The organism is Synechococcus sp. 60AY4M2, from assembly GCF_002760375.1.
Classification (GTDB): Bacteria; Cyanobacteriota; Cyanobacteriia; order Thermostichales; family Thermostichaceae; genus Thermostichus.
This window is the reverse complement of record NZ_AUMZ01000001.1, coordinates 262,378-302,943: the sequence shown is the minus strand read 5'-3', so window position 1 is coordinate 302,943 and position 40,566 is coordinate 262,378. Positions and strand designations below refer to the sequence as shown.

Annotated in this window: 34 protein-coding genes, 2 tRNA genes and 2 pseudogenes; 23 read left to right on the top strand and 15 right to left on the bottom strand. The window is 57.8% G+C overall.

Annotation, left to right across the window (positions count from 1 at the left end; translation table 11 throughout):
* A pseudogene (locus tag SYN60AY4M2_RS13865) lies at positions 1-80 on the bottom strand (IS607 family transposase); the annotation flags it as partial.
* A 230-nt stretch (positions 81-310) separates the two neighbouring features.
* Here SYN60AY4M2_RS13865 and SYN60AY4M2_RS01295 point away from each other — a divergent pair.
* Together SYN60AY4M2_RS01295 and SYN60AY4M2_RS01290 are read left to right on the top strand one after the other, a co-directional pair.
* Positions 311-682: a YtxH domain-containing protein gene (locus SYN60AY4M2_RS01295; protein ID WP_011430244.1), complete on the top strand. Its 372-nt coding sequence runs from the start codon at positions 311-313 to the stop codon at positions 680-682.
* Positions 679-1,206 (top strand): hypothetical protein, encoded by a 528-nt coding sequence (locus tag SYN60AY4M2_RS01290; RefSeq protein WP_011430245.1) that lies wholly within the window; start codon positions 679-681, stop codon positions 1,204-1,206. The genes SYN60AY4M2_RS01295 and SYN60AY4M2_RS01290 overlap by 4 nt, the downstream gene beginning before the upstream one ends.
* A gap of 3 nt (positions 1,207-1,209) precedes the next feature.
* On the opposite strand, the gene metG is transcribed toward SYN60AY4M2_RS01290, so the two are convergent.
* On the bottom strand, positions 1,210-2,760 hold the full coding sequence (metG, locus tag SYN60AY4M2_RS01285) for a methionine--tRNA ligase (protein ID WP_011430246.1): 1,551 nt from the start codon (positions 2,758-2,760) through the stop codon (positions 1,210-1,212).
* 76 nt (positions 2,761-2,836) lie between these two features.
* On the opposite strand from metG, the gene SYN60AY4M2_RS01280 reads away from it, so the two are divergent.
* Genes SYN60AY4M2_RS01280 through SYN60AY4M2_RS01270 form a run of 3 tightly spaced genes read left to right on the top strand, consistent with a single transcriptional unit; the run spans position 2,837 to position 6,370 of the window.
* The gene (locus tag SYN60AY4M2_RS01280) at positions 2,837-4,708 is read left to right on the top strand and encodes an FAD-dependent oxidoreductase (RefSeq protein WP_240527667.1); all 1,872 of its coding nucleotides are present in this window, start codon (positions 2,837-2,839) and stop codon (positions 4,706-4,708) included.
* A 29-nt stretch (positions 4,709-4,737) separates the two neighbouring features.
* Entirely contained in the window at positions 4,738-5,064 is a 327-nt protein-coding gene (locus tag SYN60AY4M2_RS01275) for a hypothetical protein (protein WP_011430248.1), read from the top strand.
* Complete coding sequence (locus SYN60AY4M2_RS01270; RefSeq protein ID WP_228375489.1) at positions 5,054-6,370, top strand: ATP-binding protein; 1,317 nt, start codon at positions 5,054-5,056, stop codon at positions 6,368-6,370. Before SYN60AY4M2_RS01275 ends, SYN60AY4M2_RS01270 begins: the two co-directional genes overlap by 11 nt.
* Before the next feature lie 101 nt (positions 6,371-6,471).
* Here the strand turns inward: SYN60AY4M2_RS01270 and SYN60AY4M2_RS01265 are convergent, their stop codons facing one another.
* The gene (locus tag SYN60AY4M2_RS01265; RefSeq protein ID WP_041439037.1) at positions 6,472-6,789 is read right to left on the bottom strand and encodes a DUF3067 family protein; all 318 of its coding nucleotides are present in this window, start codon (positions 6,787-6,789) and stop codon (positions 6,472-6,474) included.
* Between the two features lie 173 nt (positions 6,790-6,962).
* Here SYN60AY4M2_RS01265 and SYN60AY4M2_RS01260 point away from each other — a divergent pair, with 173 nt between their 5' ends.
* Positions 6,963-7,481, top strand: a complete 519-nt coding sequence (locus SYN60AY4M2_RS01260; protein ID WP_011430251.1) for a cytochrome b6-f complex iron-sulfur subunit — start codon at positions 6,963-6,965, stop codon at positions 7,479-7,481.
* 174 nt (positions 7,482-7,655) lie between these two features.
* Complete coding sequence (locus SYN60AY4M2_RS01255) at positions 7,656-8,639, top strand: apocytochrome f (RefSeq protein ID WP_099812137.1); 984 nt, start codon at positions 7,656-7,658, stop codon at positions 8,637-8,639.
* A 61-nt stretch (positions 8,640-8,700) separates the two neighbouring features.
* Here the strand turns inward: SYN60AY4M2_RS01255 and SYN60AY4M2_RS01250 are convergent, their stop codons facing one another.
* Positions 8,701-9,513 (bottom strand): PhzF family phenazine biosynthesis protein, encoded by an 813-nt coding sequence (locus tag SYN60AY4M2_RS01250; RefSeq protein WP_011430253.1) that lies wholly within the window; start codon positions 9,511-9,513, stop codon positions 8,701-8,703.
* Between the two features lie 243 nt (positions 9,514-9,756).
* On the opposite strand from SYN60AY4M2_RS01250, the gene groES reads away from it, so the two are divergent.
* The 7 genes from groES to SYN60AY4M2_RS01215 all read left to right on the top strand — a co-directional run bounded on the left by groES (position 9,757) and on the right by SYN60AY4M2_RS01215 (position 18,139).
* Positions 9,757-10,068: a co-chaperone GroES gene (gene groES, locus SYN60AY4M2_RS01245; RefSeq protein ID WP_011433225.1), complete on the top strand. Its 312-nt coding sequence runs from the start codon at positions 9,757-9,759 to the stop codon at positions 10,066-10,068.
* Positions 10,069-10,158: 90 nt separating this feature from the next.
* A complete protein-coding gene (groL, locus tag SYN60AY4M2_RS01240) occupies positions 10,159-11,793 on the top strand; it encodes a chaperonin GroEL (protein ID WP_011430255.1) in 1,635 nt (544 codons plus the stop codon).
* A 173-nt stretch (positions 11,794-11,966) separates the two neighbouring features.
* The gene (locus SYN60AY4M2_RS01235) at positions 11,967-12,794 is read left to right on the top strand and encodes a DUF429 domain-containing protein (RefSeq protein ID WP_099812136.1); all 828 of its coding nucleotides are present in this window, start codon (positions 11,967-11,969) and stop codon (positions 12,792-12,794) included.
* A gap of 155 nt (positions 12,795-12,949) precedes the next feature.
* Entirely contained in the window at positions 12,950-14,113 is a 1,164-nt protein-coding gene (locus SYN60AY4M2_RS01230; protein WP_099812135.1) for a GuaB3 family IMP dehydrogenase-related protein, read from the top strand.
* Between the two features lie 40 nt (positions 14,114-14,153).
* Positions 14,154-14,225: transfer RNA gene (locus SYN60AY4M2_RS01225), tRNA-Val, on the top strand.
* 307 nt (positions 14,226-14,532) lie between these two features.
* Complete coding sequence (locus SYN60AY4M2_RS01220) at positions 14,533-16,113, top strand: iron uptake porin (protein WP_099812134.1); 1,581 nt, start codon at positions 14,533-14,535, stop codon at positions 16,111-16,113.
* A gap of 445 nt (positions 16,114-16,558) precedes the next feature.
* On the top strand, positions 16,559-18,139 hold the full coding sequence (locus SYN60AY4M2_RS01215; RefSeq protein WP_099812133.1) for an iron uptake porin: 1,581 nt from the start codon (positions 16,559-16,561) through the stop codon (positions 18,137-18,139).
* A gap of 142 nt (positions 18,140-18,281) precedes the next feature.
* Here the strand turns inward: SYN60AY4M2_RS01215 and SYN60AY4M2_RS01210 are convergent, their stop codons facing one another.
* A complete protein-coding gene (locus tag SYN60AY4M2_RS01210; protein ID WP_099812132.1) occupies positions 18,282-19,121 on the bottom strand; it encodes a DUF6671 family protein in 840 nt (279 codons plus the stop codon).
* Positions 19,122-19,188: 67 nt separating this feature from the next.
* On the bottom strand, positions 19,189-20,886 hold the full coding sequence (locus tag SYN60AY4M2_RS01205; protein WP_011430261.1) for a SulP family inorganic anion transporter: 1,698 nt from the start codon (positions 20,884-20,886) through the stop codon (positions 19,189-19,191).
* Between the two features lie 301 nt (positions 20,887-21,187).
* On the opposite strand from SYN60AY4M2_RS01205, the gene gyrA reads away from it, so the two are divergent.
* The 4 genes from gyrA (at position 21,188) to psb28 (ending at position 26,086) form a co-directional block, all read left to right on the top strand.
* Entirely contained in the window at positions 21,188-23,743 is a 2,556-nt protein-coding gene (gene gyrA / locus SYN60AY4M2_RS01200) for a DNA gyrase subunit A (protein WP_099812131.1), read from the top strand.
* A gap of 190 nt (positions 23,744-23,933) precedes the next feature.
* Positions 23,934-24,329, top strand: a complete 396-nt coding sequence (locus tag SYN60AY4M2_RS01195) for a DUF760 domain-containing protein (RefSeq protein WP_011430263.1) — start codon at positions 23,934-23,936, stop codon at positions 24,327-24,329.
* Between the two features lie 86 nt (positions 24,330-24,415).
* The gene (locus SYN60AY4M2_RS01190; RefSeq protein WP_240527666.1) at positions 24,416-25,600 is read left to right on the top strand and encodes a glycerate kinase; all 1,185 of its coding nucleotides are present in this window, start codon (positions 24,416-24,418) and stop codon (positions 25,598-25,600) included.
* A gap of 171 nt (positions 25,601-25,771) precedes the next feature.
* Positions 25,772-26,086: a photosystem II reaction center protein Psb28 gene (gene psb28, locus SYN60AY4M2_RS01185; protein ID WP_011430265.1), complete on the top strand. Its 315-nt coding sequence runs from the start codon at positions 25,772-25,774 to the stop codon at positions 26,084-26,086.
* A gap of 5 nt (positions 26,087-26,091) precedes the next feature.
* Here the strand turns inward: psb28 and gatA are convergent, their stop codons facing one another.
* The 7 genes from gatA to SYN60AY4M2_RS01150 all read right to left on the bottom strand — a co-directional run bounded on the left by gatA (position 26,092) and on the right by SYN60AY4M2_RS01150 (position 30,320).
* Entirely contained in the window at positions 26,092-27,621 is a 1,530-nt protein-coding gene (gene gatA / locus SYN60AY4M2_RS01180; RefSeq protein WP_099812130.1) for an Asp-tRNA(Asn)/Glu-tRNA(Gln) amidotransferase subunit GatA, read from the bottom strand.
* Positions 27,622-27,788: 167 nt separating this feature from the next.
* Positions 27,789-28,085, bottom strand: a complete 297-nt coding sequence (locus SYN60AY4M2_RS01175) for a hypothetical protein (protein ID WP_099812129.1) — start codon at positions 28,083-28,085, stop codon at positions 27,789-27,791.
* Positions 28,086-28,192: 107 nt separating this feature from the next.
* Positions 28,193-28,531 carry a hypothetical protein gene (locus SYN60AY4M2_RS01170; protein ID WP_099812128.1) on the bottom strand — a complete coding sequence of 113 codons (339 nt, stop codon included), beginning with the start codon at positions 28,529-28,531 and terminating at the stop codon, positions 28,193-28,195.
* A 76-nt stretch (positions 28,532-28,607) separates the two neighbouring features.
* A tRNA-Ala gene (locus tag SYN60AY4M2_RS01165) sits at positions 28,608-28,680 on the bottom strand.
* Positions 28,671-29,345, bottom strand: a complete 675-nt coding sequence (locus SYN60AY4M2_RS01160; RefSeq protein WP_099812127.1) for a Uma2 family endonuclease — start codon at positions 29,343-29,345, stop codon at positions 28,671-28,673. The genes SYN60AY4M2_RS01165 and SYN60AY4M2_RS01160 overlap by 10 nt, the downstream gene beginning before the upstream one ends.
* Before the next feature lie 66 nt (positions 29,346-29,411).
* A complete protein-coding gene (locus SYN60AY4M2_RS01155; protein ID WP_011430270.1) occupies positions 29,412-29,792 on the bottom strand; it encodes a hypothetical protein in 381 nt (126 codons plus the stop codon).
* A gap of 228 nt (positions 29,793-30,020) precedes the next feature.
* Positions 30,021-30,320 (bottom strand): ferredoxin, encoded by a 300-nt coding sequence (locus SYN60AY4M2_RS01150; protein WP_099813185.1) that lies wholly within the window; start codon positions 30,318-30,320, stop codon positions 30,021-30,023.
* Positions 30,321-30,803: 483 nt separating this feature from the next.
* Here SYN60AY4M2_RS01150 and SYN60AY4M2_RS01145 point away from each other — a divergent pair, with 483 nt between their 5' ends.
* From SYN60AY4M2_RS01145 to SYN60AY4M2_RS01130, 4 genes are all read left to right on the top strand, one after another.
* Positions 30,804-32,594 carry an Ig-like domain-containing protein gene (locus SYN60AY4M2_RS01145; RefSeq protein WP_143596962.1) on the top strand — a complete coding sequence of 597 codons (1,791 nt, stop codon included), beginning with the start codon at positions 30,804-30,806 and terminating at the stop codon, positions 32,592-32,594.
* A 177-nt stretch (positions 32,595-32,771) separates the two neighbouring features.
* Entirely contained in the window at positions 32,772-35,711 is a 2,940-nt protein-coding gene (locus SYN60AY4M2_RS01140; protein WP_143596963.1) for a tetratricopeptide repeat protein, read from the top strand.
* Positions 35,712-35,738: 27 nt separating this feature from the next.
* A complete protein-coding gene (locus SYN60AY4M2_RS01135) occupies positions 35,739-36,254 on the top strand; it encodes a methyltransferase domain-containing protein (protein WP_099812124.1) in 516 nt (171 codons plus the stop codon).
* Between the two features lie 8 nt (positions 36,255-36,262).
* Positions 36,263-36,661 (top strand): hypothetical protein, encoded by a 399-nt coding sequence (locus tag SYN60AY4M2_RS01130; RefSeq protein WP_143596964.1) that lies wholly within the window; start codon positions 36,263-36,265, stop codon positions 36,659-36,661.
* Positions 36,662-37,061: 400 nt separating this feature from the next.
* Here SYN60AY4M2_RS01130 and SYN60AY4M2_RS13860 read toward each other — a convergent pair whose 3' ends face one another.
* Positions 37,062-38,171, bottom strand: coding sequence for a glycosyltransferase family 4 protein (locus tag SYN60AY4M2_RS13860; RefSeq protein WP_143596965.1), 1,110 nt, complete (start codon positions 38,169-38,171; stop codon positions 37,062-37,064).
* 45 nt (positions 38,172-38,216) lie between these two features.
* The gene (locus tag SYN60AY4M2_RS01120) at positions 38,217-39,722 is read right to left on the bottom strand and encodes an FkbM family methyltransferase (protein WP_099812121.1); all 1,506 of its coding nucleotides are present in this window, start codon (positions 39,720-39,722) and stop codon (positions 38,217-38,219) included.
* A 587-nt stretch (positions 39,723-40,309) separates the two neighbouring features.
* Here SYN60AY4M2_RS01120 and SYN60AY4M2_RS01115 point away from each other — a divergent pair.
* A pseudogene (locus SYN60AY4M2_RS01115) lies at positions 40,310-40,566 on the top strand (RNA-guided endonuclease TnpB family protein); the annotation flags it as partial.

Here is a 40,566-nt window from a genome sequence, read left to right as displayed (position 1 = left end):
TTCTGTTCCCATCGCCTCAAGGTGTGGAGACACACCCCAAAATAATCCGCCGCTTCTCTCGGTTTTACATACCTAGCCATACCAAGCAGCCATACTGAACATATTGTACATTATTTTCAGTATAGTCGAGCATATCATTGACTAGAGTCATGCTCTACTTTAGCCCCAAGGATCCCGGAGAGCAGCCGCAGCAGCCAATCCCCCCTACCCCTGAGATTTCAGCCAATTCGACGCCTCCACGGCAAAGCACAGCATCATTTGATAGTCTGGTTTGGGGGCCACCTGTATCCCCCCTCAACCCTGGCAAGGCATGGCGGAAAACCGGACTGGCGCGTTTGTCGGCGGGCTGCTGTTGGGAACGGCGGTGGGCACGGTCATCGGTCTGCTTTTGGCTCCCCGCAGCGGACGGGAGACGCGGCGACTGCTGAAAAAATCGGCAGAGGCCCTGCCGGAAGTGGCAGAAGACGTGACCACCAGCCTGCAATACCAATCGGAAAAGCTGCTCGACTCCGCCCAAAAAAGTCTGGATGAGGCCCTGCTGCGGCTGCAGCAGGCAGTGGCGGTGGGCAGGGAAGCCATGTTGCAGAAACGGCAAGAGCTGATGCAAGCCCAAAACCTGCGTCCCCTCGCCCGGGAGGAAGCCGACTCAGAAGCCCAAGGTCGGGAGGAGGCGGCGCGATGACCGAGCCGGTATTTTGGTTGGGCCTCTCGGTAGGTCTGGTGGCAGTGGCCATTTTGGCAGTGATCCTGACCCTGTTGCCCGCCGTCATTCAATTGGGTCGAGCCGCCCAGAGCGTGGAACGCTTTTTCGACACGCTGCTGCGGGAGTTACCGCCCACGCTGGAGGCTCTGCGTCTGACCAGCTTGGAAGTGAGCGAGATCGCCGACAGCCTCGACGAAGGGGTCAAGGGGGCCGGACAGGTGGTGAAGCAGGTGAACCGCTCCCTGGAAGGGGCCCGCAAGCAAGCCCGCGGCGCTCAGGTCAATGTCCGCAGCTTTTGGGCAGGGGTACGGGCGGCCTGGCAGGCGCTGTCCAGCGAGACTCCCCCCACCGCCATGGGTAACTCTCAGCTGCGCTCGGGCCAGGCTGGCCGTTCTTTCTCTGCTGCTGTGCCAAGCATTTCCTTGGGAGATATGGGTCTTTCCGCCGGCAAGGCAACACCAGAGGGATCCCAGCCTTCCCAACCCGATGCCGCCAATTCTTAGGAGCTACTTGAGTATTCTCTGGAAGACGGGCACAGGAGGTTGGGGCTCTTGCCCAGGCGGAAGCCGGCCCCAACGGGCATCGGGATCCCAGCGCAGTTGTGCGACATCCTGCAAAGGAAACCCCATCTGCTGCAGGATCTTGAGGCTGAGGTTGGGAATGATGGGCGAAAGGGCCACGGCCACCCAGCGCACGCTTTCCAAAACGGCGTAGAGGATCTGGGCCACCTGCTCGCTTTGCCCTTGTTTGTGCAACGTCCAGGGGGCCTGCTCGTCGAGGTATTTGTTGCTGGCCTGGGCCAAGCTGAGAGCTTTGCGGGCGGCAGAGCTGGGATCCAGCCGCTCGTAGGCGTCGGCCACTGTCGGGGCCAGGCGCTCGGCCAGGGTTTTGAGGGGGTGATCCGCAGGGATCTCGACGGCGGGGATGCGGTAGTCGGGCTGGTATTTTTTGAGCATATTGAGGGTGCGGTTGAGCAGGTTCCCCAGGTCGTTGGCTAGGTCAGCGTTGAGAACCTCGATGAAGCGGCCCTCACTAAAGTCTCCATCCTTGCCCAGCTCAATTTCAGTCAAGAAATAGTAGCGCACGGCATCGGCACCGTAGCGCTGCACCAGCTCAAAGGGATCCAGCGTGTTGCCCAGGCTTTTGCCCATCTTGAGGCCATCTTTGGTGAGAAAGCCGTGGCCAAAGATCTGTCTGGGCAGCGGCAGCCCTGCCGACATGAGCATGGCCGGCCAGTAGATGGCGTGGAAGCGGACGATATCTTTGCCCACCAGGTGCACGTCGGCAGGCCAGTAGCGGCGCAAGGCGTTTTCCAGCGTCGGCTCGTCCTCGGGATCCACGGCGGCGCTGAGGTAGTTGATGAGGGCATCAAACCAGACGTAAAGGGTTTGGCTGGGATCCGCCGGGAAGGGGATCCCCCAGGAGACGCTGGGGCGAGAGATGGAGAAGTCCCGCAGGCCCTGCTTGACAAAGTTGATCACCTCATTGCGGCGGCTTTCTGGTTGAATGAACTCCGGGTGCTCCGCATAGAGGGCTTCCAGTTTTTCCTGGTAGCGAGAGAGGCGAAAAAAGTAGTTTTCTTCGTCTTTCCACTCCACTTTTTTGTTGGGGTGAAGCGGGCAAAATCCGCCTTCTAAGAGCTCTGACTCGTCCTTGAACTCCTCGCAGGCAACACAGTACCAGCCCTGCTGCCGGCCAACGAAAATATCCCCCCGATCCCACACTCGCTGGAAAAACTCCCGCACAATGGCTTTGTGGCGAGGGTCGGTGGTGCGGATAAAGCGGTCGTAGCGGATGTCCAGCAACTGCCAAAGCTGGGCAAACTGGGCCGCGATCTCGTCGCAGTGCTGCTGCGGGGGAAGGCCGCGCTCTTCGGCGGTGCGCTGGATCTTCTGGCCGTGCTCGTCGGTTCCCGTTACCATCAGCACATCCTTGCCCCGCAGGCGATGGTAACGGGCGATGGCATCCGCCGCCAGGGTGGTGTAGGCGCTGCCGATGTGGGGGGCAGCGTTGACGTAGTAGATCGGCGTGGTGATGACGAAGGTGGAATTCGGCATGAGCACTCGCAGCGCTTTCCCCCATGATAAAAGTTGCCGGAAAGTCCGACAGGCCCAGTTACGGGGCGGAGGTGGGATGAAACTTCTGTTCAACCTCAAGGGATGGGGCGGCGGCCTTGTGGGGGCCGGGATCCTGGGCGCCGGGGCGGCTCTGGCCCAGCCCTTGTCGGAAACCCGCATCCCCTGTGAGATCTTCATCGCCGGGGGCGGGCTGGGGGGGGTGGCAGCGGCCTACGAGGCTCTGCAACTGGGCCGACAGGTGTGCATGACCGAGATCACCGACTGGATTGGCGGCCAGGTGAGCGCCCAGGGGGTCTCGGCTTTGGATGAGCGGCCCTTGCAGCGGGAAAACGAGATCTTTCCCCAGGGCTATAGAGAGTTTCGCCGCCGGGTGCGGGAAAAGTACGGCGGTGATCCCAATCCCGGCAAGTGCTGGGTGAGTGTGCTCTGCTTCTCGCCCCAGGTGGGCCACCAGGTCCTGCGGGAGATGGTGGATCCCTATCTGCAGTCGGGGCAGTTGCGGCTGTTTACCGAGACGGTGGTCAAGGACTTGCAGATCGAGGATTACCAAATCCGCAGCGTGCAGGCCATCCGCAACATCCCCAAACACGCCGGCGTCCAGCCGGAGAATCGGGGGGATCTCTCCAGCTACTTTCTGAATTTTTACCGCCTAGAGCCCACCGAGGATTGGGACAAAGAGATCCTGCGCTTTGAGCCGCCGCCAGAACGCCAAGGCAAAACCCTGCCCTGGGTGGTTATCGATGCTACCGAAACCGGCGAGCTGCTGCCGCTGGCGCGGGTGCCCTACCGCCTCGGCACGGATGGGGAAAGCCGCTGGGAGCCCAGCTCCAAGCCCTACAGGGATCCCTACTGCACCCAGGGGTTTACCTACACCTTTGTTATGGAGCGCTCTGCTGTGCCGCAGGTGCCCATCAAGCCCAAGTTCTACAACGACCCGCTGCACGGCCCCTACTACAGCTTTGAACATCCACGCTTTAACTTTGGGATGGTCTTTACCTACCGCCGCATCCGCGGCCAGGTGTTTGGCTTTGGGGAAGAGGCCATCCGGGTGGGGGATCAATCCATGCAAAACTGGACCTGGGGCAACGACTGGCGCATCACCGGGCCGGAGATGAACCTGATTCTCACCCACGAGCAACTGCAAGCCTCAGGCCAACTGGATCCCGGCGGCTGGATGGGGGGCTTGCGGGTGGAGGCGCTGCGGCGGGCCGAGCAGCATGCCAAGGGCTTTTTCTACTGGCTGGTGGCGGGGCGGACGGATTTTCTGTTGCAGCAGGCGGATCCCGACTTTCAAAAAGACTTTTACCTGCGCTATGCCTACCTGCGGGGGCCCGATAGCCCCATGGGAACTGCCAGCGGCCTTTCCAAGTACCCCTACATTCGCGAGTCGCGGCGCATCATCGGTCGGCCCAGCCCTGCCTACCCGCAGGGATTTACCATCTACGAGTCGGATATCACCACGCGAGAATCGGAGCTCAATCGCGGGCGGCCCTTTATTTTCTACGACTCGGTGGGGGTGGGCCAGTACCCCATCGACTTTCACGATTGTCTATTGCCGGATTTTTCCCTGCCCCCCAGCCACAACCAGGATGCCCAGGCCCCCAGCTACCCCTACCAGATCCCACTGCGGGCTTTGATCCCCCAGCGCATCGACAACCTCTTGGCCGGCAACAAGAACATTGCCACCAGCCGCATTGCCAGCGCCTCCTATCGGGTGCACCCGGTGGAATGGGCCATCGGCACAGCCGCCGGCCACACGGCCCACTTTGCCCTGGAGCGGGATCTGATCCCGGCGGAGATCCTGCGCGAGCCGCTGCTGGACTTGCGGCTGTTGCCGGCTCTCCAGGCCCAGATCCAGAGCCTGGGCAATCCCATCCAATTTCCCGGCACCACCATCACCGCCACTGAGTGGGCCCAATCTCGCTAGCCTAGAAAGGCAAGGTTGGGAGCTGGCCGATGGATGCTATGGGGGTTGAACTGGGGGGACTGGAGGCGATCCGCCCTTCGTTGTGGGCGGCCACAGCCCTGTGGAGTCTGGGGCTGATGTGGGGCTTGTCGCCGCTGCACCGCCGCCTGCAGGAGGGTTGGGAAAAACAGTTGGCCTGGGATCCCAGCGGAGCTCTGGCCTCTTTGCTCAGCGTCCTTCCTTTCTTGCTGGCAGCAGCGGTGGTGGTGGCCCTCACCGAACTCTCTTTGGGCAACAGCTGGGCCGTCTCCTGGGGTCTGATTGCCTGCGTTGGCGGTGGCCTCTACGAGCTGGGCCGGCGGGACAATGCCCGCTAAGCGCTCTGGGCCGGCCCTCACCCCCAGCCCCTTTGACAACGCCAAGTTAGAGCGACTTGAAGCGATGACCCCCCTCGAAGAAGCGGCGGAAGCGGCGGCTAAGCTGCTGGTGTTTCGGGAAATCTGCGCCCACCCCTTGGCCCTGACCTGGCAGGAGCTCACCCAGGAGTTGATGAGCGGGGATCCCTTGCCCTGCTGGAGAGCCTACGGACGCTGGTTTGAGCTTTTGGCCCAGGAGGGCTTGAGCTGGCGGGAGTGGCTAATCCGAGAGATCCGCTGGGCCGATAACCCTTTCTCGCGGGCGGCGCTTCGACCCCAAGGGATCCCAGCCCCCCTTGTGCAAGCGGCCCGCCACGATCTCCGCTGCCTGCAGATCCTGGCCGATAGCCAGGAGACCATTGCCGAGCAGATGCGGGCGCTGGGCCTGGGGATCCCTTGGCCGGATGGGGAAGGGGAGAGCCCTGGCTGGGATCCGCGCTCTTTTGCCGACTGGGGCCTGAGCCTGGAGGCGCTGATCGCCCACTACCGCCGAGCGGGGGTGGGGCTCTGTGGCCGCTATTGGGCCTTTCGCTGGGGGCCGGCAGGGCTAGAGGGGATCCCCACTCCCGACTTGCCCGACTGGGAAGAGATCTACGGCTATGAACGGCAGAAACGGCAGTTGGCTGCCAACACCGAAGCCCTGCTGCGGGGGGATCCGGCGTTGCATGTGCTGCTCTATGGGGCGCGGGGCACCGGCAAGTCTTCGCTGGTGAAGGCGTTGCTGCGCCGCTACGGTTCCCAGGGGCTGCGCCTTTTGGAGCTGAGACGGGGAGATTTGGGTCAATTGCCTCAGATCTTGGCAGATCTGGGAGGGTGGGGGCTGCCCTTTGTCCTGTTTGTGGACGATCTCTCCTTTGAGGCCGACGAAACTGAGTTTAAGCAGCTCAAGGTGCTCCTGGAAGGAGATCTTGTTCCACCACCGCCCAACGTCCGTCTCTACGCCACCAGCAACCGCCGCCACCTTATCCGCGAGTTTTTTGGCGATCGTCCCAGTCCCCAAGATCAAGAGGTCCACGCCTGGGATACGGTGCAGGAAAAGCTGTCGCTGCGGGATCGCTTCGGCCTTACCCTTACCTTCACCCCTTTTAGCCAAGCTGACTACCTGGCCACGGTAGAACACCTGGCGCAACGGCTGGGCCTCCCGCACCCTTTAGATACCTTGCGCCGCCAAGCCCTCCTCTGGGCGCAACAGCAGAACGGCTTTTCCGGTCGCACCGCCCGCCAGTTCCTGCATGCCTTGCAGGCCGGCCTGGTGGAAGTTGGATAGCCGCAGGCCGGCTGAGGTCTGGAGTTTTCGTCATAGGGACGAACCTGTCGGTTGCTGCAATTGCAAACTCCCCTTCAGGGAAGAGCCGGGGGCGAGGAAGACTACAGCAGCCACTCGGAGGCGCGCTCTCCCACCCCTTGCAAATTCAAAGGAATGGCCACCGCCTTGCCTATGCGGGGTTTCTGACGGGTAGCCTCAATTTCTCGCTGCACCGCTTCCCACACGCCCCACGCCTGCAAATGGGCCATGACAGACTCCAGGCGAGCCAGATACTCGGCTTCGCTCAAGGGGAAAGAGGGCTGCTCCAGGTAGCGCCACATCACCAACAGAACCACCCTGCCCCCCATGCGGCGCAGTTGCACGTCGTAGGAATAGCCCCACTTCTCCCGCAGCAAAGCTTGAAAGTCGGATCCCGTCATGGTCTGGCTCGGATTGGGTTGGGACTGAGCTGGGCCGCAGCAGAAAAACCGCCGCCTCTTCCCTTGCACTTCCTTTAGCTTTGCATTTCTTAATGATATTAGCCAAGGAGCTCGGTTAGGATGATGTCGTTTGTCAACGAACATTAAAACTTCTCAGGTTTGTACTGGCCATTATGACGGAAGCGGTTAGCAACTTCGAGGCACCCCCCATGAGCCGGCGGGTTTTTCTGAATGCCCTCCTCAGCAGCTCGGTGGGGGTGGTGGTGGTGGGCACCCTCTACCCGGTGGTGAAGTATTTTATTCCGCCCTCTTCCGGTGGGGCAGGAGAAGGTGTGATAGCTCAAGATGCTCTCGGCAAGCCCATCAGCGTCAGTGAGCTGTTGGCCACTCACGCCGCCACGGATCGCGTGCTGGCCCAAGGCTTGAAGGGGGATCCCACCTACATTGTGATCGACAACGGGGCGGTGGCCAACTACGGCCTCAACGCGGTTTGCACCCACCTCGGCTGTGTGGTGCCCTGGAACGCGGGGGAAAACCTGTTCAAGTGCCCCTGCCACGGATCCCAGTACGCGGCCAACGGCAAGGTCATCCGGGGGCCGGCTCCCCGCTCCCTGGAGCTGGTGAGCGCCACGGTGGACGGCGACAACGTTCGCTTCAGCCCCTGGCAAGGCCCCGATTTCCGCGAGGCCTGAGGCGTTACGATAGGCTCCAGAGAGACCCCTGTAAGGGGCCACAGCCGGGTCAGAAGTGGGGGAAAAGGCCAGAGAGGTTGCTGCGCTAGTCCTGGCTAGAGCATGAGTTGTGAGCTTTGAGGAGATTGCCCCAAAGGGCTTGCGAGAATTTTGATTGAGATTCTGAGCTAACTTATGAAGCGAATTTACTTGGCCTTGTGTGCGCTGCTGCTGTTGCTGGGGACGGGATCCCCTCCGGCAGCAGCCTATCCGTACTACGCCCAGATGGCCTACGACAACCCGCGCGAGGCCACCGGGAAAATCGTCTGTGCCAACTGCCACCTGAACGCCATGCCTGCCCGTGCCGAAGTGCCGCAGGCAGTTACCCCGGGCCAGGTGTTCACCATCAAGGTCGGGATCCCCTATGACTTGAGCAAGCAACAGGTGTTGGCGGATGGCAGCAAGGGCGGCTTGAACGTTGGCGCTGTGGTGGTGTTGCCAGAAGGCTTCCGCCTGGCCACCGAGGAGGAGATGACGGAGGAGCAGCGCCAGGAAACCGCTGAGACCTACATCACTCCCTACAGCGACGAGAAGCCCAACATTCTCCTGGTGGGTCCCCTGCCCGGCGAGCAGCACCAGGAAATCGTCTTCCCGGTGGTCGCCCCTGACCCGAAGGAGGATCCCTCCGTGGCCTTCATGAAATATCGGGTTTACATTGGCGCCAACCGCGGTCGTGGCCAGATCAACCCCGATGGCAGCCTCAGCAACAACAACGTCTTCCGCGCTCCTGCCACGGGTCGTCTGACAAGCATCGCCACCATCGAATCTGACCTCAGCGATCTGCCGCCTGAGCTGGCCGCCCTGGTGCCGCCCGAATACGAGTTGCCGGGCACGCGGGTGCTCAGCTTCGAGACTGAAGGCGGACTGAAGCACTTGGTGGTGCCGCCGGGGCCGGAGTTGGTGGTTAACATTGGCGACAGCGTCCAAGAAGGGGATCCGGTTACCAACAACCCCAACGTGGGCGGCTTTGGCCAAGTGGAGCGGGATCTGGTGCTGCAGAACCCGGAACGGGTGAAGTGGTTGGTGGCCTTCCTGGCAGCGGTGGCCATCACCCAGCTTCTGCTAGTGCTCAAGAAAAAGCAAGTGGAGCTCATCCAGGCGGCAGAACTTTTGGGCTAGCTTGCGCACTTATTCTTCGCGAGAGTCTTCCCAGCACCTCGGAGCCAGCCGGGGTGTTTTTTTAGGGAATCCTCAGCTCTCCCGCTATCACCAGCACCGCCTGCCCGGCAATCTCCACCCGAGTGCCGAGATCGCGACACCACAGCTCGCCTCCCCGCGCCGAGAGCTGGCGGGCTTTGAGCTCAGTCCGGCCCAGGCGCTGCGACCAATAGGGTGTCAACAGGCACTGGGCAGACCCGGTCACCGGATCCTCCGGGATCCCCAACTGGGGGGCAAAAACACGACAGACAAAATCTGGCTGGTCTTCTAGATCCCCTCCCGAGGCAGTGACGATCAACCCAGAAACAGGCAGTGCCTGAACCCGCTCCCAATCCGGCTGCAGCTGCTGCACCTGCTGGGCCGAAGTCAGCACCGCTACCCCCATGCTGCCGCGGTACAACTCCAGAGGAGGGATCCCCAATGCCGCAGCCACCTGCTCTTGGCCTTCCGGCCAGGGTTGCGGGAACTGGGCGGGAAAATCCATCGCCAGCCGCTCCCCCTGCCGCCGCACCTGCAGCCGGCCACTGCGGGTGGAAAAGGCCACCCCCTGAGCTTCCGGGTGAATCTCGGTCAAGAGCACATAGGCGCTGCCCAACGTGGCATGGCCACAGAGTTCTACCTCCGTGGTGGGAGTAAACCAGCGCAGCCCATAGTGGGGAACCTCGCCTTCGGATCCCTGGGGCAGCAAAAAAGCCGTTTCCGACAGATTGTTCTCCGCCGCAATTGCTCGCATCAAAGCTGCCGGCAGCTCCTGAGGCAGCAAACACACCGCTGCCGGATTGCCCTTAAAAGGCACTGCCGTAAACGCATCCACTTGAAACAACGGGATCCGCACCTGCTTGCCCAACCTACCTCAGGCCATGATCCCACAACAGGCCCAGAAGTAGGGGGATCCGCACCCCGACCGTACCCGCCAAAAGCGGGATCCCACCGACAGAGGCTATTGTCAGGCCAGAAAGTTGGCTGATAAACTAGCACTCGTAAGTCGAGAGTGCTAAGTCGCTTCCCTTCGGGGAAGTGGAACTAATGGAAATGAAAACTTCAGCTTCGTGCTTTAGGATCACGGAGGACATTCGTCATGGCTGCAGTAGCTCTTAACGTCTCTACCCTGAAGCCGCTGGGCGACCGCGTGCTGGTCAAAATCGCTCAGCAGGACGAGAAAACCGCAGGTGGGATCTTCTTGCCGGACACTGCCAAGGAAAAGCCCCAGGTGGGGGAAGTGGTTGCTGTTGGCCCTGGCAAGCGCAACGACGAGGGCAAGCTGATCCCGATGGAACTGAAAGCCGGCGACAAAGTGCTCTACTCCAAGTATGCCGGAACCGAAGTCAAGCTGGGCAGCGATGAATATGTGCTGTTGGCCGAGCGGGACATTCTCGCCATTGTTCAGTAATAGTCAGTGATTCAGCAGCAGTTCAACGAACGATTGAATCCTTAAGACTCTGTTTCACCCTTACCTGCATTTGCATCGGAGAGGTTGACTATGGCCAAATCAATCATCTTCAGTGAAGAAGCCCGCCGCGCCCTAGAGCACGGCATGGATATTTTGGCAGAAGCCGTAGCCGTTACCCTGGGTCCCAAAGGGCGCAACGTCGTGCTGGAGAAGAAGTTTGGCGCACCCCAAATTGTTAACGATGGGGTAACCATCGCCAAAGAGATCGAGCTGGAAGACCACATTGAAAACACTGGCGTCTCCTTGATCCGTCAGGCGGCTTCCAAGACCAATGACACGGCTGGGGACGGCACCACCACCGCCACCGTCCTGGCCCACGCCATGGTTAAAGAAGGGCTGAAAAACGTGGCCGCCGGCGCCAACCCGATTGCCCTCAAGCGCGGCATCGACAAAGCCGTGAAGTTCCTGGTGGACAAGATCGCCGAACATGCCCGCCCGGTGGAAGACTCCAAAGCCATTGCCCAGGTGGCGGCCATTTCCGCCGGCAACGATGAGGAAGTGGGCCGCATGATCGCCGAGGCCATGGACAAAGTGGGCCGCGAAGGGGTGATCTCCCTGGAAGAAGGCAAGTCCATGACCACTGAGCTGGAAGTGACGGAGGGGATGCGCTTTGACAAAGGCTACATCTCCCCCTACTTCGTCACCGACACGGAGCGGATGGAGGCGGTTCTGGAAAACCCCTACATCCTGATTACCGATAAGAAAATCACCCTGGTACAAGACCTGGTGCCGGTGCTGGAGCAAGTGGCCCGCGCCGGTCGTCCGCTGCTGATCATCGCCGAAGACATCGAGAAAGAAGCCCTGGCCACTCTGGTGGTGAACAAGCTGCGGGGCGTGCTGAGCGTGGTGGCGGTGAAAGCGCCTGGCTTTGGGGATCGCCGTAAGGCCATGCTGGAAGACATCGCCATCCTCACTGGCGGTGAGGTCATCAGCGAAGAGCGCGGCCTGAAGCTGGAGAACGCCCGTCTCGACTCCTTCGGCTCGGCCCGTCGCGTCACGGTAACCAAAGACCACACCACCATCGTGGCGGAAGGCAACGAAGCGGCTGTCAAAGCCCGCTGTGAGCAAATCCGTCGCCAAATTGAAGAAACCGACTCCACCTACGACAAAGAAAAACTGCAAGAGCGCCTGGCCAAGCTCTCCGGCGGTGTGGCGGTGATCAAAGTGGGCGCGGCCACCGAAACTGAGATGAAGGATCGCAAGCTGCGCCTGGAGGACGCCATCAACGCCACCAAGGCGGCGGTGGAAGAGGGGATCGTCCCCGGCGGCGGCACTACCCTGGCGCACCTGATGCCGGCGGTAACGGAGTGGGCGCAGGCCAACTTGTCCGGCGATGAGCTGGTAGGGGCCATGCTGGTTGCCCGCGCGCTGGGCGCTCCGCTGCGCCGCATTGCCGAGAATGCCGGCCAGAACGGCTCGATCGTGCTGGAGCGGGTGAAAGAGAAACCCTTCACGGTGGGTTACGACGCCCAGAACGACGCCTATGTGGATATGTTTGAGGCGGGCATCGTTGACCCGGCCAAAGTCACTCGCTCTGCCCTGCAAAACGCCGCCTCGATTGCCAGCATGGTGCTCACCACCGAGGCCATCGTGGTGGACAAGCCGGAGCCCAAGAGCAACAAGCCCGCTGGCGGTGGCGGCGGCGTGGATGACTACGACTACTAATCTTCGGGCAGGAAGAGGCAGAGGCTTCGCCAGCTAGCGGAAAGTCTGCTGCCTTGTCAGAGCAACCATCTTCCGGGATCCCGGCTGGGATCCCTTTATTCTTGGGCATTTCCCTCTCCCAGGCGTCCGGGGGGTGAGGGCGAGCCATCCTACTAACGGAAGGAGAAGGCGGCGTGGCACGGTTAATCTGCATTGGCCTAGACCTGGCCTGGTCGGCCCGCAACCCCTCTGGCGTGGCAACGCTGGAGGTTGAGAGCGGGGATCCCCAAGCCCCGAACCTGACGGGCCACCTGCGGGACAACCGCCTCTTGCAAACCGACCAGGAGATTGTGGACTACATCCAAGCCCAAGCGGGAGGGGATCCCTGCCTGGTGGCGGTGGATGCCCCCCTGCGCGTCCCCAACCCCAGCGGCCAGCGGCGGGCGGAAGCCGAGCTGAACCGGGTGTTTCGCGCCTATGCCGCTGGCGCCCACCCGGCCAACCGCCGCCTCTTGGCCAAAAACGGCCAGGTGCGAGGGGAAGCCTTGGTGCAAGCCCTAGCCAGTTATGGCTTTCGCGAGCAGGCCAGCATCGAGCAGGGATCCCTGGCCCGGCAGATCACCGAAGTCTTCCCCCACAGCGCCATGGTGAGCCTGTTTGGCCTCAGCCGCAGCCTCCCCTACAAAGCGCGTCCCCGCCGCACCTGGCTGCAACGAGAACAGGCGTGGCGGCTGTACCAGCAACATCTGCGCGCCTTGGCCAGCGCCGATCCGTCTCTGCAAGGCCACGAGCCCCTGCTCCAAGTGGAGGTGGGATCCCTTAGGGGCCGCCAACTCAAAAACTACGAAGACCAAGTCGATGCCTTAATGTGCGCCTACATCGCCCTCTACGGCTTCCGCTGGGGATCCGAGCGCTGCCACAGCTTCGGCAACCTGCAAGAAGGCCACATTTTCACTCCCCTGCCCCCCTCATTGCAAGGGAAGAGCCCTGTTTCCTCGCCGGAAACTCCACAAGGGCTTTAACTCGGGCGAGGGTATGGCTTCTGCCAGACCGGCCAGACTTCCGTTGAGGCAGAGACAAGCGAAGCTAAACCGGAGGGAAAACCCGGCTCTTGCTAGTCTCAAATCACACGTTGGCGGCATGATAGGAAGAAGGGATCCTGTCAGAGGGGAGGGAAATGAACGCACAACTGGGGCGCAATCGGCAGGCAAGACGCGCTTACGGGCTGGATGAGATTGCGCTGGTGCCGGGCAGGCGAACCCTGGATCCCAGCTTGGTGGACACCCACTTCACCCTGGGAGGGATCCAACGGCCCATCCCCATCATCGCCAGCGCCATGGACGGCGTGGTGGACGTCAAGATGGCCATCTTGCTCTCCAAGCTGGGGGCAATGGGCGTGCTCAACCTGGACGGGATCCAAACCCGCTACGCCGATCCCGATGAGGTGCTGGATCAGATTGCCGCGGTCGGCAAAGACGAGTTCGTTCCCCTGATGCAGCGCCTCTACAGCGAGCCGGTCAAGCCGGAGCTGATCCAAGAGCGCATCCGCCAAATCAAAGCGGCCGGCGCCATCGCGGCCGCTAGCTGTGTGCCCGCCCACGCAGCTGAATATGGCCCCCTGGTGGCTGAAGCCGGGGGGGATCTGTTTTTCGTTCAGGCCACGGTGGTTTCCGTTCACCACAAGGTTCCCGAAGGCATGGAACTGCTGGATCTGGCCCAATTTTGCCGGTCGATGCCCATTCCTGTTGTGGTGGGCAACTGCGTTACCTACGATGTCGCTCTGGAGCTGATGCAGGCCGGAGCTGCCGGTGTCTTGGTGGGGATCGGCCCTGGCGCTGCCTGTACTTCCCGCGGCGTGTTGGGGGTGGGGGTACCACAGGCTACAGCGATTGCCGACTGTGCCGCTGCACGGGAGCAGTTTTTGGCGGAAACCGGCACCTATGTCCCTGTGATTGCCGATGGGGGATTGGTGACCGGTGGCGACATTTGCAAGGCCATCGCCTGTGGAGCGGACGCAGTGATGATCGGATCCCCCTTGGCCCGCGCCTATGAGGCCCCCGGTCGCGGCTTTCATTGGGGCATGGCTACCCCCAGCCCCATCTTGCCCCGCGGCACCCGCATCCGCGTGGGATCCACCGGCACCCTGGAAGAGATCTTGTGCGGCCCCGCCCGCCTCGATGACGGCACCCACAACCTCTGGGGCGCCCTGCGCACCAGCATGGCCACCCTGGGCGCCGCCAACCTCAAAGAAATGCACCAGGTGGAGATCTGCATTGCCCCCTCCCTTTTGACCGAGGGAAAGGTCTACCAAAAGGCGCAGAGCCTGGGCATGGGGAAATAGCCTCCCGGCAATGCTAGACTCGGTGAGCTGGGATCCCCCAGGGCGGTTAGCTCAGCGGTAGAGCGCCTGCCTTACAAGCAGGATGTCACTGGTTCGAGTCCGGTACCGCCCATCCCCGCTTCAGCCCGCGACTTAGGAGCTCTGTCTCGGCTTTGGCGTGCACCCGCTAGTCAGGGTCGGATCCCTGAGGTAAAGTAATGGGTATGGGGCCTGGAGCGTCTGCCGCCGTTGAGCCTCACGTTGAGTCTCATTCAAAAAGAAAAAGTGTGTAAAGTGGTAGACGATGTGAAACAGGGCTGTACCATGTTTTTCGAGGGTCCGCAGTTGTCAGACTCGTGCTTGAGTTAGACAGTTGACTACCTCTAGAAGACATCGCCACAGCCGAGACAGGTGTGAGGACACAGAACAAGGAGAGAAACATGCCCGCGAAACACGCGAACTACTGGAAAACGTTGCTGGCCGGCACCCTGGGTGCAGCAGCAGTCTTGACCCCTGGAGTGGCCTATGCCCAAGCTACTGGGCCCGTCACCTCCATCTCTGAACTTTCTGATGTGCAGCCCACTGACTGGGCTTTCCAAGCACTGCAATCGCTGGTCGAGCGTTACGGCTGTATTGCCGGCTACCCTGACCGCACCTTCCGCGGCAACCGGGCCATGACTCGCTTTGAGTTTGCCGCCGGTATGAACGCCTGCTTGGATCGCATCAATGAGTTGATTGCAGCCGGTTTGGCCGACAAAGTCTCCAAGGAAGACGTGGCCACTCTGCAGCGCTTGCAAGAGGAATTTGCTGCTGAGCTGGCAGCCCTGCGCGGGCGGGTGGATGCGGCAGAGGCTGAGATTAACGATCTGAAAGGGAAGATCTTCAACCCAGTTACCAAGCTTAACGCTCAGGTCATTACCGCAATTCTTGGTAGCGCTCTTACAGAAGACCGGGTCGTACAAGGAAGAGTGGTAGCCGAGCAAAATCAGGCAAACATGACTCTTCCCTATCGGGTACGCCTGAACTTCGATGCCTCCTTTGTTGGCCGGGATCGCTTGCGTATCCGCCTACAAGCTCGCGATGCGGTTACTACCTTCTTTGAGGGTGACCCAGGCGTTGGCTTCCAGGGGGGTGCAGGTGGTACCTTCACCCTTGCCCAGCTGGTTTATCAATTCCCTGCTTTCGACCGCGCTGCTACTATCTACACGGGCATTACGGGTACGGGAGTGTCGAGCGTTCTGCAGTACAGCACGCCCTTTGATGCCCTGTCGGACTTTGCCGATGCTCCCAACTCTACGGCAGATGTGCCCAGCGGAACCCTATTTGGTTTTCGCTACCGTTTGAGCGACCAGTTTCGTTTAGCCTACGCCTACAGCACCAGAAGAGGTCAAGCTCTGGGGAGAGGCTTTGGCGATAGTGGCTTAACAGGTGATGATAGCGCTCACACCGTCGAGCTGGGCTTCTTGCCGACAAAGGGTCTGGAGTTCTACCTCCAATTTGCTTCCACCTACCTGCAGCAGGCGAACGACGGCCCCACCTTCCTGGCCACGGGTAAAAGTCTCTTCCGTGGACCGGTAAGAAGAACGCAGGTCAATGTCTCTGCGCGGGTAAACGCCTTTACAGTCGCAGCCAACTGGGAAATCAGCCCTCGCATTACCTTGTCTGGCTGGTTTACGGCTGGCAATGTGGATTACAACCTGCCCAATGTGGTACCGGCTGGTACTGTTGATCCGGGAGAGGAAGACTTTAATGGTTTCCTCTTTGGCTTTGTTTTCCCTGACCTCTTTGTGGAGGGTGCCAAAGGCGGGATTGTATTTGGGCAGCCAATCGTGACCACAGACAACGACGGAGTGTGGGATACTCGCCCCTTCGTTGTGGACGTCTACTACAGCTTCCCGGTCAACGAGTACATTACTCTAACGCCTGCTGCCTACTTTGTGAGCAACCCCAATGGCGGCAGACCCGGAGACAACGACCCAACCATCGGCGTGGGGGCTTTGCGAGCTGTGTTTACTTTCTAGTTCTTAAAATCCCTGCGCTGACATCCAAGTTGCTAAGTAGGGATCCACTGGGTTGGATCCCTTCATTGAATAAGAATAATCAACTCCTCTGTGGGGATAAGGATGCTGACATTGAAGAGCTTGAGGTTGAGCTTAAGACGAGGCCATGGGCTACAAAAAGCGCACTGCGTGAGATCTGCCCAGGTCTTTGCCACAGGCTCGGTGTAGGTGTGAGAATGGCGGGAACAGATACCCATGTCTTGGCCACAGATGTGGGGACACCGCATTAACTGTAGGGCAGGCCGGACAGCAAGAGGATGTGGACTTCGGCTGTATCATAATCTCCACATCATGTCTTCACCGAAGTCCGCAGTTGCCAGACTTGTTCTTGAGTTAGGCAATTGGTTACCTCTAGAAGACATCCCTACAGCCAAAAAGGTGTGAGGAAAAGAACAAGGAGAGAAACATGCCCGTGAAACACGCGAACTACTGGAAAACGCTGCTGGCCGGCACTCTGGGTGCAGCAGCGATTCTGACCCCTGGAGTGGCTTATGCCCAAGCTACCGGGCCGGTCACCTCCATCTCTGAGCTTTCGGATGTGCAGCCCACCGACTGGGCCTTCCAAGCCCTGCAATCCTTGGTGGAGCGCTACGGTTGTATTGCCGGCTACCCTGACCGCACCTTCCGCGGCAACCGGGCCATGACTCGCTTTGAGTTTGCCGCCGGTATGAACGCCTGCTTGGATCGCATCAATGAGTTGATTGCAGCCGGTTTGGCCGACAAAGTCTCCAAGGAAGACGTGGCCACTCTGCAGCGCTTGCAAGAGGAATTTGCTGCTGAGCTGGCAGCCCTACGCGGGCGGGTGGATGCCCTGGAGGCCGATGTTACTGATTTGAAAGGGAAGGTCTTCAACCCGGTTACCAAGTTGAATGCCCAAGTCATCGCCGCTGTTGTAGGCAGCGCTCTCACGGAAGACAGAGTTGTTGATGGGAAGGTAGTGGCAGAGCAAAACCAAGCCAACATGACTCTTCCCTATCGGGTACGCTTGAACTTCGATGCTTCTTTTGTGGGTCGCGATCGCCTGCGCATTCGTCTCCAAGCTCGCGATGCTGTGACTGAGTTCTTTGATGGGGATCCCGGCCTTGAGTTTGGCGGCCGTGGCGGCGGCACTTTCACCCTGGCCAAGCTGATCTACCAATTCCCAGCTTTCAACCGAGCAGCTACCATCTACACGGGTATCGTTGGCTCAGGTGTGTTCGATGTATTCAACTACAGCACACCCTTCGAAGCTCTCTCCGACTTTGCTGATGCTCCCAACTCCACGGCGGATGTGCCAGGTGGAGCTCTGTTTGGCTTCCGCTACCGCCTTTCCGATCAACTGCGCTTGGCCTACAGCTACAGCACCAGGAACGCTCAAGCCTTGGGCAAGGGCTTCGGCGACAGCGGTATAACCGGTAGCGACAGTGCCCACGCGGTAGAGCTGGGCTTCCTGCCGAATGAAAATCTAGAGATTTACCTGCAGTTTGCCAGTACCTATCTGCAGACGGCAAACGATGGCCCTGAGTTCTTGGCCAACGGTACAGCTCTTTTCCGTGGCCCTCTGAGAGTAACCAATGTGTCCACCTCTGCACGGGTGAACGCCTTTTCTGTGGCTGCCAACTGGGAGATTACCCCGCGGATTATTGCGTCTGGCTGGTTTACGGCGGGCAACGTTGACTATAACCTGCCCAACGTGGTACCGGCGGGCACCATCGATCCGGGCGACGAAGACTTCAACGGCTGGCTGTTTGGCTTTGCCTTCCCAGATCTGTTCATTGAGGGTGCTCAAGGGGGTGTGGTTTTTGGCCAGCCAATTGTGACCACCAAAAATGAAGGAGTTTGGGATACCCGCCCGTTCATTGTGGATGTTTACTACAGCTTCCCGGTGAACGAGTACCTCACCCTTACCCCGGCAGCCTACTTTGTGAGCAACCCCAATGGTGCTCTACCTGGGGACAACGACCCAACCATTGGTGTGGGCGCTCTGCGGGCAGTGTTTACCTTCTAACCCCTTGCTGTCCTGCCTAGGTTAAAAACAACTTAGGGATCCGCCACTGCGGATCCCTTTTTTATAGCAAGTCTCCCAAGCCTTGCCCTTGCACCGAAATACATCGAGTTGGAGCTGGCGCCGGGATCCTTCTCAAGACAAGTTAGGGGTTACAAAAGGCGCACTGAGCGGGATCTGCCCAGGGCTCTGCCACAGGCTCGGTGTGGGTGTGGGAACAGCGAGCACAGCCATATACCCAAGCCTTGGCCACGGGGGTGGGGGCGCCACATTGGCCGCAGGGCAGTCCAGAGACCGAGCGGATCTGCCAGTAGCCAGGAGTGCCGCAGGCCGGGCACAGGCTTTGGGCTTTGGCGATTAGGTTTTGGGTGGCGGCTGCGATAACCTGGAGCCGGGTTGGGTTGTACAGGGCCCGCATGTCGGTTTCCAGATGCAGGCCACCCTGCCGAGCCAGCAGCTCCCCCACCACCTGCTTCAGGGTTGCTTCGTCTTGGATTCCTTTGTGGATAACCTGGGGCTTTTCTGGCCGGTCGAGGGCGATCAGGGCGTGCTGGGGAAAACCCGCCCTTTGGGCAAAGTCCAGCGCTTCTGCCCAGCTCTGCACCCAGCGATGGCTGAAATTGGTTTGGGTGCTCTCTGCATAGCCGACCAGCTCCAAGGGCTCCGCGCCGGGTTCAAAAACCCTGAGCATGACCCACTCCTGATTCCAAGGGATCCAAGGGATCTGGGGGTGGGGGCCAAAGGATCCCTCGCTGGCCAAAACCAAAGAGGCGGGATGAGCTTGGCGGGCTCTCTCAATTTTCAGGCGTAGGGTGTGGATGGGATCCCCTGGCCGAGGCCGCTCCCGCGAGAAGGTGCCCAGTTGGTCGGTGTCCAGAGGTATCACTTGCACCTGGATCCCCAGGTGGTGGGCCAAGAGAGGGCCGATCACCTGCTCTTTGCGATGCAGGGTTGCCAAGTAGGCAACCCGACCTTTCCAGTGCATAGATCCAGAACTGACCCAGATCCGGCAAACGAAGTCTGCAGCTTTCTTGTTGGGCTCATCGGAGGGCTCAAACCAGGGGGCTGGGTTCTAGCGGCAAGCCCAACTGGGCGACGGCCTCGGCCAAAGCGGCCTCCCGGCTCTCCACAAATCGCTCTGCCGGCAAGGGCAGATGCAGGCTTTCCAAGCGCTGCCGGATCCGACCCTTGGCCCCGACGATCCACACCTGTTTGCGTTGATCTAGAGCTTCGCGGATGGCATTTTCCAAGGACAGCGTCGCCGAAACGCCTAGCATCGGCACATCGGACAAATCCAAGACCAAAGCCTGGCAGGAGGCCACCGCCTGGTGTTGGCGGGAAATGGCCTGGGAAACCCCGAAGATCATGGGCCCGCTCAGGTAAAATAGCAACACCTGACCGCGGCCCTGGCGCAGCAATTCCTTTTCCCGCGGGGTGAGATCTACGGCATCGTCCGCATCGGTAATGGCTTTCACCTCTTCCGCTTGCAGCTCGCTCAGACGCTGAATGGTGAGCAAATTGGCCACAAATACCCCTACCCCCACGGCGGCGATGAGATCCACGAACACCGTCATGAACATCACCCCGTACATAATGGCTGCCCCTTTGAGGGAGAGGCGGTGGGCCCGCTTCAGGAAGCTCCAGTCGAGGATATCCACCCCCACCTTAAAGGCGATCCCCGCCAGCACCGCCATCGGGATCCCTTGGGTGAGGGGAGCGGCAAACAGCACCACCATCAAGAGGATGAGGGCGCGGGTGATGCCCGCCAAGGGCGTACGTCCCCCTGACTGGATATTCACCACCGTGCCCATGGTCGCCCCCGCCCCCGGCAAGCCCCCCAGGAAGCCGGAGACCAGGTTGGCGATCCCCTGCCCGATCAGCTCTTGGTCGGAGTCGTGGCGGGTGCGGGTGAGGTTGTCGGCAATCACCGCCGTCAAGAGGGTGTCGATACAGCCCAGCATGCCCAGCACCACCCCGTCCAACACCAAGCTGGCCAGGGAAGCAAAGGGCAACTGCGGCCATTGCACCTGGGGCAAGCCGGTGGGGATGGGCCCGATGCGCCGCAAATCCCAGTCAGCCATGAACAAGTTGGCCACCAGCGTTCCCAGCACCAGGGCCACCAACTGGGGCGGCACCACTCTTCGCCAAGGCTTGGGATAGCCAAAGAGGATCGCAAGGGTCAGCAGCCCCAACCCCAGTTCCGGGAACTTGAGATTGAGCAGGTAGGTCGGCAGGTTCTGCACCGCCCCGATCACTCCCCCCTGGCTGGCGTGGCCCAAAAGGGGCGGGATCTGCAGCAAAATCATGATCCAGCCGATCCCCGACATAAAGCCGGAGATGACGCTGTAGGGCATAAGGGTGATGTATTTGCCCAGCTTCAGGGATCCAAACAGCACCTGAAACAGGCCCCCCACCATCACCACCGTGAAGGCCGGCCCCAGTCCCTGGTTCGGATAGCTGGCGGTAACCTTGGCAATGACTGCCGTCATCATCACCGTCATCGGCCCGGTGGGCTCGGAGATGAGGGTGGGAGTGCCGCCGAACAGGGCAGCAAAAAAGCCCACACACACCGCCCCATACAAGCCCGCCACCGGCCCGGCACCAGAAGCCACCCCAAAGGCCAGGGCCATCGGCAGCGAGACAATAGCCGTCGTCAGGCCACCGAAGAGATCCCCACGCCAGTTTTCTAGGCTCAGACGCCGACGCCAAGCCAGCACTCCCCCACCTTGCCCCGTCACTTGGCCCAACATGCCCCACTGCCCTCAATGCTATAGGCAGCCTATCATTGAGCGTTACCATAACGCCCCGATTAGAGGATAGATTTTTATCTATAAATGTCTTCAGGGATCCCCTTGGGACAGGGGGCAGCTCCGGGCAACTCCCTCTGCCCCGGCAAAAGGCAATGGTAGACTAGACGCAGGCGCACTTTATTTTAGTTTCCTGGGTTGCCGACCGTTGGCCGGCAATGGCGATTGCTGCTGCGACAGCTTTGTAACCTCGAACCGTGCCCGCGCCCAAGCCGACCGGGATCCCTCACCTCTACCCCCACCCATGAGCGACAACGAATTGACCGCGCGCATCATCTCCACCGACCTGCAGCGGGAGATGGCGCAGTCCTACCTGGAATACGCCATGAGCGTGATTGTCGGGAGGGCTCTGCCGGATGCCCGCGACGGCCTCAAGCCGGTGCATCGCCGCATCCTCTACGCTATGCACGAGTTGGGCCTGACGGCGGATCGCCCTTTTCGCAAGTGCGCCCGCGTCGTGGGGGATGTGATCGGGAAATACCATCCCCACGGGGATCAGGCGGTTTACGAAGCCCTGGTGCGCATGGCCCAGGACTTCTCCATGCGGGAGCGCCTGGTGGACGGGCACGGCAACTTCGGCTCCATCGACAACGACCCGCCGGCGGCCATGCGCTACACCGAGTGCCGCCTCACCGCTTTTGCCCAGGAAGCCCTGCTGCAGGATATCGACGCCAACACCGTCGACTTCATCGACAACTACGACGGATCCCAGCAGGAGCCGCTGGTGCTGCCGGCGCGGATCCCGCAGTTGCTGTTGAACGGTTCTTCTGGCATTGCCGTGGGCATGGCCACCAACATCCCGCCCCACAACCTGGGAGAGCTGGTGGACGGCCTGATCGCCCTCATCCACAACCCCAACCTGACCAGCCTGGAGCTGATGCAGTGGATCCCGGCCCCCGATTTCCCCACCGGCGGGCTGATCATGGGCCAGGAAGGCATCCGCGAAGCCTATACTACCGGGCGCGGCTCCATCACCTTGCGGGGGGTGGCCACGGTGGAGACCATCGAGCAGCGGGGCCGACCGACGCGGGAGGCCATCATCATCACCGAGCTGCCCTACCAAACCAACAAGGCAGCCATGATTGAAAAAATTGCCGAGCTGGTCAACGAGAAAAAACTGGAGGGCATTGCCGACATCCGCGACGAAAGCGACCGCGAGGGCATGCGGGTGGTGATCGAGCTGAAGCGGGATGCTCAGCCTCAGGTGGTGCTCAACAACCTCTACAAGCAAACCCCCCTGCAGAGCAACTTCGGGGTCAACATGCTGGCCATCCTCAACGGCGAGCCGCGCACCCTGACGCTGCGGGACGCACTGCAGGCTTTCTTGGATTTTCGGGCAGAGGTGATCGAGCGGCGCACCCGCTACGAGCTGCAGAAAGCCGAAGAGCGGGATCACCTGTTGCAGGGCTACCTTTTGGCTTTGGGGCAGTTGGATCGGGTGATCGCCCTCATCCGCGGAGCCGCCGATGCCGCCACAGCCCGAGCTGAGTTGCAGGCAACGTTGGGCCTGAGCGAAGCGCAAGCCGATGGCATTTTACAGATGCAACTGCGCCGCCTCACCGCCCTAGAAGCGGAGAAAATCCAGGCCGAACACGAAGACTTGGTGAGGCAAATTGCCGATTTGCGGGATATTTTGGCCCGCCGGGAGCGGGTGATGCAGATCATCAGCGAAGAGCTGCAGCAGCTCAAGAGCCGCTTTGCCAGCCCGCGCCGCTCCCGCCTCTGCCTGGAAGACTGTGAGCTCAAGGTTGCCGATCTGATCGAGAACCGCGAGACGGTCATCTTCCTCACCGAGCAGGGCTACATCAAGCGCATGGACCTTGAAGAGTTCCAGGTGCAGGGGCGGGCCACCCGCGGCAAGGCCGGCGCCCGCATCAAAGACGACGATGCCATCGAGCAGTTTTTTGCCTGTCGCAGCCACGACACTATCCTCTTTTTCACGGATCGGGGGATGGTCTATACCCTGCCCGCCTACGAGATCCCGCAGGGGAGCCGCACCGCCCGCGGCAGCGCCATCGTCCAGTTGCTGCCCATCACTCGGGAAGAGCGGGTTACCTCGATGGTGCCCGTGAGCGAGTTCAGCGACGACGAATACTTGGTGATGCTCACCCGAGCGGGCTACATCAAAAAAACGGCCCTCAGCGCCTTTGCCAATGTGCGTTCCAACGGCCTGATTGCCATCTCTCTGGAGGAAAACGATGAGCTGCGCTGGGTGCGCCGCGCCCGCTCCAGCGACGATGTGGTTATGGCGACCCGCCAGGGCATGTGCATCCGCTTCCGGGCAGATGACGAGCAACTGCGCCCCCTGGGGCGAGCCACCCGCGGCGTGCGGGCCATCACCCTCAACCCCGGCGACGACATCGTCAGCATGGACATCATCTTTGCCGAGTCGGTGATGGCCGCTGAGCGAGAGGGGGAGAGGCTGGCCAACCCCTGGGTGCTGGTGATTACCAAAGAAGGGCGGGGCAAGCGCTCGGCCATCGACCACTTCCGCCGGCAAAACCGGGGCGGCAAGGGGGTGATCGCCACTAAGTTCCGCCAGGAGTCGGATGAGCTGGCTGCCCTGCGCATCGTCAATGCCGAAGACGAGATCCTGTTGGTAACTGCCAGAGGCATTGTCATGCGCCAGTTGGCCAAGGCCATCCCCACTCAGTCTCGCGAGGCGACAGGGGTGCTGGTGCAGCGCTTGGATCCGGAGGACAGCATTGTAGGAGTGACGGTGGTGCCCGCTTCGTTTATCAGGGATCCGGCGGAAGCTGAAGAGGAGCCGGCAGAGGGGATCCCCGAGGCCGACGGTTGATCTCCGAGGCGGCGCCTCCCGAGGTACGGCATTTGCCGCCTCAAAGGGGTGGGATCCCGTACCGAAGGCGGCGAGGCTCGGGTGTTAGGTTTGACATAGCCCAATTGGCGGAGCTGCGAAGGCCTAAGGAATGGGGCCAACAGCTCCGAGTTGGGCTAGATTTGCTGTGTTTGGGGAGCTTGGTGACTCCATGTCGAGCCCGATCAATTTCATTCCTGGTTTTGAGGCCGCGCAAACGCCCAGCCCCAACAACCGCCTCTGGCAATATCTGCAGTCTCAGGATCCCAGCGTTTTTCAAGACATCGCCCGCAACTCGTCGCCGGAGGTGCTGGAGATCTTGGGCCACAACATTCGCAGCTTGGTGGGCAGTTTGCCGCCAGACCAATTTGGCGTTCAAATCATCACCAACCGCGAGAGCTTGGCAAAAATGCTCTCCGGGGCGATGATGGGTGGCTACTTTCTGCGGGTGATGGAGCAGCGTCTGGCCCTGGAGCAGTCTTTGGGCAACTCATCCGCCGCCGTCCCCTCTCCCCAACCTTCAACACCGGATCAACCTCCAACAGCGGAGGGGGGCAGTGCCCAATAGCTCCGGGCTCAGCCTTGCGGGCCCGCAGCCAAGTTCAATCCATCCTCTCTGTTGCCGCCGAGGACGTTTTAGGGCTGATGCTGGGTATGGGTTCACCAGACCAGGGATCTGAGTTCAGCCGCCCACCTCGGCGGGTTTTGATCTGCCCGGATAGCTTCAAAGGATCCCTGACAGCCAAGGCAGCAGCGGAGAGCATCTCCCGGGGCATCCGCCAGGTCTTGCCGAAGGCCAAGGTGGAGCTACTCCCCCTGGCCGATGGGGGCGAGGGCACGCTGGAGACCTTGTTGCCGGCGCTGGGGGGAGAGAAACGAGGGCTGTGGGTCACTGGCCCGCTGGGGGATCCCGTCTGGGCCGAGTACGGGGTGGCAGGCGAGCGGGCGCTGCTGGAAGTAGCCCAGGTGGCCGGCCTGACCTTGGTGCCCCCTGAGCAGCGGGATCCCACCCGCACCACCACCTATGGCCTGGGGGAGCTGTTGCGGGCCGTCTGCCGGGATCCCATCGCCGAGATTTGGATAGCGCTGGGCGGATCCGCCACCGTCGATGCGGGTGCGGGGATGGCGCAGGCCTTGGGCTATCGCCTCTTGGATGGGGCCGGGGATCCCATCGGCTGGGGGGGAGGGGAGCTGGCCCGCCTGGCGCGCATCGAGCCACCTAAACAGCGCATTTGGCAAGGCAAGCGCATCCGCGGCCTCTGCGATGTGCAGAACGCCCTCACTGGCCCGTTGGGGGCGGCTGCCGTCTTTGCCCCCCAGAAGGGCGCCACTCCCCAGCAAGTGCGGCAATTGGAGCAGGCACTGCAGCAGTGGGCCAGGGTGGTGGAGCGGGATCTGGGCCGGGCCGTGGAGGGGATCCCAGGGGCCGGCGCCGCCGGCGGGCTGGGGGCAGGATTGGTGGCTTTTTTGGGCGCCACCCTGGAGTCCGGGATCCAGCTCTTGGCCCAGCACTTGGCCCTGCCGGAGCGTCTCCGCCGCTGCGATCTGGTGGTAACTGGCGAGGGCCGCCTTGACGAACAGAGCAGCATGGGCAAGGTAGTGGGGGCGGTGCTGGAGCAGGCCATGGTGGCCCAGAAGCCCCTGCTGATTCTCTGTGGCCAGGCCACCCCGGCAGCCCGGGCCGACTTGGCCGCCCGACCCCTTCCCATTAGAGTTGCTGCCCTCTGTGACCGGATCCCGGATGTGGCCGAGGCGCAGCGCCAGGCCGGTTACCACCTGGAGCAGATGGCCGCTTGGGAGTTGAAAAAGTTTCTGGCCAGGGATCCGATCCCCACCTAGCAAATGGCTGGGAAACAGCTTATCCATCGATCTCCAGCTCCCCTCTCCCCTTGGGAGAGGGGCTGGGGGTGAGGGCCGCTAGGGGCGGGGATCGCTTGGGTCAGCGACAAAGTGTCTTAATCATCGTGTTTGGAACAACTATAATGACTTGAATGAGTTTTTTTAAAAATTATGGCCACTATTGAGTTTTCTCCCGGTATTCCAGAAGTGCCAACGCAGGTGCGGTTGCTGAAATCCAAAACCGGCAAGCGGGGATCCGCCATTTTTCGCTTTGAGGAGCTGAAGTCCGACACGCAAAGCATCCTTGGCATGCGGATGATCGACGAGGAAGGGGAGCTGACCACCCGCAACATCAAAGCCAAGTTCTTGAACGGGGAATTCAAGGCCTTGGAAGTGATCTACGACATGGAAACAGAAGCAGAATGGGAGCGCTTCCTGCGCTTCATGGAGCGCTTCTCGGCAGCCAACCAGATGGGCATGGCCTAGTGGGCTCAGCTTTTGGATTTTTTGCTCCCCTTGGTGGACTTGCTCTTGGCTTTGGGCTGTTGAGCGGTTCCCTGGGCCTGCTCAAGGGGGGGCTGTCCCAGGGGAGGTCGCCGCTTGTGCCAGTCGGTGCTCTGCTCATAGGCATAGGCCACCCGCAGCACCTTGCTCTCCTGCAAGACGTTGCCGATGATCTGCAGGCCAATGGGCAGACCGTTGGCAAAGCCACAGGGCAGGCTCAGCCCCGGCAGGCCCGCCAAATTGACCGGGATCGTCATCAGGTCGCACAGGTACATACTCAAGGGATCCTCCCGCTCCCCCGCTTTGAAGGCTGGCGTGGGGGTGGTGGGGCTGACCAGCACATCCACCTTCTCGAAGGCCCTGAGGAAATCCTGCTTGATCAGGGTGCGCACCTTCTGGGCTTTGAGGTAGTAGGCGTCGTAGTAGCCGGCAGAGAGGGCATAGGTGCCGATCATGATGCGCCGCTTCACCTCCGGCCCAAAGCCGCGGGCGCGCGTTTTGCCGTACATAGCCAAGAGCGAGTCGGCGGGTTCCCGCAGGCCGTACTTGACGCCGTCGTAGCGGGCCAGATTGGAAGAAGCTTCCGAAGGGGCGATGATGTAGTAGGTGGCCAGGCCGTAGCGAAAGCTGGGGCAGTCGATCTCCAGGATCTCCGCCCCCAGCTCCTGTAGGTGTTGGATGGCGGCTTCCACAGCAGCACGGGTTTCCTCGCTGCAGCCTTCCCCCAGCAGGTTGCGGATGACTCCAATCTTGAAGCCTTTGATCTCGGGGATCAGGGCCTGGCTATAGTCCGGGATCTCCACCTTGAGGCTGGTGGAATCCAGGGGGTCATGGCCGGCAATCCCCTGCAGCAGCAGGGCCACGTCCTCCACCGTGCGCCCAAAGGGCCCCACTTGATCCAAAGAGGAGGCAAAAGCCACCAGCCCATAGCGGGAGACCAGCCCATAGGTGGGCTTGAGGCCGACCACGCCACAGAAGGCCGCCGGCTGGCGGATCGATCCCCCCGTATCCGATCCCAGGGCCACCACCGCCTGGTCTGCCGCCACCGCCGCCGCCGACCCGCCTGAGGATCCCCCCGGCACCCGCGTCAGGTCCCAGGGGTTGGCGGTGCGCTGAAAGGCCGAGTTTTCCGTAGAACTGCCCATGGCAAACTCGTCCAGGTTGGTCTTGCCCACCGTCACCATGCCGGCAGCCGCCAGCCGCGCCGTCACCGTCGACTCGTAGGGCGGGATGAACCCCTCCAGCATCCGGGAAGCGCAGGTGGTGCGGATCCCTTGGGTACAGAGGTTGTCTTTGACAGCTAACGGGATCCCGGCCAAAGGGCCAATCTCTTCCCCGGCCCGAATGCGGGCGTCCACCGCCTTGGCCTGTTGCAGAGCCAGTTCTTCGGTTACAGTAATAAAGCTTTTAAGCTGCGGCTCCAGTTGGGTGAGACGCTCCAGGTATTCGCGGGCGATCTCCTCCGCCGAGCGCTCTTTGGTTACCAACTGGCTGTGGAGGGCGCGAATCACAGACATAGGCAAACTCGCAGGGAATGGCAAACGCCGATGAGGCCAGACCAAGTTCCCTCTAGACTAATCCAGATGGGATCCCTTCCTACCCAAAATCCCGCCAATTTCCCCTCTCCCTGAGAGAGAGGGGCTGGGGGTGAGGGCGTCGGCAATGCAGAGCGCTTGGGCCCAAGTTACCGCCGTTCCAAAAAGTCGCGGCGCAGATCCCGAATCTCCTGCCGCATCTCCCGCATCTCTCGGGCCATCTCGTCAGTGCGCCGTTCCAAAGCCTCGGTGCGCCGTTCCAAAGCCTCGGTGCGCCGTTCAATGGCTCGGGTGCGCTCGTCAAAGCGATCCAGCGCCTCGCGGAAAAACTGCGCCAGCATCGCCTGCCCTTCCCGCAGCTCTTGGATCAAAACCTGCTGGTTTTGCTGGGCAGCTTGCAACTCCTGGACGGCCCGAATCAGCCACTGCTCTTGCTCAGGTGTCATGGTTACCAAGGCGCTACAGAACAAGGAAATCCTACCACCCTAAATCTCCTCCTGGGAGAAGGATCCGGGGATGGTTACACTAGCAACGCAGAGCGCTTGGGCCCAAGCTACCGCCGTTCCAAAAAGTCGCGGCGCAGATCCCGAATCTCTTGCCGCATCTCCCGCATCTCTCGGGCCATCTCGTCAGTGCGCCGTTCCAGTGCTTCTGTGCGGCGTTCGATGGCCCGAGTACGCTCGTCAAACCGATCCATTGACTCGCGAAAGAACTGCGCCAGCATCGCCTGTCCCTCCCGCAGCTCTTGAATCAAAACCTGCTGGTTTTGCTGGACAAGACGCAGCTCCTGCTGGGCAGCTTGCAATTCTTTTTGGGAGGCTTGCAGCTCTCTTTGGGAGGCTTGCAACTCTTGGATGGCTTGAATCAGCCACTGTTCTTGCTCGGGCGTCATGGTTACTGAAGCACTACGGAATAAGCAAATCCTACCACCCCTCTCCTGCTGGGAGAGGGGCCAGGGGTGAGGGCGATGGAGAGTAGGGAACTCGAATCCCTGACCTCTGCGGTGCGATCGCAGCGCTCTACCAACTGAGCTAACTCCCCGTAGCTCTACCAGGATAACCCGAATCCGCAGCCAAGATCTCCCCCGCCTGCAACTCCAGCTTGGGAAAGACCTTTGAGGATACCGGATCGGATCCCTTCAGCTCCAGCACATCGTACCAGCCTTCATGAAGCAGCAGCAGGCTCACCTTCTCCTCCAAGGGATCCACAACCCAATACTCGCCGATCCCCAAAACGCAATACTCTGCTTGCTTGGCCCGGTAGTCCGCCGCCCGGCTGGATTCGCTCACCACCTCCACCACCAATAGCGGCGGCGGATCCTCCAAGCGAATCAAAGCCTCTCGGGATCCCATCTCCTGCCACTGCTCCAAAGGCAGCACCACCACATCCGGGATCCGCACCGTTTCCCAGCGGTTGCCCCGCGGCGACTGGATCCCCAGGCCGCCCTGGATTGTTGTCCAAGGCAACTGCCGTCTGGCGATCTCCGCCTCAAAAACCTGGCTGAGAAACTTTTGGATCTGGACATGCCGTCCGGTTGGAAGGGCCATGGGCACCAACTCCCCCGCCACCAACTCATAGCGGGTATCGCCGCCATCGGAATACTTGAGGTACTCTGCCAAACTCAGGCGAGCCGTTGTCGATCCAGAAGCAGAAACGGATCCGATCGTCAAAGCCACAGCCACCTCCAAAGGCTGCTCTGCTGCCATCCTAACCCCCCTCTCCCTCAGGGAGAGGGGCTGGGGGTGAGGGCCGGCGCGGAGCACTTGAGGCTGCTACCGCCGTTCCAAAAAATCGCGGCGCAGATCCCTCATCTCCGCTGCCATCTCATCAGTGCGGCGCTCTAGGGCTTCCGTGCGCCGTTCCAAGGCTTCTGTGCGCCGTTCCAGGGCTTCGGTGCGGCGTTCAATAGCGCGGGTGCGCTCGTCAAAGCGATCTAGCGCCTCGCGGAAAAACTGCGCCAGCATCGCCTGCCCCTCGCGCACTTCCTGAATCAGAACCTGTTGATTTTGCTGGCCCGCTTGCAGCTCTCGAATCAAAACCTCCTGGTTTTGCTGGACAAGGCGCAGCTCCTGCTGGGCAGCTTGCAGCTCTTTTTGGGCAGCCTGCAGCTCCTGGACAGCTCGGATTAACCACTCTTCTTGTTCTGGGGTCATCGTCAAAAAGTTCTACAGAGGATAAAAAAATCCTACTCCCCTCTCCCTCAGGGAGAGGGGCTGGGGGTGGTCGCGTTAGCGGCGCGGAGCGCTTGGGCTGGGAGAGGGGCTGGGGGTGAGGGCCGCCGGCGGCGCACAGCGCTTGAGGCTGCCGGAAAGAACCACCCAAAACAAAAACCCCTCTCCCTATGGGAGAGGGGCCAGGGGTGAGGGATCGGAGGTGAGGGCTCAGTACAGCGCTTCTTCTTGGTGGGTGATGATGGTGCAGTCGGAGGTGGGGTAGGCCACGCAAGTCAGCACATAGCCCTGCTCGATCTGATCGTCATCCAGGAAGGATTGATCGCTTTGATCCACCGTGCCGCTCACCAGCTTGCCGGCACAGGTCGAACAGGCCCCGGCACGGCAGGAATAGGGCAGCTCGATCCCTTGCTCCTCCGCCACATCCAAAATGTACTCGTCGTCCGGCACATCGATGGTGACGTCCAAGCCCCGCTCTTCGTTGATCAACCGAACTTTGTAGACAGCCATCCTGGTTGGATCTCCAGAAAAAACATCCACTCCTCATCCTGCCACCCTTCTGCCCCGGATCAAGCCCTCTTGGGCCAGGAAATAGGCAAATCTTCGGGTTTTGGGCACTTGGATCCGGGAAAGCCTTGCCAGACAAAGATCCCGGCCATGTCCCACCTCGCCTGCCCTGCTGCAATCCAGCACCCTTGAACCAGGGCTCTCCGAAGCAGCAGCCACCGGATCGTGAGCCACGAGCAAGCTCGTGTTCTCCGTCTGTGACCCAGATCACTCTCATTTCAGCCTGCGAAAAGGAGAAAACCCTTGCCAAAACCGACAAATCTACCTGTATGATTGACGGAGAAGCAGACCAACCGCCAAGCGGCGTGTCTGCGTCTCCCCTCGATTGGCCACTCCCCAAAGGGCATAGGTTGCCCTGGGTAAGCCGATCGAGTAAGTTAAGGGAAGTGTTCAGCCAAACCCTGCTTTTTGGTTAAGAGGAGAAACATGAACGGAACAATGCACAAGTGGCTGCTCAAGTCACTCGGGTCTCTGTCTCTGGCTTCGACGGTGGTGCTGCTGCCCATGCTGCTCACCGGTTGCGGCGAAGATAGCTCCGGCACTGCGGTGCCCGTACCGCCCCCGCCCCCGCCGCCAGCTCCCCCGACTCCTACCCCCACGCCGACTCCTACCCCCACGCCGACTCCCACTCCCACACCCGTAGGCCGCGTCATCAGCATCAGCCCCTCGGACGGCTCTACCAACGTTTCCATCAACACCTCGATTGTCATCCGTTTCAGCGAGCCGGTGCGTGAGGCTCCTCTGACGCAGGCTTTGAGCATCACCTCGGTGGCGCCCCAGGCTGGAGCTGTGCCGGCTCGGGATCTTACCTTCAACGCCGACCGCACCCAAGTCACCATCACCTTCCGCACGCCGCTAAGCAACGACTCTGTTTATCGGGTCACCATCTCGCGGGCGGTGCCAGACTTGTTTGCCTCGGGCCGCAGCCTGGCCGAAGACTTTGTGGCCACCTTTACCACCGGCAACGTGGCCGTTTCGAGCGACCCGATTAGCCTGCTGCCGACGCAACTGGCGGCGGTGACGCCCAATGGGCAAGTGTTCTCCAACCCCAACGTGATTCCGGTGGGGCATGGCATTCGCCGCAGCGGAGTAGCAGAGAACACGCCGGTGGGGGTTTACACCGATTACCGCGCGGTGCTGTCGTTTGCGATCCCGGCCAGCATTCCGTCCAACGCCGTGGTGCAGGCAGCCCAGTTGACGCTGGTGCAGTTGCCCTCCAACGACTCAGCCACCATTCCTGGTTTTGGCAACCGGGGGCGGGGCTTCTTCTTCCTGGATCCGACACCGCACAACCTGCCGTCCAACAACGTGGTGTTCCAGGAAGTGACCTTGGGTGCGCCCAACAACGTGGTGTCCAGCGACTTCTTTGCGCCGGCTTCCAGCCCCACCTTTGTGGCTCTGAGCATCAGCGGCAACGTGCTGGGCAACGATGTATCGGCTGGGCCGCGTACAGCAGATGTGCGACCTGGGGTGCAGCGGGCGGTGTCGGGCTCCCGCTTCTACCAGGTGCGGCTGCAGTGTGCCAAGGAGGTGTGGAACAACCAGGCTACCCCTGTGTTCCCCAGTGGCTCCACCTTCGTCACCACCTTCGCCTTCACCTCCTCCATCACCGTCACCAACTCGGTCAGTGGCACGGTCAGTGGATCTCTTTTCTTCCAGGGGGTGGGTCCCGTCACGGTTGGGGTTACAGGGTCTCGAGCCGAGAACCAAACTACCTACCAAGTTGCTTCGACCAACCCTGTTACGGTCACGATTGCCTTTTTTCCCATCACCTCCATCACGGTGAGCTTCAGTGCGGAGGGCAGAACCTTCTCGGCCTTCTTGCCCACCACCAGCACGACCATTAGCCAAACTGGCCTGGCATTTAGCCAGTTTTTTGGACAGACTATTTCTTTTTCGGTCACCGACCAACCACTTCCTACTGCCGCCTCAACAACCCTCACAGCAGGCCCTTTAGCAGGTGCCAACCCGTTCTCCCAGACCTTCTCCTACACGGCCAGCGTCTCGACTAGCTTCACCGTCAGCGACGTCATCGCAGCCACGTCCACGTCAACGGCAGAAGCGCCAGCTGACACGGTTGGTTTTGAGATCAGCCAGGGGGCTACGGGCACCTGCCGCGCCGAGTTCGACAAAGAGCCGGCTACAGGCACGGGTGCTGCCCCCATCACCACGGCTCGCGGGCCACGGCTGGACATCACCTTCACTGTCCCGCGGTAGTCCATACACTCTATCTGGCTTTAGGGCTGGGTCTGTTGACTTTTAGGCAGCAGACGTTCAGATGGAAAAGGTGGGTGGGTCTTAAGTGCCTACCCACTTTTCTAGGCTGTTAAGCCTACCAAAGGCAGGTGAAGCACTATTCGTTTGATAGAATTGTCTAAGTTGAGACTCAGGGATATGGGAACCGAAATTCAAAAGCTCCTTAAGCAAGCATTTGGCCATCATCAGTCGGGCGAGTGGGATCAGGCCGAGGAATGCTACCTAGAAATCTTAAAGCTAGAACCCAACCATCTTGATGCTACTCAGTATTTGGGTATACTGGCCTACCAACAACAACAGTATGTCAAATCTGTAGAATACTTAGAACGGTGTATAGGTCTTGGTCAAAGGTCGGCATCGTTGTATGTCAACTTAGGTGCAGTCTACGAGAAGCTAGATCAGCTAGAAAAGGCCCTAGAATGCTACCGACAAGCTACCCAAATAGATCCAGAAAGTCTCAACGCAAACTTTAACTTAGGTCTGGCTCTAATTCAACTCGAGCAGTGGGAAGAAGCCCAGAAAGCCTTTCTAAAAGTTTTAGAGTTGAACCCTCAAGAGTATGAGGCAGCTTATTTTCTTGGGCAAGTCTTGCTGAAGTTAGGTCAGGTCAATAGTGCCATCAGCATCCTAAAAAAAGCAGTAAAGGACAAGCCGGATTACGTTGAGGCTCATCTTCAGTTGATTGATGCCCTCTCTTTAGCTGGAAACAAAGAAGAGGCAATTCAACACGCGAGACAAGCAGAACCGCAATTTCCGGCTAGTGCTGATTTACAGCTTAAGCTAGGTTTATTGCTGGCAGAGTCGATGCAGTATGAAGATGCGATTGTTGCCCTAGAGAAAGCCTTGATGATCAAGTCTTCTGCTGTTATTCATCTAAATCTTGGGAAAATCTATGGCGAAATTGGTCAAGAAGATAAGGAAATAGCGCACTACAAAAAAGCTATAGCAATCAATCCAACCTATGCGAAAGCCTACAATAACTTGGGGGCGGCACTAAGCCGAAAGATACGACACCAAACTGCAACAGAGATAGCTGCACAGGAACTAAGCTTGGGAGGTAAAAAAGATCTTGAAAGTCAATGCCAAATTATTCAAGCTGCAAGAGACTGCTTTCAGATTGCTATTTCTCTAGATTCGGAATACGCTGAAGCTCATCACAACCTAGGTATTCTCTACAGGGCAGAAAAGCGGCTAGATCTAGCCAGATATCATATATGCCTTGCTATTGAGATCAACCCAGAAGAATCAGATTACTGGCACAGCTTAGGATGCTGCTACTTAGACTTGTCCATAGCCGACAAGGCAGTTAGATGTTTTGAGCGAGCGATCGACTTAGATCCAACATCTGCTCGAGCATATAACAACTTGGGTCTTGCTCATCGACTACTGCAAAATAGAGAGGAAGCAGAGTTCGCTTTTCACAGAGCTGCAGAGCTTTCGCCGGACTTTGCAGAAGCTTATTGCAATATCGGAGTCAGACTCTTCGAGCAGCAAAAGTACGATGATGCTCTGGAGCACTTCCAGGAAGCGATAAGACTTAAGCCTGAGCTAGCCGATGCCTATTTTTACAAGGGCTTAACCCTTAGCAAGCAATCCCGGACTCAAGACGCGATAGATAGTTATTTGCTAGCTATCGAGAGGAAGCCAAACTTTGCTGCTGCATATCAGAGTTTGGGTGGTGCTTATCTAGAGCAATGCAGACTGGACGAAGCTCTAGAGAACTACAGGAAAGCCCTGGAAGTTGCTCCTGGCTTCGCAGCTGCAATGTCGTGTATCCTAATGGCTTCACATTATTCTGAGAAGTTTGACCCTGTGGAAACATTTATAGAGCATCAAAAGTGGGGTATTTCCTACCAAAGCCAGTATCAAAGCCACTGGAGACCTTATGCAAACTCGCGAACTACCCAGCGTCCCCTCAAGATTGGCTATCTATCGGGTGATTTTCGATTGCACTCGGTACATTTTTTCATGAGCTCAATCTACGATTGCCACAACCAGGAAAAATTCCAAATCTACTGCTACTCAAATGTTGATCAACCTGACACAGTAACTGAGCAGCTCTCCAAATGGGCAACGGGATGGCGAGATATTCACAAGCTAAGTGACGAGAAAGCTGCAAAGTTAATCAGAGAAGATCAGATTGATATTCTAGTGGATCTAAGTGGCCATACCGGCGGCACAAGAGTACACTTAATGGCTTTGCGTCCGGCCCCTGTACAAGTTACGTACCTTGGCTACCCCGACACCACAGGTATGACCGTCGTGGACTACAGGATAACAGATAGTTTTGCCGATCCTTATGATGTAACCGATAGTCTGCACACAGAGAAATTGATAAGGATGCCTCATAGCTTTCTTTGTTACAAGCCCTCTCGTGAGGCACCGGAGATTGTGGATCCTCCTGTGGTTAGAAACGGCTTTATCACGTTTGGATGCTGCAACAACCCTTCCAAGATCACTCCCAGAGTCATTAAGTTATGGGCAGATGTATTGAAGGCAGTGCCCCATTCAGTTCTGCGCCTGAAAAATCAGCGATATAGAGATGAAAGCACCCGTAAACTCTTTTTGGAAAGAATTGGAAGACACGGCATTCCAGAGGAGAGAGTCAAGCTAGAATATGATAGACAGGGCTTTGCCGAGCATTACGCAGCCTATGGAGAAGTGGATATTGCTCTGGATCCCTTCCCTTACAACGGAACAACGACAACCTGCGAAACATTATGGATGGGAGTTCCGGTAATCACTCTGGAAGGTCTAGCACATGTTTCCAGAGTTGGAGTATCTATCTTGAGAACAGTGGACTTGCCGGAATTAATCGCACAGACGGAGCAAGACTGCATTCGCATTGCCTCAAGGCTGTCTGAAGACGTAGATCTTTTGGTCTGGATAAGGAGAACCATGCGGGAGCGACTCTCGCAATCACCACTTCTTAACGGCAAAACTTTTACAGCTTTCTTAGAGAAGGCTTACATCCTAATGTGGGAACAGTATTGCCAAGATAGAAAAGCTAGAATTAGGTTTACAGACTTGCCGTTCAAGTTTCGCAAGCACCCAAACTTAGCTCAACTCAGAAAGTAAGTTAGCTAGTAGGAGCAGACGACGAGAATGCTTAATCTACACATCGGTGGTAAAGAACCACATCCTGACTGGAAAATACTTAATATTTCGCCCTCTCCTGAGGTTGACTATGTTGCAAACGCAATAGATCTCAGTATGTTTGAGAACGAGAGCGTAGATCAAATATATGCCTCTCATGTTCTTGAGCATCTTAGTTGTCAAGAAGCAGGTGTGGCCTTAACAGAGTGGTATCGAGTCCTCAAGAAAGGAGGAAAGTTATTTGTTTCTGTACCTAATCTAAAGACGCTGTCCAAGCTTATACTAAGAGATGATCTCTCGTACGACGAATTGATACGTGTCATTAGCATGATTTACGGCGGTCAAATTGACCAGTATGACTTCCATAAATACGGCTATACCATTGAAAACCTGACTCACCTGCTTAAGACCGTTGGTTTTGGCTTTATCATTCAAGTAGACCAATTTGGCATGTTTAGAGATGCAAGCACAATTGTCTACTGCAACGAACTTATCAGCCTAAATGTAATTGCCTACAAAGAGTGAGGGGAACCATGTCTGAGCTGTCCATAGCCTCTGTTTTGGGAACCTCAATGCCTCGGATTAAAGTAATTGCCGTAGGGGCATCTGATGTTGGAGCTCCTGAGATATATGCCGAAATCATTCGGAAGGACTATGGAGAGTTAATTGGATTCGAGCCTGATCCTGAGGCTTACAACCGCTTAATTGAGAGAATTCGACAAGGTGATGGCAGTTCTAACGTCTTATACCTTCCTATGGCGGTTGGCGATGGTTCTGAATCCACCCTTTACCTGACCAACAGCGGAATGACATCCTCTCTGTTTAGACCCAATTATCATCTGTTGGAAAAGTTTCACGATCTGGCTGAGCTTTACCAAGTTGTCTCAGAGACGCTGACTGGCTTGTTATGGATACTCAAGGCAGTGAGCTAAATATTATTCGCGGAGCTAGACGTCTCCTAGAGGAGAGCATTGTAGTAGTTCAAACTGAGGTTCTATTTATCCCTCACTACATCGGCCAGCCGTTGTTCTCTGATATAGATATCGCTCTGAGAGAATGCGGCTTTCTAATTCATAGCTTAACCGGGATTTTCTGTCCACTTATGAAGTCATTTCCGAAGAGACTTACGTCTTTGCGCACTCAGGCATCTTGGACAGACTTTATTTATGCAAAAGACTTTACGCGATTGGGAGAGCTGACATCAAGAAAGCGGCTAGCGCTTGCCACGATCCTCCATGAGGTCTATCGTTCTTATGACTTATGCTCTCACGTTCTCAGAACTCATGATGAGATAGAAGGTACTTCATTTTACGACATCTACATTTCAAAGCTCTAGGATCTTAGACTTTTTGCCTTTGATTTGAGGAAAGACCACATTCGCTTAGCGGCCTGTTCCCAGGTCATGCTTTTCGTATAATCTAATCCTCGTGAGAGTATGGTATTTCTATACCTTGTATCTCTTAGCTGATCAATAGTCTGCGATATGACATGCGGCTGCATGGATATCTCAATCCAAGGGTCAGTTTCTGTAGGCTGCCTTAATTGATGATCTTCAGATTCTCTCAAGATAATGACCGGGCAACCGCATCTCATTGCCTCGAAAGTGTAATTGCCCATTCCAAGTTCAGGTTCAATCTCAAACAATCCAACAGCTCCTGTGTAAAGCAGTGGTAAATCATCAGAACAAAGCCTAAGGTTATGGATTCGAGATCGAATTGGCTTGGATAAATCCATAACAGATTCTAGTGGCACATCAACTTTACTTCCATCAACTGATAGGTAAACAAGCTCAGGGACTTGTCCAGATACTAAGCTTACACTATCCAAGAGAGCAAATAGAGCTATCTTTCTTCGTTCCCCCGTTCCCGCTCTAAAAATGATATAGGGACGAGTTAGGTCTTTTTCTTCCCGAAACTTTCTTACCTTTAGAGGGGGCGATGGCATCAAGTCACTGTGCAGACCTGGGTAGATAACCTCAATATCTTCACTAGAAATACCTGGATATTTCCTCATTAAATCTGATGACACCCACTTGGAAGGACATATAAATGCCGATGCAGCCAAAATGGTATTATGTTTCTCCTGTGCTGCTAAGCTTGGTAAGAACTCTTGGACTTCGTCCATACTATAAACCATAGCTACGCTTGAGGTTTTGAGGGGATACGTATACAAAGTTGAGATAAAAATGGATGCATTGACTTGATCACAGACACTTTGCAGACCTATATGATCAGACTCAGCATTCTCATAGCTGTAATCAGGGATTAGGGCCACAACAGTGTCGCCTGGAAAACCTATACGTTGGCTTTCTCTCACTAAGACTATAAAGTCTCGAGTATATCCAAGCCTTACCCACTCACCTATGACGTTGCACCAGAAACTTGTAATAGAGGGTGGAGTCTCTAAATTAGGCTGTAGGGCAACACCATCAACAACGATCATTGCTTTTCCTCAACCAGATCCCAAAGTAAAGAAGACAGGCTTGGATCAAAGTAAAGAAGACAGGCTTGGATCAAGCTCTTTGGAGGGGAATGAGCCTTTTTCTAAGATACCCTCTCTCTTAAGGTTCACGTAGCGAGCTTCCGGCACCGCCACTAAGTTTACAGTCGAGAGGTTGCGAGCTTGTTTGCGAGCCATTGATAACTCATTCAAAGCGGGGTTATATGCAAAGAAAGTATATCCTAGCTCTGATAAGTAAGAAGAAACTTCTCGTGATGCAGATCCTAAATCACCTTTTGCCTCTACTTGAATGATGGGGCTACAACTCTTTATGAGTTCTCGGCCACCTCGTATAACGTCAAAGGAGTCAGTAAAAACATCCACCTTGATCATATCAACTGAGGGGCATTCCAGAGAGCGCCACCACTCGTCTAGTGTAACTTTTTGAACGGTTTTTACAGGATGAGTTATTCCAACTAGACTTTTTACTACTCGATTACACGCGCTATCATCACTTTCTAGGAAGTATGCCTTTCCTGACTCACTATCCAGCGCACAAGGGATTACTGTAACTTGTGGTAGCTGATTCATGTTTGCATTGTGTTTCAGTATTTCCACACAAGCCTGAGTCGGCTCAAATGCAAATACCTTTCCTTGAGAACCTACTGCCTGAGCCGCAACAAGAGTGTATGAACCTACGTTTGCCCCCACATCTATAAATGTCATTCCCGGTTTTAGGTAAGACTTGACAAAGTCAATCTCCGCCTCAAACCATCTTCCTTGGGCCAAATGACAATGGGTAACGACCGAATCCAGACTGCCTTCCAGACTCATGATGTGGTTTTCATATGGCACATCAATAACTTCTATTGAGTTCTTTTGACTTGATAGCTTTGGATTATCCGTTTTTCCTCGAAAGAAACTCACAGATACTTGAAAGCAAGCCTCAGTCCACTTTCTAATGGCTTTTGTGGTTGCTTGGGCTTGATTTTGCCTCAGGTAATGTATACCTTCGACCTGCAAACTTTTGGATAATCCAAGACCTACGACTGCTTGGGCTTGTAAATCCTTTGGGTAAATGGCTGCGGCAATGCGCCAGAAGGGCATCGCCTGAGGTTGGTAGTATAATGCTATCCTTTCAGCTATCCAACGAGCTAGGTAGTACAGGTACTGATCTACAGACGGAAGAGCCAGACCAAAATCGTCTTCTAGCTGAAAGTAGGGAGAATCAATCCGCCATGCTAGTTCGTAACCTTCTGTGTTGGGAGGGGGAATATCTCTCCACTTCTCTGGGTCTAGCTCTAGCTGGTTCAGAAGCTTTACTGCTTCTTCCATAACAGTGAAAGAGACCCCTAGAACCCAAAGCGAATGGAGTCTATTTAATAAGCAAGGCAGATGATTTGGTTCAACGTCAACGCCTTGGTTCCAGTAGTAAAGCGCTACTGACCAAGCATTTCTTCTTTCCTTGGACGTGGGAGCTGTCGCCGCTATGCGAATTTGATTAATCCCAAGGGTGTTCCAGGTTGAGCCTGTTTCGAAAGATGTAGCTACCATTCTCTATACCTAGATTTAACTCAGAGTCTGGACAGGATTAGACCACCTAAAATAGGTACCGGTAAGAGCTCTTGACTTCGCCATCTAATCACCTTAATCATTGCTGAGCAGGCTCAAATTTTTCTTGATCCAAAACCTATGTCTGGATCCAAAACCTATGTCTGGGGAAATCTTCATTACATAAGAACTGTGCCGGAACTATTCCGAATGAGTATCATCTTTGAACATATAAACTCACCACTCTCACCAACATGAGGGAACCGCAGCCACAGTCTTTCCGAGGACCACTAAATGCTATCATAGTTCTATCATAGTTTTCATCCTGTAGGATCCCGTTAGAGAGTCAGCTTGGGTAAGTCTAGGTTAAGTATTGTGTAGGAAGCAGTGCGCAAAGTTGGAGGCTCCCTTGTCTGCCCGTTGTCTGTGGAGTTGTCTGGCCAGGTTTTGGCAGGTTGGGTATCTCTTCAGCCGCATCTCAGAGCTCAAGCTGTATAATTCGCCTTTGCCTTCTCAGCTAGAAATCGCAGGAGCCCCGCACTGTACCCGTAGGGTCAGTGCCGGGAGGAATGCGAGGTTACAATAGAACCATGACCCAAGTCCTGACCGTCTCCTGCAAGCTCAAGGTGTCCCAGTCGCAAGCCGCCAAATTGGACGCGACTTTGGAGGCTTTTGGCCAAGCCTTGAATTGGGTCAACCAGAACACGCCGGAGAAGATCGTCAACGCGGTCAAGCTGCAATCCCTTTGCTACTACGAGATTCGAGCCCGGTTTGGCTTGTCCAGTAACTTGGCTCAACAGGTGTGCAGACGGGTAGCGGGTTCCCGCAAAGTGGCTAAGCAGAAAAA

What these genes read in the sequence shown, in the direction of transcription:
- SYN60AY4M2_RS01140 (WP_143596963.1), top strand. Translation starts at nt 32,772, where the DNA reads ATGGGAACCGAAATTCAAAAGCTCCTTAAGCAAGCATTTGGCCATCAT.
- gyrA (WP_099812131.1), top strand. Translation starts at nt 21,188, where the DNA reads ATGAGCGACAACGAATTGACCGCGCGCATCATCTCCACCGACCTGCAG.
- SYN60AY4M2_RS01275 (WP_011430248.1), top strand. Translation starts at nt 4,738, where the DNA reads ATGGATGCTATGGGGGTTGAACTGGGGGGACTGGAGGCGATCCGCCCT.
- SYN60AY4M2_RS01170 (WP_099812128.1), bottom strand. Translation starts at nt 28,531, where the DNA reads ATGACGCCCGAGCAAGAACAGTGGCTGATTCAAGCCATCCAAGAGTTG.
- metG (WP_011430246.1), bottom strand. Translation starts at nt 2,760, where the DNA reads ATGCCGAATTCCACCTTCGTCATCACCACGCCGATCTACTACGTCAAC.
- SYN60AY4M2_RS01260 (WP_011430251.1), top strand. Translation starts at nt 6,963, where the DNA reads ATGACGGAAGCGGTTAGCAACTTCGAGGCACCCCCCATGAGCCGGCGG.
- SYN60AY4M2_RS01210 (WP_099812132.1), bottom strand. Translation starts at nt 19,121, where the DNA reads ATGCACTGGAAAGGTCGGGTTGCCTACTTGGCAACCCTGCATCGCAAA.
- gatA (WP_099812130.1), bottom strand. Translation starts at nt 27,621, where the DNA reads ATGTCTGTGATTCGCGCCCTCCACAGCCAGTTGGTAACCAAAGAGCGC.
- SYN60AY4M2_RS01220 (WP_099812134.1), top strand. Translation starts at nt 14,533, where the DNA reads ATGCCCGCGAAACACGCGAACTACTGGAAAACGTTGCTGGCCGGCACC.
- SYN60AY4M2_RS01150 (WP_099813185.1), bottom strand. Translation starts at nt 30,320, where the DNA reads ATGGCTGTCTACAAAGTTCGGTTGATCAACGAAGAGCGGGGCTTGGAC.
- SYN60AY4M2_RS13860 (WP_143596965.1), bottom strand. Translation starts at nt 38,171, where the DNA reads ATGATCGTTGTTGATGGTGTTGCCCTACAGCCTAATTTAGAGACTCCA.
- SYN60AY4M2_RS01270 (WP_228375489.1), top strand. Translation starts at nt 5,054, where the DNA reads ATGCCCGCTAAGCGCTCTGGGCCGGCCCTCACCCCCAGCCCCTTTGAC.
- SYN60AY4M2_RS01265 (WP_041439037.1), bottom strand. Translation starts at nt 6,789, where the DNA reads ATGACGGGATCCGACTTTCAAGCTTTGCTGCGGGAGAAGTGGGGCTAT.
- SYN60AY4M2_RS01230 (WP_099812135.1), top strand. Translation starts at nt 12,950, where the DNA reads ATGAACGCACAACTGGGGCGCAATCGGCAGGCAAGACGCGCTTACGGG.
- SYN60AY4M2_RS01255 (WP_099812137.1), top strand. Translation starts at nt 7,656, where the DNA reads ATGAAGCGAATTTACTTGGCCTTGTGTGCGCTGCTGCTGTTGCTGGGG.
- groES (WP_011433225.1), top strand. Translation starts at nt 9,757, where the DNA reads ATGGCTGCAGTAGCTCTTAACGTCTCTACCCTGAAGCCGCTGGGCGAC.
- SYN60AY4M2_RS01295 (WP_011430244.1), top strand. Translation starts at nt 311, where the DNA reads ATGGCGGAAAACCGGACTGGCGCGTTTGTCGGCGGGCTGCTGTTGGGA.
- psb28 (WP_011430265.1), top strand. Translation starts at nt 25,772, where the DNA reads ATGGCCACTATTGAGTTTTCTCCCGGTATTCCAGAAGTGCCAACGCAG.
- SYN60AY4M2_RS01130 (WP_143596964.1), top strand. Translation starts at nt 36,263, where the DNA reads ATGTCTGAGCTGTCCATAGCCTCTGTTTTGGGAACCTCAATGCCTCGG.
- SYN60AY4M2_RS01175 (WP_099812129.1), bottom strand. Translation starts at nt 28,085, where the DNA reads ATGACACCTGAGCAAGAGCAGTGGCTGATTCGGGCCGTCCAGGAGTTG.
- SYN60AY4M2_RS01280 (WP_240527667.1), top strand. Translation starts at nt 2,837, where the DNA reads ATGAAACTTCTGTTCAACCTCAAGGGATGGGGCGGCGGCCTTGTGGGG.
- SYN60AY4M2_RS01160 (WP_099812127.1), bottom strand. Translation starts at nt 29,345, where the DNA reads ATGGCAGCAGAGCAGCCTTTGGAGGTGGCTGTGGCTTTGACGATCGGA.
- SYN60AY4M2_RS01205 (WP_011430261.1), bottom strand. Translation starts at nt 20,886, where the DNA reads ATGTTGGGCCAAGTGACGGGGCAAGGTGGGGGAGTGCTGGCTTGGCGT.
- SYN60AY4M2_RS01290 (WP_011430245.1), top strand. Translation starts at nt 679, where the DNA reads ATGACCGAGCCGGTATTTTGGTTGGGCCTCTCGGTAGGTCTGGTGGCA.
- SYN60AY4M2_RS01190 (WP_240527666.1), top strand. Translation starts at nt 24,416, where the DNA reads ATGGGTTCACCAGACCAGGGATCTGAGTTCAGCCGCCCACCTCGGCGG.
- SYN60AY4M2_RS01155 (WP_011430270.1), bottom strand. Translation starts at nt 29,792, where the DNA reads ATGACCCCAGAACAAGAAGAGTGGTTAATCCGAGCTGTCCAGGAGCTG.
- SYN60AY4M2_RS01145 (WP_143596962.1), top strand. Translation starts at nt 30,804, where the DNA reads ATGAACGGAACAATGCACAAGTGGCTGCTCAAGTCACTCGGGTCTCTG.
- SYN60AY4M2_RS01135 (WP_099812124.1), top strand. Translation starts at nt 35,739, where the DNA reads ATGCTTAATCTACACATCGGTGGTAAAGAACCACATCCTGACTGGAAA.
- SYN60AY4M2_RS01195 (WP_011430263.1), top strand. Translation starts at nt 23,934, where the DNA reads ATGTCGAGCCCGATCAATTTCATTCCTGGTTTTGAGGCCGCGCAAACG.
- SYN60AY4M2_RS01120 (WP_099812121.1), bottom strand. Translation starts at nt 39,722, where the DNA reads ATGGTAGCTACATCTTTCGAAACAGGCTCAACCTGGAACACCCTTGGG.
- groL (WP_011430255.1), top strand. Translation starts at nt 10,159, where the DNA reads ATGGCCAAATCAATCATCTTCAGTGAAGAAGCCCGCCGCGCCCTAGAG.
- SYN60AY4M2_RS01215 (WP_099812133.1), top strand. Translation starts at nt 16,559, where the DNA reads ATGCCCGTGAAACACGCGAACTACTGGAAAACGCTGCTGGCCGGCACT.